Origin of the sequence: Marinicrinis lubricantis (assembly GCF_042658665.1) — a bacterium.
In the GTDB taxonomy this organism is placed as follows: Bacteria; Bacillota; Bacilli; order Paenibacillales; family KCTC-33676; genus Marinicrinis; species Marinicrinis lubricantis.
Window position 1 is genome coordinate 57,672 of the sequence record NZ_JBHSQV010000027.1, and the last position, 55,421, is coordinate 113,092.

The 55,421-nt window shown below is 43.6% G+C and carries 43 protein-coding genes (1 of these 43 only partly in view); 42 read left to right on the top strand and 1 reads right to left on the bottom strand.

Annotated elements, in window-relative coordinates; translation table 11 throughout:
- The 5 genes from ACFPXP_RS03610 to ACFPXP_RS03630 all read left to right on the top strand — a co-directional run.
- A protein-coding gene (locus ACFPXP_RS03610; protein ID WP_379892442.1) for a S8 family serine peptidase crosses the window boundary here: on the top strand, positions 1-1,998 show its 3' portion. 813 nt of this gene lie to the left of the window's left edge; only the last 1,998 of its 2,811 coding nucleotides appear in the window; the start codon falls outside the window, past its left edge; it ends in the stop codon at positions 1,996-1,998.
- Between the two features lie 38 nt (positions 1,999-2,036).
- Positions 2,037-2,300 (top strand): DUF1146 family protein, encoded by a 264-nt coding sequence (locus ACFPXP_RS03615; RefSeq protein ID WP_379892444.1) that lies wholly within the window; start codon positions 2,037-2,039, stop codon positions 2,298-2,300.
- 475 nt (positions 2,301-2,775) lie between these two features.
- Entirely contained in the window at positions 2,776-4,107 is a 1,332-nt protein-coding gene (gene murA / locus ACFPXP_RS03620; protein ID WP_379892446.1) for a UDP-N-acetylglucosamine 1-carboxyvinyltransferase, read from the top strand.
- Positions 4,108-4,706: 599 nt separating this feature from the next.
- A complete protein-coding gene (gene spoIID / locus ACFPXP_RS03625; protein ID WP_379892448.1) occupies positions 4,707-5,804 on the top strand; it encodes a stage II sporulation protein D in 1,098 nt (365 codons plus the stop codon).
- Between the two features lie 55 nt (positions 5,805-5,859).
- Entirely contained in the window at positions 5,860-6,816 is a 957-nt protein-coding gene (locus ACFPXP_RS03630) for a peptidoglycan DD-metalloendopeptidase family protein (RefSeq protein WP_379892449.1), read from the top strand.
- A gap of 567 nt (positions 6,817-7,383) precedes the next feature.
- Here the strand turns inward: ACFPXP_RS03630 and ACFPXP_RS03635 are convergent.
- Entirely contained in the window at positions 7,384-8,061 is a 678-nt protein-coding gene (locus ACFPXP_RS03635; RefSeq protein WP_379892451.1) for a DNA-binding response regulator, read from the bottom strand.
- Positions 8,062-8,583: 522 nt separating this feature from the next.
- Here ACFPXP_RS03635 and spoIIID point away from each other — a divergent pair.
- The 37 genes from spoIIID to ACFPXP_RS03820 all read left to right on the top strand — a co-directional run bounded on the left by spoIIID (position 8,584) and on the right by ACFPXP_RS03820 (position 55,332).
- Positions 8,584-8,865, top strand: coding sequence for a sporulation transcriptional regulator SpoIIID (gene spoIIID / locus ACFPXP_RS03640; protein ID WP_379892453.1), 282 nt, complete (start codon positions 8,584-8,586; stop codon positions 8,863-8,865).
- A 702-nt stretch (positions 8,866-9,567) separates the two neighbouring features.
- A complete protein-coding gene (mreB, locus tag ACFPXP_RS03645) occupies positions 9,568-10,563 on the top strand; it encodes a rod shape-determining protein (protein ID WP_379892455.1) in 996 nt (331 codons plus the stop codon).
- Between the two features lie 13 nt (positions 10,564-10,576).
- Positions 10,577-11,512 carry a flagellar hook-basal body protein gene (locus ACFPXP_RS03650; RefSeq protein WP_379892457.1) on the top strand — a complete coding sequence of 312 codons (936 nt, stop codon included), beginning with the start codon at positions 10,577-10,579 and terminating at the stop codon, positions 11,510-11,512.
- Between the two features lie 69 nt (positions 11,513-11,581).
- On the top strand, positions 11,582-12,466 hold the full coding sequence (locus ACFPXP_RS03655) for a flagellar hook-basal body protein (protein WP_379892459.1): 885 nt from the start codon (positions 11,582-11,584) through the stop codon (positions 12,464-12,466).
- A 23-nt stretch (positions 12,467-12,489) separates the two neighbouring features.
- Positions 12,490-12,864: a DNA-directed RNA polymerase subunit beta gene (locus ACFPXP_RS03660; protein ID WP_379892461.1), complete on the top strand. Its 375-nt coding sequence runs from the start codon at positions 12,490-12,492 to the stop codon at positions 12,862-12,864.
- A 103-nt stretch (positions 12,865-12,967) separates the two neighbouring features.
- Complete coding sequence (locus ACFPXP_RS03665) at positions 12,968-13,477, top strand: CDP-alcohol phosphatidyltransferase family protein (protein ID WP_379892463.1); 510 nt, start codon at positions 12,968-12,970, stop codon at positions 13,475-13,477.
- 324 nt (positions 13,478-13,801) lie between these two features.
- Positions 13,802-14,233 carry a 3-hydroxyacyl-ACP dehydratase FabZ gene (gene fabZ, locus ACFPXP_RS03670; RefSeq protein WP_379892465.1) on the top strand — a complete coding sequence of 144 codons (432 nt, stop codon included), beginning with the start codon at positions 13,802-13,804 and terminating at the stop codon, positions 14,231-14,233.
- A 47-nt stretch (positions 14,234-14,280) separates the two neighbouring features.
- The gene (locus ACFPXP_RS03675) at positions 14,281-16,005 is read left to right on the top strand and encodes a phospho-sugar mutase (protein ID WP_379892467.1); all 1,725 of its coding nucleotides are present in this window, start codon (positions 14,281-14,283) and stop codon (positions 16,003-16,005) included.
- A gap of 248 nt (positions 16,006-16,253) precedes the next feature.
- A complete protein-coding gene (locus ACFPXP_RS03680; RefSeq protein ID WP_379892470.1) occupies positions 16,254-18,290 on the top strand; it encodes a DUF5693 family protein in 2,037 nt (678 codons plus the stop codon).
- On the top strand, positions 18,266-19,405 hold the full coding sequence (gene csaB, locus ACFPXP_RS03685) for a polysaccharide pyruvyl transferase CsaB (protein WP_379892472.1): 1,140 nt from the start codon (positions 18,266-18,268) through the stop codon (positions 19,403-19,405). The genes ACFPXP_RS03680 and csaB overlap by 25 nt, the downstream gene beginning before the upstream one ends.
- Before the next feature lie 14 nt (positions 19,406-19,419).
- Positions 19,420-20,199, top strand: coding sequence for a WecB/TagA/CpsF family glycosyltransferase (locus ACFPXP_RS03690; RefSeq protein WP_379892474.1), 780 nt, complete (start codon positions 19,420-19,422; stop codon positions 20,197-20,199).
- A 417-nt stretch (positions 20,200-20,616) separates the two neighbouring features.
- A complete protein-coding gene (locus ACFPXP_RS03695; protein WP_379892476.1) occupies positions 20,617-21,708 on the top strand; it encodes a glycosyltransferase family 4 protein in 1,092 nt (363 codons plus the stop codon).
- Between the two features lie 129 nt (positions 21,709-21,837).
- Positions 21,838-23,247: an MBOAT family O-acyltransferase gene (locus tag ACFPXP_RS03700; RefSeq protein WP_379892478.1), complete on the top strand. Its 1,410-nt coding sequence runs from the start codon at positions 21,838-21,840 to the stop codon at positions 23,245-23,247.
- On the top strand, positions 23,222-24,277 hold the full coding sequence (locus tag ACFPXP_RS03705; RefSeq protein ID WP_379892480.1) for a hypothetical protein: 1,056 nt from the start codon (positions 23,222-23,224) through the stop codon (positions 24,275-24,277). Before ACFPXP_RS03700 ends, ACFPXP_RS03705 begins: the two co-directional genes overlap by 26 nt.
- A gap of 508 nt (positions 24,278-24,785) precedes the next feature.
- Positions 24,786-27,575 carry an S-layer homology domain-containing protein gene (locus tag ACFPXP_RS03710; protein WP_379892482.1) on the top strand — a complete coding sequence of 930 codons (2,790 nt, stop codon included), beginning with the start codon at positions 24,786-24,788 and terminating at the stop codon, positions 27,573-27,575.
- A 204-nt stretch (positions 27,576-27,779) separates the two neighbouring features.
- Positions 27,780-30,239: a hypothetical protein gene (locus ACFPXP_RS03715; protein WP_379892485.1), complete on the top strand. Its 2,460-nt coding sequence runs from the start codon at positions 27,780-27,782 to the stop codon at positions 30,237-30,239.
- Positions 30,240-30,470: 231 nt separating this feature from the next.
- Positions 30,471-31,505, top strand: coding sequence for a GumC family protein (locus ACFPXP_RS03720; RefSeq protein WP_379892487.1), 1,035 nt, complete (start codon positions 30,471-30,473; stop codon positions 31,503-31,505).
- Between the two features lie 228 nt (positions 31,506-31,733).
- Positions 31,734-33,044 carry a sugar transferase gene (locus tag ACFPXP_RS03725; RefSeq protein ID WP_379892529.1) on the top strand — a complete coding sequence of 437 codons (1,311 nt, stop codon included), beginning with the start codon at positions 31,734-31,736 and terminating at the stop codon, positions 33,042-33,044.
- Between the two features lie 3 nt (positions 33,045-33,047).
- Positions 33,048-33,995 carry a GDP-mannose 4,6-dehydratase gene (locus ACFPXP_RS03730; protein WP_379892489.1) on the top strand — a complete coding sequence of 316 codons (948 nt, stop codon included), beginning with the start codon at positions 33,048-33,050 and terminating at the stop codon, positions 33,993-33,995.
- Positions 33,996-33,999: 4 nt separating this feature from the next.
- A complete protein-coding gene (locus ACFPXP_RS03735) occupies positions 34,000-35,286 on the top strand; it encodes a flippase (protein ID WP_379892491.1) in 1,287 nt (428 codons plus the stop codon).
- The gene (gene glf, locus ACFPXP_RS03740; protein ID WP_379892493.1) at positions 35,279-36,436 is read left to right on the top strand and encodes a UDP-galactopyranose mutase; all 1,158 of its coding nucleotides are present in this window, start codon (positions 35,279-35,281) and stop codon (positions 36,434-36,436) included. The genes ACFPXP_RS03735 and glf overlap by 8 nt, the downstream gene beginning before the upstream one ends.
- Entirely contained in the window at positions 36,433-37,431 is a 999-nt protein-coding gene (locus tag ACFPXP_RS03745) for a glycosyltransferase family 2 protein (protein WP_379892496.1), read from the top strand. The genes glf and ACFPXP_RS03745 overlap by 4 nt, the downstream gene beginning before the upstream one ends.
- Positions 37,432-37,451: 20 nt before the next feature.
- Positions 37,452-38,636 carry a glycosyltransferase family 4 protein gene (locus ACFPXP_RS03750; RefSeq protein WP_379892498.1) on the top strand — a complete coding sequence of 395 codons (1,185 nt, stop codon included), beginning with the start codon at positions 37,452-37,454 and terminating at the stop codon, positions 38,634-38,636.
- Positions 38,633-39,823: a glycosyltransferase family 4 protein gene (locus tag ACFPXP_RS03755; RefSeq protein WP_379892500.1), complete on the top strand. Its 1,191-nt coding sequence runs from the start codon at positions 38,633-38,635 to the stop codon at positions 39,821-39,823. Before ACFPXP_RS03750 ends, ACFPXP_RS03755 begins: the two co-directional genes overlap by 4 nt.
- An 18-nt stretch (positions 39,824-39,841) precedes the next feature.
- Complete coding sequence (locus tag ACFPXP_RS03760) at positions 39,842-41,257, top strand: O-antigen polymerase (protein ID WP_379892502.1); 1,416 nt, start codon at positions 39,842-39,844, stop codon at positions 41,255-41,257.
- Positions 41,254-42,348, top strand: a complete 1,095-nt coding sequence (locus tag ACFPXP_RS03765) for a glycosyltransferase family 4 protein (protein ID WP_379892504.1) — start codon at positions 41,254-41,256, stop codon at positions 42,346-42,348. Before ACFPXP_RS03760 ends, ACFPXP_RS03765 begins: the two co-directional genes overlap by 4 nt.
- Positions 42,349-42,354: 6 nt before the next feature.
- On the top strand, positions 42,355-43,587 hold the full coding sequence (locus tag ACFPXP_RS03770; RefSeq protein WP_379892506.1) for a glycosyltransferase family 4 protein: 1,233 nt from the start codon (positions 42,355-42,357) through the stop codon (positions 43,585-43,587).
- A 56-nt stretch (positions 43,588-43,643) separates the two neighbouring features.
- Positions 43,644-46,277 (top strand): O-antigen ligase family protein, encoded by a 2,634-nt coding sequence (locus ACFPXP_RS03775; protein ID WP_379892508.1) that lies wholly within the window; start codon positions 43,644-43,646, stop codon positions 46,275-46,277.
- 90 nt (positions 46,278-46,367) lie between these two features.
- A complete protein-coding gene (locus ACFPXP_RS03780) occupies positions 46,368-47,270 on the top strand; it encodes a stalk domain-containing protein (protein WP_379892510.1) in 903 nt (300 codons plus the stop codon).
- Positions 47,271-47,307: 37 nt separating this feature from the next.
- Positions 47,308-48,393 (top strand): mannose-1-phosphate guanylyltransferase, encoded by a 1,086-nt coding sequence (locus ACFPXP_RS03785; RefSeq protein WP_379892512.1) that lies wholly within the window; start codon positions 47,308-47,310, stop codon positions 48,391-48,393.
- A gap of 111 nt (positions 48,394-48,504) precedes the next feature.
- On the top strand, positions 48,505-49,464 hold the full coding sequence (locus tag ACFPXP_RS03790) for an NAD-dependent epimerase/dehydratase family protein (protein ID WP_379892514.1): 960 nt from the start codon (positions 48,505-48,507) through the stop codon (positions 49,462-49,464).
- Positions 49,465-49,500: 36 nt separating this feature from the next.
- Positions 49,501-50,010, top strand: a complete 510-nt coding sequence (locus ACFPXP_RS03795) for a hypothetical protein (RefSeq protein WP_379892515.1) — start codon at positions 49,501-49,503, stop codon at positions 50,008-50,010.
- Between the two features lie 125 nt (positions 50,011-50,135).
- The gene (locus ACFPXP_RS03800; RefSeq protein ID WP_379892517.1) at positions 50,136-50,417 is read left to right on the top strand and encodes a small, acid-soluble spore protein, alpha/beta type; all 282 of its coding nucleotides are present in this window, start codon (positions 50,136-50,138) and stop codon (positions 50,415-50,417) included.
- A gap of 179 nt (positions 50,418-50,596) precedes the next feature.
- Positions 50,597-51,805 (top strand): methionine adenosyltransferase, encoded by a 1,209-nt coding sequence (metK, locus tag ACFPXP_RS03805; protein ID WP_379892519.1) that lies wholly within the window; start codon positions 50,597-50,599, stop codon positions 51,803-51,805.
- 94 nt (positions 51,806-51,899) lie between these two features.
- Positions 51,900-52,781: a UTP--glucose-1-phosphate uridylyltransferase GalU gene (gene galU / locus ACFPXP_RS03810; protein ID WP_379892521.1), complete on the top strand. Its 882-nt coding sequence runs from the start codon at positions 51,900-51,902 to the stop codon at positions 52,779-52,781.
- A gap of 268 nt (positions 52,782-53,049) precedes the next feature.
- Entirely contained in the window at positions 53,050-54,600 is a 1,551-nt protein-coding gene (locus ACFPXP_RS03815) for an S-layer homology domain-containing protein (RefSeq protein ID WP_379892523.1), read from the top strand.
- A gap of 282 nt (positions 54,601-54,882) precedes the next feature.
- On the top strand, positions 54,883-55,332 hold the full coding sequence (locus ACFPXP_RS03820; RefSeq protein ID WP_379892525.1) for a hypothetical protein: 450 nt from the start codon (positions 54,883-54,885) through the stop codon (positions 55,330-55,332).
- Positions 55,333-55,421: the final 89 nt, after the last annotated feature.

A 55,421-nucleotide genomic window follows, 5' to 3' on the forward strand; every position in this document is an offset into this window, starting at 1 on the left:
GACGCCGGAGTATTGCTTGTGGCTGCTGCGGGCAATGACGGCGCTGAGATTCGGTTCCCTGCGGCCTATCCAACTGTGCTGGCTGTCGGTGGTGTAAGCGCCAAGAATGAGACGGAACCGGAATCGAATCGCGGACCAGAGTTAGATATCGTGGCGCCATATCGAGTGTATACGACAGCGCTCGGCGGCGGCTATGAAAACAATGCAGGCACGTCGATGGCGGCGCCTCAAGTTGCCGCAGCTGCCGCTTTAGTATGGGCTCAGGATCCGAAGCTAAAGCCGTATCAAGTTCGTAATTTGCTGATTCAGACCGCACAGGATTTAGGTCCAGCGGGCTGGGATAAAACGACAGGTTATGGTTTACTGCGTATAGATCGGGCGCTTTCCTCCGAATTAGAGGATGATATGTATGAGCCGAATCAAACGTTAAGCACTGCTGCATTACTGCAGTTAGATACGATGACGACAGCGGCTCTGTCGAATGGCGAGGATCGAGATTTTTACTCCATTTATTCTGAATATAAAGGAACTATACATTTAGCGGTTGAATCCATCAATCCGAATGAGAAGACGAATCTTCGTGCTCGCGTTTGGAAAAAGGACGGCACGGTTCTGCATACATTTAATGATTTGACAAAGCCCGTTTCATTTTCGATTCAATCTGAGGTTTTTGTCGAGGTATACGCTCGCAGCACGGACATTGATCGGCAAATCGATTATCGAATCCTTCCGGAATTTCAGATCTACAAGGATTCCTTCGAGGATAACGATGATCAATATAAAGCTTACAGCTTGCCGGCCAAAAGCACCGTTATGAAGGGGACTTTTCATCAAGTCGACGACGAGGATTGGTTCGTTATTCAAGTGGATCATGCAGGTTCTCTGCAGATCAAAGTCATTCCAGATACGAATCGGATGGATATCGCTTTGCAAATTCATAGAGTAGGGGAAAAGGCACGAAAAGTAGATGCATTTGGTGATGGAGAAACAGAATATGCACTTCTCAGTGAAGTATTGCCGGGGAAATATTATGTGCGAATTACCGACACCAGTTTTGCCAAAAACACCTACCCTGTAGCAGGAGAATACTTATTTTCTGTCGAATACAAAAAGAAATATGTCGATCCCAATGAACCGAACGACAAAGTATATCAATCTACGACAATAACGCCGCAGTACCCTTATGAAGGTGTCATTGATCCCAGCACAGATGTAGACTATTTTGAATTCACACTTACAGAGCAAAGTTATGTAACCATACAGTTATATAACATACCAAGCCAGCGCGTAATGTCGCTAAAGGTGTATGACGCGAAGCAAAATCAAATTTATGTTAAAATGTCTTCTAGTCAAAATCAAGCGATTCGTTTCGAACGTTTGCTGGAAAAGGGCAAGTACTGGATTAGTCTCTCCGCCAATCAGAGCTTCACGGATCAGCCTTATAAATTGGTTGTCAAACAGGAGAAGCTGGTATCAGGCTTCCGTGATATTGACGGACATTGGGCGGAAACGTATATTTCAGGCTTAGCTGAAGATCACATTGTCAGCGGTCTCGAAAATTATTTGTTTAAGCCGGATGCTCAGATTACACGTGCCGAAGCAGTGATGATGTTCGCAAATGCACTGAAGCTGAAAAAGTCGAAGGCTGTTTCCTTTCATGATTTGAAATCAAATCATTGGGCCTATGATGCTGTGGCGAAGGCAGTCCAAGCTGGACTCATTAGCGGATATCCGGACGGATCCTTCCGTCCTTCCGCACCGATTTCTCGCGCAGAGATGGCGATGATTCTTGCCAAGTCTTTAAAAATGAAAGGCATCTCGAAAGGAGAAAAGCCATTCGAGGATGTATCAAACAGCTATTGGGCGGCAGATGTCATTAGGCAGCTGAAGAAAGAAGGCTGGATCAGCGGTTATGATGATGGTACGTTCAAGCCAACGCAAACCGCGACTCGGGCTGAGCTCAGCGGCATTATTTACAAGCTGGTGAATGAAAAATAGGGAGTTAGTCGATGTATATTGGGATGAAGCTTAATCTTATGACAATGGCACAAGATCTGGGTGAAAGCTTAAGAAACGAAGCGGCTCAGACAGGGATGATCTATATCACCGTGAATTTGATATCGATCGCACTTTGCTGGTGGTGTCTGCAGACGTTTCGGTTCGATCTGTTTGTGAAGCAGCCGAAGAGCGGACAGGCTAAAATGCTGCAGGTCATTTTGGCAGTGATTTTAGGGTACCAATTGGCTCAATTTATATTAAGCTATGCCGAGTGGTCCTCTTCGCTTCAATTTCTTTTTTAGTCGTCTAGATGGGTTCGATGTATGGATTGCTGATGGAATAAACAACACGGGACTCCAGAAAAGCTTTTTGCCAGAAAAACACATGGATAAATGGCATCGGCAGACCACCAATGACTGCGTCCATCCGATGCTGCAGTGGAATAGTTTTCAGGCAATTGGTGAACAATGGATATTAACACCCAAAAATATGGCCAGGAAATCGAATGTTATATGACGGCTGATATTTTATAGGACTCTAAGTGCTTCAGGCTTCGATCGGATGCCGAATGCGATCGCTTCCAAAGTCCCTTCCCAGGTAATGAATGGGCACGGCTAGGAAGCCTGCGGCTGTACGGGGCAAGCGTGGATCACAAGTGCCGGATATCCATTTATTTGCAGTTGTTCGGGATGTCTGCTGGTGCTAAACTAGATACGTTATAGGTTGAATTGGCCTTCGTAGTAACAGTCGTAAATTACTTGCGCGGAGGGAACATAGATGAGCAAAATTATCGTCCGCGGCGGAAACCGGTTAACGGGAAAAGTGAAAATTAGCGGAGCGAAAAACGCGGTGCTGCCCATTATTGCAGCTTCGATATTAGGAGAGGAAGGGAGCAGCGTCATTCACGAGGCTCCTGCACTAGATGATGTAGTAACGATTACCCGAGTACTGCAAGCACTAGGCATCGATCTTACATATCATAACGAAACCATTACAGTCAATGCATCAAACATAAAATCGGTCGAAGCGCCGTACGAGCTTGTTCGAAAAATGCGTGCTTCATTCCTAGTCCTCGGACCTTTGCTGGCAAGAGTCGGAAGAGCCAAAATACCGCTGCCCGGAGGGTGTGCAATCGGCACACGTCCAATTGATCAGCATCTCAAGGGCTTTGAAGCCATGGGTGCAGAGATCAGCTTGGGTCAGGGCTATATTGATGCCAAAGTGGACGGTCGTCTCATCGGTGCTAAAATCTATTTAGATGTAGCGAGTGTGGGCGCAACGGAAAATATTATGATGGCAGCTTCCTTGGCAAAAGGCACGACCGTTATTGAAAATGCAGCTAAAGAACCGGAAATCGTCGATTTGGCCAATTACTTGAATGCAATGGGGGCGAAGGTTCGCGGAGCGGGCACGGGCGTCATTCGCATTGAAGGTGTAGAACGGCTGAAAGGCGTCGTTCATAGCGTGATTCCGGACCGAATCGAAGCAGGCACTTACATGATGGCAGCGGCGATTACAGGCGGGGATGTATATATTGACGGAGCAATCAGTGACCATCTTAAGCCGGTCATATCGAAAATGCAGGAGATGGGTGTGAATGTCGTAGAGGATGAGAACGGCATTCGTGTTTTTGTGCCTAAAGACCGGACACTCAAGGCTGTAGATGTGAAGACCTTGCCTTATCCTGGATTCCCAACCGATATGCAGGCTCAGATGATGGCGCTGCTCACGGTATCGGATGGTACGAGTGTCCTGACCGAGACCGTGTTCGAGAATCGTTTTATGCATGTCGCGGAATTGAAAAACATGAATGCGCAAATTAAGGTAGAAGGACATACGGCGATTATATCCGGCAACAGCCGTTTGACGGGCGCTAAGGTCTGCGCAACCGATTTGCGTGCAGGTGCAGCGCTTATTATTGCGGCTTTAGCCGCAGAAGGCGAGACGGAAATTTCCGATATCCACCACATTGATCGCGGATATATTCAAATATGTGAAAAACTGCGCGCTTTGGGAGCATCGGTTCGCCGGGCAGAATCGGAAGTGGAAAAGGCTGCTGAAGTCATAGAGGCACCTATTCTCAAGCCGATTCAACCTTCATGGGCTTAAACCGGACTAATTCCGATGGCAGGCATAAAGGCTAGTTATATGAAAACCTTCATCCAATTTTGATTTACAGCAGGGGCCGTCCTTAGACGGTCCCTGTTTTTCTTTCCAATAAACTACATATGCCTTCAGTTCATTGTGATCATGAGTCCCTTCTAAGGCGAATAGACCATCCTAGGTAGAAGAAGATACATCAAAGCATCGCTTCATTGGGATGCGTTGTATTTGTTCGCGGGGTGACCTTTGGGCGCTGTAAGGATCGTTTAGGCATATGAATGGGAGTGCATGCTGCGATTGACCTTTTGTGCGAGGCGGCAGCATTTCTTCTGTATGACGAAGCTTTCAACCGTTCTCCCATACCCGGCGACGTCTGCAGAAACGATTCTTCTATTATCATTAACGATGAAAGAATGAAAAAAGTTGTACTTTCTGTGAAAATATTTTTGACGTGAGGCGTTCAAAACCCGTAGTTGCCTTCTTTGGATCTAATGATGTTGCATGCACACATGAGGATATATGAGGGCGGGCGAATAAGAATGAGAAACGTGACGTTTCTATGAAAATAGTATATTCAGTTCTATCAAAGGGAACTTGTTCATAAGATGGATTATCCAGATGCGCTAACGGGAGTGGAAGCTCAAGGCATCGGAGCGAACATCATCTTAATGGACGGAGGACCGGATGTGCTTAGAAGACGTAAAAAGACGAAGCTATGGATATGGATTGGCATTTGGATCGCAGCCTTATTAATGATATCCGTCGTGCTGCCCGGTATCATCGTGAACAAAGGGGGTGGCTGGCAGGAAGCGATTCAGCTGACTCCTAAAGAGGAATTGCATATGAACGACAACAGCATCACCGTACCTGTATACATGACGGCGCAGAAGGAAATTGTAGAGCTCCCGCTGGAACAATATGTGAGAGGGGTTGTGGCGGCGGAGATGCCCGCGGAGTTCGAACTGGAGGCTTTGAAGGCGCAGGCGATTGCGGCTCGCACTTATATTATACGTAGAATGGAGCGAAGCGACTTTAGCAACGTTCCCGTAGAAGGTGCCTGGGTGACGGATTCTGTGCAGCATCAAGCTTTTATGACCGAAGAACAAATGAAAGATCGTTGGGGTTGGTTCGGATTTGCATCGAGATTGGATAAACTGACACAGGCCGTCAATGAAACCGAAGGATTGATTGTCACTTACGAAGGGGAACCGATTCAGGCCACCTTTTTCTCTACAAGCAACGGTTATACCGAAAATTCCGAAGATTATTGGGGGAATGTCATTCCATACTTAAGAAGTGTCCCCAGCCCATGGGATACACAAATTTCCCCCAAATATAAACAGACCTTTGAACTGCCCTCGGAGGATGTGCGGGATAAGCTGGGACTTCCTTCGACCGTACCGGTTAGTTTTTCTGAGGAATCATTCAAGTCAGCATCATATACAAAAGGAAAAAGAATCAAAGAGATCACCATCGAAGGAAAAACCTTTTCAGGCAGAGAAGTACGAGAAAAGCTAGGTCTCCCTTCCTCCCAATTTACGTGGGAACTGCGAGAGGGGATGGTGCATATTACGACATTCGGATATGGACATGGCGTCGGCATGAGCCAATACGGAGCACAGGGAATGGCGCTTTCAGGCAAAAAGGCGGACGACATTCTCACCTATTACTATCAAGGCGTACAAATTGAAAAATTCTATTAACTTCAGGTATAAATGGTCACCTTCTGGCAAGAATGATTGCTGAGGTGATATAAACATGAAGGAACAAAATCAAAAACAATCTGTTGACGTGCAAGAAGAAAGCTCTTCTCCAGCAGAAGAGCAGAAGCAGCCGAATTCTTCTTCCTCTATGAAAAAGATATTCGGCAAGAAGTGGGTCTTTCCAGCAGCTTACATGGCAGCCGCAGCAATTATTCTAAGCATCATGTGGGCCTATCAGAGCAGCGACAATAATTCGCTCGATGCCGACGATCTAGGGTTAAATACGCTAACCAATAACCCTGTATCCGAGCAAACGAATACCGATGCGCTGCCTGTGACGACTCCTGCGGAAGAGATGGAATGGCCTGCGGACCCTGCAGCAGTAGAAGTCGTAACGCCGTATTATGACAGTGAAGCGTCTCCTGAAGAGCAAACTGCAGCGATGATTCAGATGGATGACACCTTTATGCCGAGCTCTGGTATTTCCTTAGCAAAGCCGGATAATTCCGTCTTCGAAGTGAAGGCTGCCATGAGTGGAACTGTTACTAGAGTAGACAATGTCCCTTATATCGGCAACCTGGTAGAGATTGAGCACGAGGATGGCTTAGTCACTGTCTATTCCAGCTTAGCAGAAGTGAGTGTGGAGAAGGGTCAGACCGTGACACAGGGCGATGTGATCGCGCAAGCGGGACGCAATGAGCTGCAAAAGGATCTGGGATATCACGTTCACTTTGAAGTTATGAAAGACGGCGAGTCTGTAAACCCGAATGAGTATGTGAAAAGTGCAAGCCTGAACGTGCCTGCGGAAGATCAAAACGCGAATACGGAAGCCGTGACGGATGAGGATGCTGCGATCGAAGATGATACGCAAGCGGAAGAGACGGATGCATCGATTGAATCTGAAACGGGCGTAGAAGCGGATGCAGGAACAGATCAAGAGGCGACGGATGTGGATACGGATGCTTCTTCTGAAACAGAGCAAGGCGATACGTTAGAGATGGATGGCGAATAATTGCTGCAAGCCAAACAGCCTGTCGGAATTCCGGCGGGCTGTTTTTTTATGGGTGGCGGTTCGATCGAAACACACTCAAATGGAGCAAAGTCACACGAAGGGACATGAGCCGCCTCAAGCGATCGCGAATCGGAGTTGCCGGAATGAGTTGGAGTCACGCCAATAGGGTCGGAGACGCTGGATTGAATCAGAGCCGTCGGAATGAATCGGGAGTCGCCCGAATTGTGCGAAGCCGCACGCATGAACGGGATAGGCTCATCTGGGCCGAGGTGACTTCTTCCTCCAGGGAGGCATGCGACTTTTAGGGACTTATTGACGACGTATTCTTCGAAAAATCACCGTTTTGTCCGTTTCTGGTACTTAATTTAATGGATAGGCAGTGGAGAAGTAAGAAACAAACGAAATAAGTACGTAAAAATCCCAAAATTGCGAAAAACGCAGCACTTTAATAACGATAAGTACCTAAAAGTCGCAAATGCGACAGAGTGACTCAACTTATGGTGCGAAAGTTGCTTTATCTGTAATGTTGTGAAGTGTGAGTTGGGCTGTTGTTAAGTCATCTCGAACTCACCATACTCTAAACCTCGTTCGCACGAGACGGTAAGTGTGAATTCGCTTGGTTCCTGAAGAAGCGGCGAGCCATCCTTTTTCCAGTAAGGAACGGAGAATATGAGAGGCTTTTTTGCGCTCCACATGGAGATAAGTGACAAGATCAGATGAACGTATATCTCGGCTGAGTCTAACGGCGAGTCGAAGCGTTTCCTTTTCATAAACATCTAAAGATTCATCGAAAGTCATATCCGTTTCTCCTAAACACCTTCCGATTAATTGCTGCAAATCTTTCATACACGCGTGTGGCCTCTCGCGGATCTCATCATATGAAAAGGACATCTGCAGCCATCCATCCAACGTAAGATGCCGCATCCGTCTTTTTTCGTTGGAGAAATCCCACCGGCTGAGCTGTTTTACATGGGGGCCGTAGCCATCGATTTCAATAGCAATTCGGAAATAGGGGTGTACATAAGCGAAATCGATAAATCGGGAATACCCGCTGTAGTCGGCTACTTCGTACTCAGGGTGAAGCATATCAAATTGGCCAAATGCCGGCCACCATACGCTTTGAAGAAACGCGAGCTCGGCATGAGCATGACCTTCCACTAAGCGCCGATATCTTTCACCGTTACGAAGATGTTTATGCATCTCCAGCCACCCGCTATACTTCAACTCAAATTCACGATTCATCATGGACACCCACTCTCCTTTAGAAAATAAAAAAGCCGCTCTCATTCATCAGTCCCCAAGTGACCTTTGAATCAAAACGGCGCATGCTTTGCGTCCATACTTCTTGTAACAACTAATTCATTTTATGAGAAAATTGTATCATATGTTCATGCGGAGAATAAAGACTCCTGTCCTCCAAAAAGGGAGGCAAAAGACTCGCTTCAGCTAGCGGTCCACTACTCACGTTTTATCGCTCCGAATGCCAAAAAGTCGGGGTCATCGAATCAGGCTTTGCCGAGAAACGGTCCGAGAACAACCCGGCAAACGGAGTGAACGTGGATCATCTTTGGGGGCGTTTACCTTGCACAATATGCTGCTCCCCCCTGATGTATCTGCTGTCCATCATAGGGTATATAAAGACGTCATACGAAGGAGAAATCAGCCAAAAATGAAAGAAAAAAAGCTTGTCAGGCTTGGTTACAAAGAATATATGGCCTTCCTACTCATATAATGTAGCAAATATCTTCGAGTAGGGAGGCGAGGGGAGTGCACGATTACATCAAAGAACGGACCATCAAAATCGGAAGATGTCTGGTGGAAACGAAGCACACGGTCCGAACGATTGCGAGAGAGTTTGGTGTCTCCAAAAGCACGGTGCACAAGGATTTAACAGAAAGGTTGCCTGAAATTAACCCGGAACTGGCCAACCAAGTAAAAACGATATTGGAATATCACAAATCCATTCGGCATCTCAGGGGAGGCGAAGCGACAAAAGTAAAATATAAAAAGAAGACAACAAAAAAGGATGAATCGCTGGCCGTTCACTAAAAATGGAAGCCCTCTATATCGTACAAAATGGAATGCCGCTTGATCTAGCTCCCCAATCTACTCCGTACTAATATACATATCCAAAAGACGTACATCTCGTCCATCCACAAATCTATTCTATTTTCGACAAAAAATAGTTGTGCCGCCACCGGCTTCGTAAGATGGAAACGAAATATTCACATTCGAATATATGGATCCTATTTAAAATTGTAATCTGTTCCAGCTGGCGTCTCTCATCCATCCGAAGGCGCAGCACATGGGAAGCAAGACACATGAGCAAGGGGATTAAGGTGTGTTCGCAGGTTTATTACCTGCAGACAGTCGTCTAAATTTTGAAGTCATTAACGCAATTATTTAAAGATTTTTCTCATTATTTAGAGGAATTTTGACAAACATATCGAATTTTAGGTAATGGTATGGGAAAGTATAAGAGAATATTCCTTATACTTTCCTTTTCACAGAGAAATCGTACAAGCATGTATACGCTTCATGATCGTCTTACTTGGCACCCAGCTGTAGATGGGGTCTTTCATTCGAACAAGAATAGATCCTCCAAGATTTGATCTCTATACAGCGTAAGGCCGTAACCATATAATATGGAATGATAGGATTTTCGGACGAAAGACGGGTACATAGGCAGGTTGCTATTTGCTGCAGCATTCGGAATTTGGTCGTTGTTACGAACGGGGAGGAACCTTGGATATGTTTGCGAATGATATCGGAATTGATTTGGGTACGGCGAACGTGCTCATACATATGAAAAATAAAGGCGTCGTATTGGACGAACCGTCCGTTGTAGCGATTGAGAGCGACACGAAACGGGTACTGGCGGTGGGCGAGGAAGCTCGGCGCATGGTAGGACGGACACCGGGCAACATTATTGCGACGCGTCCGCTGCGTGACGGTGTCATTGCCGATTTTGAGATTACGGAAATTATGCTGAAGCATTTCATTCAAAAGGTGGGCGGCAAGCGCTGGTACAGTCGTCCTCGTATTTTGATTTGTGCGCCTACGAACATTACTTCCGTTGAACAGAAGGCAATTCGTGAAGCGGCGGAACGCAGCGGTGCGAAGGATGTGTTCATGGAAGAAGAGCCGAAGGCTGCGGCCATCGGTGCGGGTATGGACATTTATCAGCCGAGCGGCAACATGGTTGTCGATATCGGCGGCGGAACGACGGACGTAGCCGTGTTGTCTATGGGAGATGTCGTTACCTCGTCCTCGCTCAAGATCGCGGGGGATAAATTCGATGTTGCCATTACGAAATATATTAAAGATAAATATAAGCTGTTAATTGGTGAACGGACATCTGAAGATATTAAAATCCGAATTGGAACCGTTCTGCCGGAAGAACGCAAGGAAGAGATGGATATCCGCGGCAGAGATATGGTCAGCGGATTACCGCAGACCGTAACGATTTATTCGAATGAAATCAAGGAAGCTCTATGGGATCCCATCTCGTCGATCATTACTTCCGCCAAAACCGTACTGGAACGAACACCGCCGGAATTGTCGGCAGACATTATTGACCGGGGTGTGATTTTGACCGGCGGCGGAGCGATGCTTCACGGCTTAGATCAATTAATGGCCGATGAGCTGAAGGTACCGGTGCTGATTGCAGAAGATCCGATGCACTGTGTCGTTAAAGGAACGGGCATTATGCTGGATAACCTCGACAAAGTTTCGAAAAAGTTTTAGGAGAGATGCAGCCATGATCAGAGGATTATATACCGCAGCATCCGGAATGATGACTCAGCAGCGCAAGCATGACACGATCACGAATAATATCGCCAACGTACAGACACCGGGCTATAAAGAGCAAAATGCAGTGAGCCGATCTTTTCCAGAAGTATTGATCCACCTGCTTCGCGACAATGCGCAGCCGGGGCAAAGCTCCATTGGCCGTATGCATAACGGCGTTTACGTTGAAGAAATCATCAATCAATTTATGCAGGGCGATCTCGAAGAGACGGGCAATGCTACAGATTTCGCAATCGTATCCAATATTACGACCGTGGACGGGGAGCAGTATGCTTTTGATGAGAACGGCCAGGCCGTGACGGCAGACGGAGAGCTGGTCATTCAGCCGCAGGCCTTCTTTACGGTCCTCAATGAAGCGGGAGAAGAACGATATACGCGCAACGGTAAATTCGTGCTCGGATCCGGCGGTGAGCTGATGACGGCAGACGGTTACCAAGTGGCCGGTGCGAACGGAGAGCCGATTGTCCTGCAGAACGCAGCTGGGATCGGATTATCGATGGATCAGATTAAGCTGGGTGCTGGCGGCGTACTGATGGCAGACCAAGATCCGCTTGACGGAAGCACCGAGCAGCTTCAGCCTATTATTGACGCTAACGGTGAGCCGGCAAGGCTGTTCATATCGCAAATTAACAACCCGCATATGCTCGTGCGCGAAGGCAACGGAGTATATGCACTGTCGGGTGCGGACGAGAATCCGCCGCAGGAGGTTCAGGATTTCACACAAGTGCAGGTGCTTCAAGGCTATATGGAGCGTTCGAATGTCGATTCGGCACAAGCCATGGTTGACATGATGGCTGCGGTCAGAGCTTATGAGGCTAACCAAAAAGTCATTCAATATATGGATAGCAGCCTGGGGAAGGCCGTAAATGACGTCGGAAGAATATAATCCGGTTGATGATATCGCAGGTGACGAAATCATATGAATCATACATAAAAATACGGGGGTGAATACAGCATGAACAACTCGATGATTAGCGCGATGTCGTCGATGAACGGCTTGCAGCAAAGATTGGACATATTGGCCAATAACATTGCGAATGTGAATACCGCCGGGTACAAGCGGAAAGAGGCGAGTTTCCAGGATGTGCTGACGACTGTACAAAACCAGACGGATGAGTTCAATGAAGCGAATCGTTTGACACCGCTTGGATTGCCGCAAGGATGGGGTTCTCGTCTCGTCCTTCAGCAGACCGATTTCAGTCAAGGAACACTGCAGCAGACCGACCATCCCTATGATGTAGCACTGAACGGCAAAGGCTTGTTCGAGGTAGCGGTACCGGTAACCGATGCGAACGGGAATACGGCCATGCAGAGAGCCTTCACACGCAGCAGTGCGATGCAGCTGGTACCTTATGGCCAGCAGACTGCATTAGCTGATGCGAGCGGCAACGTATTCGTTCGGGCAGATGGACAGCCGGCGATTGTGCCAGATAACCGGCGCATTGAGATTGATGCATTCGGAAACATCCAAGCGTATAATGATCATAGCGGTGAAGCACCGGAGAATCTAGGTCAGTTAAAGGTCGTGGCTGTAGATAAGCCCGAACTGCTTCAACCGGTTGGAGAAAATTTATATATCGTTCCCGTTGATGCGAATACGGGCATGCAGATGCTAGGTGTCATTACAGATCCGGCCGATAATCTGAACGTCACGCAGGCACAAGTCATGCAGGCCTATGGCATATCAGTCCATCAAGGCTATGTAGAGCAATCCAATGTGGATATGGCCAAAGAAATGACCGACTTGATCTCGATCCAAAGAGCTTATCAGCTTAACGCGAGGGCGCTGTCCTCTGCGGATACGCTCATGAATTTGGCGAATAATTTGCGGGGCAGCTAGTTCCGCGGATAAAGGAAGTTATAATGATGACAGAACGTGAGCAATCCCGCAATCATCTATCAGAGCAGCCGCAGACATTGTCGCGCGTAGCTAGATCTCAGACAGCCAAGACTGCTTCGCCGGCCAAAAAGGCAGTGAAGCCGGAAACAGCGAAAGATAAATCAGCGGACAAAGCAGCGGATAACGCCGCGCTGGATCAGGAAGCTGCAAAACCTAAGCTTAAAGGGAAGCATAAAGGCTGGGTTTGGTTCCGCAGACTCATTGTTCCTGTCTTATGCATTGCTGCGCTTGGAGCGGGCATGTATGCGGGCTATGTGGTCATTGGCGGAGGAGACGCTTCAGATGTATGGAAGCTGGATACATGGCGGCATGTATTCGATCTTGTATTTAAGGATTAAGCTTGTATCAATAAGACTCCCTGTACGAACCGATGCAGGGAGTTTTCTTTTATGAAGGGTACATGTATAATGTTAAAGGATAAGATGCAGGGGGAGGAAAATCATGAACCTGCCAAATTTACTGACTTCGATACGCTTGGTGTTCATTCCGGTTTATGTTGTATTCTTTGGGCAGGGCCATTACGGAGCTGCATTCACGATAGTTGCGTTGTCAATATTGACGGATGTCGCGGACGGTTATATTGCGAGAAAGCGGAATCAGGTAACATATGTAGGAAGTATGCTGGATCCGCTTGCTGATAAATGTATGATGATCACGGTTATATTAACGCTGTTTTTGGAAAAATTAATTCCGTGGGAAGCAGTGGCAGCGATTCTGATTCGAGATGTTGGGATGATCTTAGGGTCACTTGTATTTCATTTTCGCGGTAAGAAAATGCCGTCAGCAAATATGCTGGGCAAGCTGACAACAGTGTTTTACTATGCAGCGATTTTGCTCCTTATTCTACAGTTGGATATCGCCGTATGGATCCTTTGGTTTGCGATCGCTTTTTCATTTTTCACTTCATTTGTATACATAGGTCAACTCAGACATGTGAATCAGAAGGCGTGAGTACACTGAAGATTTCGAGTACTCCATTGCCCTCAGTTCATACAGACGAGCGTATGATTTTTTTACATACTCTGTTTCATTGTAAAAACTAAGGAGCATATTTATAGAGATGTGCCGTTCCCTTGACGCTTATTCCTTGCTTTAGCGTTTAACGAAGATTAAACCGTCATGAAGAAGGAAGAAGCTTTGAACCGAGGAATCAGCAGTCCCTATAAATACGCTCTCTTATATCAACCCTCACTACTGCAGCTTGTGAAGGGACAATCTTATTGTGACAGAAATCGAGCTTTTTTATACGAATATGTCAAGGAAGGGGTTATCATCATGTTGAACAGTGAACAAATACAGAGCATCATTCCGCATCGGTATCCATTTCTGCTCGTCGACCGGATCATTGAGGTGGAGGAAGGAATACGAGCGGTAGGCATCAAAAATGTAACGATAAATGAACCGTTTTTTCAGGGACACTTCCCAGGTTATCCTGTCATGCCAGGGGTTCTGATTGTAGAGGCTTTAGCTCAGGTTGGCGCCGTCGCGATTATCGCAAAAGAGGAGAACCGCGGGAAGATTGGACTTCTGGCCGGTGTGGACGGTTTCCGTTTCCGCCAACAGGTGTTTCCTGGGGATACGCTTCAGTTAGAGGTTGAAATCATCCGTTTGAAAGGGATGATTGGCAAAGGAAAAGCAACTGCGAAGGTAGAAGACAAAGTTGTCGCAGAAGGCGAAATCATGTTCGCGCTTTCCGATCGGGAATAAGCTTCGTTCACATCGGACGAGGCTCTAAATATATAGAGGGAGTTGAGATGATGACGAATACGGTGATGAATACATACCAAGTGTGGCTTAATGATCCGAACATAGACGATCAGACAAAGGCAGAACTTCGTTCGATCGAGGACCAGCCAAAGGAAATTGAGGATCGTTTTTATAAGGAACTGGCGTTTGGTACTGGGGGCCTTCGCGGTGTCATTGGTGCCGGAACCAATCGGATGAACAAATATACCGTTGGTAAGGCGACACAAGGCTTGGCCAACTATATGAATCAAGTGTTTTCTCATCTAAGCCCGCCTAAGGCTGTTATTGCTCACGATTCCAGACATATGTCGCCTGAATTTGCACTGGAGTCCGCTCTAGTACTAGCGGCGAACGGGATTGAAACGTATGTGTTTCATTCGTTAAGACCGACGCCGGAGCTCTCCTTTGCAGTAAGAGAACTGGGAGCTCAAGCGGGAATAGTCATTACAGCGAGTCATAACCCTCCCGAATATAACGGATATAAAGTATATAACGAGCATGGCGGACAGCTTGTCATTCATGAGGCGGCTGCCGTCATAGAAGCGGTGAATCAGGTATCGTCATTCGATGAAATTCGCAGGTTGAGCAAGGAAGAAGCCGAGCGTCAAGGATTGCTGCATTGGATTGGCGAAGATATCGACAGCAAGTACATGGACGCTGTCGCTTCGGTCAGCTTAATGACGGAAGAGGAACGCGAGCTGATGGAGGATATTCAGATTGTGTATACGGCGCTTCACGGAACCGGTGGTACACTCGTCCCTCCGATCCTGAAGCGGCTTGGCTGTAAGAAGGTGTACACGGTGAAGGAGCAGGATCAACCGGATCCGAATTTCTCCACAGTGAAATCGCCGAATCCGGAAGAGCAGGCGGCATTCGAGATCGCGATGAAGCTGGCTGCAGAGGTCGATGCAGATATCGTCATCGGCACCGACCCGGATGCGGATCGGATGGGCGCGGTCGTGAAGGATGCTCAAGGAACGTATCAGATCTTAAGCGGCAATCAATCGGGTGCGATTATGGCGCACTATTTGTTCAGCCGAATGAAGCAGAGAGGCACGCTGCCGAACAACGGCGTTCTCATTAAAACGATTGTAACGAGTGAAATGGGTGCGAAAATTGCCGAAAGCTACGGCATTGAAGTGCAGAACACGCTAACAGGCTTTAAATTTATCGGCGAGAAGATGACACAATTTGAGCAGTCACAGGACAAGCAATTTGTGTTCGGATATGAGGAGAGCTACGGCTACTTAGCCGGCACATATGCCCGGGATAAAGATGCCATTGTGGCTTCGATGCTGATCAGTGAAGCCGCTGCTTATTACAAGGGTCAAGGGCTGACATTGGTCGATGTGCTTGAGCAGCTGTACATTCAGCACGGTTATTTCCAAGAGAAGCTCGAATCCATTACCCTCAAAGGTAAAAGCGGTATGGAGAAAATCGCTGAAATTATGTCCGACTGGCGCAGCAACAAGCCTGTCCAAATCGGGGAGACCCGAGTGGAGGCAGTCGAAGATTACATAGACGGCTTCGGCGGATTGCCTGCAGAGAACGTGCTGAAATTCAAATGCAGCGACGGCTCTTGGTTCTGCCTCAGACCTTCCGGTACGGAACCGAAGATCAAGGTGTATTTCTCGGTTTGCCGTTCCAGCATGGAAGAAAGCAGCAAAGCGATGCAGGCCCTCAGATCGTACGTCATGGATCGGGTTGAACAATTAGCTCAGGGCGTAAAGTAAGACCCCCAAGACGGAGGGGGATGTGGAACCTCTTAAGGGGGATGGCATTTTATGACTCCTTAAGAGGTTTTTTAACGGGCATGATGACTTAAAGCCCCCGATGGTCCATTCGCAGTGCACCATCAATTGCACGAAAAGTCATATTTTTTGAACAAAAATGGGAATCTATTCGTTAATTTAATGTAACAGATAGCAGGCATATTTTTTGAATACGATGAGGTAATCTAAGGTGGCAGGGAGTGGAAGGATTGGCTTTACTACAAAAATGGAACAAGCTGTTTACCCGATTGTTATGGATTTTGGTCATATTAGGCATGGTTAGTTCACTGCCGTTAATTATGCAGCGGATCGAGACCGAGAAGTCAGCGAATCGCGTGGAGATGGTGTTCGACTACACCGATTTAGTGTTGATTGCGGAAAGTCAAGTCGAGCCGGCTGTATTCATTGACGAGCAATTGGATCGCTTGAAGGAATCTGGTGTAACGACTTTGGCGTTGTATGAGAATACGCTCGCGGATTGGCAGCGGCAGCGCCTGCTGACGGTGTACAGCAACAAGACCGCGGCGGAATTGACAGGAACGCCGCAAATTTCGAATGTGAATATGACGGTTTTGATGTTTAAGGATGAAGCGGCAGCGGAGAGATTGCTTCCGCTGATCCAAGATGGTTTTGCCGCAAGAGGCATCGAAGTGGAGCCCTACAGCTGGCCGGAGGGACAGCCCGGAGCATGGATCACGCTGCCGGAAGATCAGGCCAGGATCGTGCCGCTGGCACCGGATGTGCAGCTTATGGATGAACTGCGAGCCAAAGGATTTCAAATCGCCGTGCGGTTGTCCGACAATCGTCCATTTCAGACGGAACCGATGAAACAGCTCATGCAGCAGCTTGCGGAACGCGAAGTGAGATGGTTCATTTTTGGCGGCGATGCGGTCACCGGTTACAACAATGAGGCGGACAAACGCTCCCTTACGATGATGTCGGAATGGATGAAGGAATACAATATCGGTTTTGCTCTCATCGAAACGGATCCGTCTAGAGGTTCTGGACAGAAGGGTCTGGAGAAGCTTGCTTATTTAACGGACTACAATGTCGTTCGCCTCCATTCGATTATGGAAGGTGAATCTGGACAGGCCACGAAGAAGCTGTCCGATCGAATTTTGCTTGCGGTCGAAGATCGCAACATCCGCATGATCTATCTGAATAGTGATATTGTCCGCGATTATACGAAGGCGGAATATCGTAACACACTGCAAAACGTAATGGATACGCTGTCTGGCGAGGACGGTGCGGTAAAGCGATTAGAAGATGCGGGCTTCGAGGTTGGGCAAGCAGAGCCATTCCAATATGAAGAAAACGCTTGGGATGATATCCTGAAGCTGGTTCTAGTCATCGGCGGAGCAGCACTGCTTACGCTGCTTATCGGTACCTTTGTCCCTGCACTGCAAATTCCCGTTTTCCTGATTGGCTGCATAGGGGCTGCTGGCTTATATGTGTTATCGTCCAAGCTGCTGCTGCAGGCGATGGCGTTAGGTGTTGCAATTGCAGCACCGAGTCTCAGTGTCATCCTGGCGATCCGCTGGCTGCGCAGAACATCCGCATCTCAGCGATTTGCCTCCATGAATGCTTATTGGCGTGCACTCGTTTTGTTCTTGTTTACTTGCATGGTAACGGGAGCAGCATTCTTCTACGTAGGCGGATTGCTGCAGGGAATAACATATGTCGTACGCATCGATTTATTCCGCGGCATCAGCTTGTTGAAGCTGGGACCGATTGCGATCGTCGGACTTTATTATGTATTTTTCAGCCATCAAGGCCGCTTGGATAAAGGAGTGGAGCTGGCGAAGCGTATTTTGCTGGCTAATATTAAAGTGATCTATGTCGTGGCGGCAGGCGTGCTCGGGGTTGTTGGTCTGTACTATTTATCGAGAGCAGGCAATGCGGGTCAGACGCTGCCCTTTGAAATGCAGTTCAGATCGTTCCTGGAAAACACGCTGCATGTTCGACCGAGAACACAGGAGTTCCTGATTGGTCATCCATTGTTTATTTTCGCTGCTTACTTGGTGTTGAAATACCGCAACGGGTTATACTTTATGATCTTTGCGGTCATCGGTCAGCTGACCATGGTCAATACATTCACGCATTTGCATACACCGTTCTGGATTTCCGGAATTCGCGTGACATACGGGTTAGTGCTCGGCATACTGCTTAGTGTAGTATACATTGTTTTATGGGAAGTCATTGTAGTGAAAGGTTGGCGCAAATGGGGACTGAAACGAAAAGAATAGTTATTTCAGGTTATTATGGTTTTCATAACAGCGGGGACGAAGCCGTTCTCTTCTCCATCTTGAATGCATTGAAATCGGAGGGTGAGGCATCCGGCGTCAAGATCAAGCCGATTGTACTGTCGGCTGATCCCGCTCTCACTTCTAAGATGTACGGGGTAGAGTCGGTTCACCGAATGAAGCCTGGTGAGCTCTTAAAAGCAATTCGGAGCAGTGACGGATTGATCAGTGGCGGTGGAAGCTTGCTGCAGGATGTCACCGGCTGGAAGACGATCCCGTATTATCTCGGTGTGATCAAGCTGGCTCAGTGGCTGCGCAAACCGGTTTTTATATATTCCCAAGGAATAGGCCCAGTCGGGCGCCCTTTATTTCACCGCTGGATACGAAAAGTATTTCATAAGGCGGCTTATATTTCAGTACGTGATGAAGAATCGGCGGATCTGCTAAAGCGCATCGGGGTAACGAAAGCGATCGATGTCGTGCCAGATCCGGTGATGGGAATGCCGAGGATGATGCAAGATATAGAAGGCGTTGATGCATCTGAAACATCCGAACTGGAGCTTTCCACTGCAAAAACCGTCGGCGTGTCGGTTCGTTTTTGGAACGAAGACCGATCAGATCTGAAGCTGCTTGCTGAAGCACTGGTGAAGATGAGCCGTAAGCAGCGAATTGTCTTCCGCTTTTTACCGTTTCATCTGCCTTCCGACCGCGAGGCATCGGAATATGTTGCACGGCTTTGTGAGCAGGAAGCGCCGGATTCGTTTCGCTGGGAGCTTGCCCCAGACATGGAGCATCCGGAAGAAATGGTACGTGAGGCGGCAAAATGTGATTTGGTGATCGGGATGCGTCTCCACTCGTTAATTTATGCGGCATCCCAGTGGGTGCCGATGGCCGGATTGTCCTATGATCCGAAGATCGATCAGTTTCTGAATTGGCTCGGAATGCAGGCAGATGGCCGAGTGGAAGGATTTGATCCGGAAGTGTTCGCCGCGAATGCATTAGGACGATTGAACGAAAGAGAATCGTGGATAACCGAAAAAAAGAAGAAGTTAGTTGAACTGAGTCAGAAATCCAGGCAACCTTCGCAACACATCTGCCATTTTTTTCGTCTAAAATAAGTGAGGGCTTGAACATGAGAAAACATATACCTGCGGTTCGGATTTTCGGAGTTCCATTTAGCAAGCTGGGAATGGAGGAGACGGTCCGCTATTTGGTCGAAGCCGTAGATAACCAGGATCCTCATCAGGTGATCACCGCCAATCCGATTATGATTATGGCCGCGTTAGACATACCGGGAAATATGCAAATGATGAAAGAGGCGGACTTGATCGTACCTGATGGAGCTGGTGCCGTCTGGGCAGCTGGTTATATCGGCCATCCGGTCAAGGAAAGAGTGCCGGGTATTGAATTGATGCATCATTTGCTGGAACACGGAAGCACAAAAGGCTGGAAAGTATATCTATGTGGCGCAGCGCCGGACGTAGTAACGGTAACGGCAGAGCGAATGAAGCAGTTGTATCCCGGCATCCAGATGGTCGGTGTGCGGGATGGCTTTTTTACAGCGGAGCAGGATGAAGAAGTCATTGCCTCGATCACGGAGGCCAAACCGGATCTTCTGTTTGTCGCTCGGTCCGGAGCGACGCAGGATCCTTGGATTTACAAATATAAAAGCAGGCTCCAAGTACCCGTCATGATGGGAGTCGGCGGCAGCTTCGATGTCGTCGCCGGCAAGACGAAGCGGGCTCCGAAGCTTTTCCGCAAGCTTGGCTTGGAATGGCTGCATCGCCTTCTGATGGAACCATCGCGTTTTGGACGTATGCTTGTTCTTCCGAAATTTGCTTGGAAGGTGATTCGGGAGAAGAAAACGTTGATGGAGCAAGCAGTTGATGAACCCGTTCAACAGAAGGGATAGACAGTATTCATCACCAAGGTATGGCATGATTTGCAAGGTATGAAGTGAAGCTGTACCGTTAGATAATAGTAGAAACATCCTTTCAACTTCTTTCCATGACGAACAACAGCTTGAAAAGGCATCATCTTAACCGCATGTACGTTGATAGGTAACACTTTGTGGAAAGTGGCGAGAAATCAAGTTTTCAGCAATGAAAGTGAATAAATGCGATTGTAGATGAAAAAAATGTGAGAAGTTGACCCGAAATCCGTCAGAAACCGCTAAAAAACCTCAAAAACAGAATTGGTGTTTCGGCTGATGGCGGCGTATAATCTGATCTTGAGTGAAAATCATGAAAATGACAAAAATCATAGGTTAAGAAAAAAGTGCCGCATCGATCCCACTTCTGTGAGGAGAACTTAGAGGTGAATTGTAACGATGAATGAGTTATTATATGGATTTGCATTTGTCGCAGCGTTAATCGTAGCGCTTGTGATGACACCGTTAGTGAAACGATTTGCCATATGGGTAGGAGCTGTAGATGCCCCGAACCATCGGAAGGTACATACCCGCATTATGCCAAGGCTCGGCGGGTTGGCGATTTACTTGGCGTTCATTGCCGCTTTTATGATGATTATTCCGGCGCTCGATTCCTATCATGCGAATGCAGCGTGGGGTCTTCTCATCGGAGGATCGATTATCGTACTCGTCGGAGCGCTGGACGATCGATTCGAGCTTTCCCCGAAGCTGAAGCTGCTTGGACAGATTGCCGCCGCTGTCGTGGTCGTTGTCGTGTTCGATCTCAAGGTGGAATTTGTGAAAATTCCGTTCGGTGAGTCGACGACGCTTGGGGAATGGATCAGTATTCCGCTGACGATCATCTGGATTGTCGGTGTGACAAATGCGATTAATCTGATTGATGGATTGGATGGTTTAGCTGCAGGCGTATCTGCCATTGCAACAACAACGACATTGATTATGGCTATCATGATGGGAAATGTGACGGTTATTGTGCTGTGTGCCATTTTGCTCGGCAGTATTCTGGGCTTCTTGGTGTATAATTTCCATCCGGCGAAAATATTTATGGGGGATTCGGGAGCGCTGTTCCTTGGATTCGCCTTAGCGACTTTGTCCATTTTAGGGTTTAAGCAGACGACGCTGGTATCCTTTGTTGTACCGCTGTTAATTTTGGGCGTGCCATTATCTGATACATTCTTTGCGATCATTCGTCGGATTTTGAACCGTACACCGATCTCCGTCGCTGACAAGAGCCATCTGCATCATTGCCTGCTCCAAGCCGGATTCAGCCATCGTTCAACCGTGCTCATCATTTACGGCATTGCTTCGCTCTTTGGTGTATGTGCGATTGTACTTTCCCAAGTCGCATTGTGGGTTGCGCTTGTTGCGATCCCGCTGCTTCTGCTGGCACTGCACATCGGGGCGGAAGCGATCGGTATTTTCAGCCAAACGCGAAAGCCAATGATCAATTGGTTTAAGAAGCTGAGAACGCACTCGCGGATGATGAAATAAGCTGTTGTCGATTTCAGACCCTCATGCCTCTAACGGGGTATGGGGGTTTTGTTGTATTTAATGGATGCACGAGTTCATGATGCTTGAACGGGCAGCCTAGTATAGGCTCGAAAATGGGGGAAGTGTACTATGGTTTTTCATTCGCCGAATTTTTGGATCTTTTTTGCCCTGCTTTTTATCGGGTATGCATTATTTCGAAAAGCACGGATCGCGATTTTAGCGATCGGCAACGTCATTTTTTATGCGGCTTCCGGATGGGGGATGCTCGCGGTATTTTTGTTTGTCACGATCGCGACATTCCTCTGTGTTCATGGGATGAAGAAATCCCGATGGTTGTTCTGGGTTGGTATCCTGCTTAACATCGCCAACCTGGTTTTCTTTAAATACACGTTATTTTTACTGGATACGCTTAAGGAGATCACGGGTCTATCTGTTGGCATTTATGACAGCTTGGCATCGAGCATTATTTTGCCGGTCGGGATCTCCTTTTATACGTTTCAGCTGTTGTCTTATTTGATTGATGTGCGGAGAGGGGACATCGTTCCGACGACATCGCTCGTTCGGTTTTGGGTATATATTTCCTTGTTCCCGCAGCTGGTGGCCGGACCGATTATGCGAGGGGATGAGCTGATTCCGCAGCTGGATGAGATTCAACAGAAGAAGCTCCGTTGGTCCGAGATCAAATATGGGTTGTTCCTCTTTGTGGTTGGACTTTTGAAGAAGATTGCGCTCGCCGATCCGATTGCAGAAATTGTGAATCCATTGTTTGCGAAAGGAGATGCCATTTCTTCGGTCGAATCGTGGATTGCCGCTTACGGCTTCGGCTTTCAAATTTATTATGACTTCTCGGCATACAGCGATATGGCGATGGGCTTAGGATGTATTCTCGGTATTCGGCTCATTCTCAACTTTGACACGCCGTATTTAAGCGCCAGTCCGACGGAGTTCTGGAAAAGATGGCACATCTCATTGTCCCGGTGGATCAGGGATTACATATACATTGGACTCGGCGGAAACAGGAAGGGCCCGATTCGAGTGCAGTTTAACTTGCTGGCAGCGATGCTCATTTCCGGTCTATGGCATGGGGCGATGTGGACGTTCGTCGTATGGGGCGGGGTGCACGGACTGCTGCAGATTGTGCATAAATGGTCGCTGAAGCTGAACCGACTGGGATGGGTGGAACAGCTGCGGAAGAGTAAAGTCTACCGTGTATTCGCCGTACTCGTATTCTTCCATGTGATTACGTGGACTTGGGTATTCTTCCGTGCGCAGAGTATCGGACAGGCCTGGGATATGACGGTGAAAATGATACAAATGCCAATGCTGGAGCTGCTGAAACATCCGGAATTGGTCTGGATGGCCGCATTGTTTCTACTGCATATCGTTGAATACTTCATCCGCCACTACGAGCACAAGGCATCGAAGCTGTGGCACTATGTTCCGTTCCCTGTACGCAGCGCGGCATATGTGCTCATCGTACTGGTGATCTTTTATTTGCAGAAGGGAGAAGCGTATGACTTCATTTACTTCCAATTCTAATGGTCATGATGGACTTTCCCGTAAAACCAAATCAAAAGGCAAAAAAACGCTCCTTCGCAGCAGCATTGGACTGTCTGGATTTATTGTGCTGTTGATTTTGGCGGAAGTGTTTATTTTTCGCAATCTCGCATTCTATGGCAAGTCACCGGGCTTTATCGGGCAAATCGCAGAGATGGATGCTTCTTTTCAAGCGGAAAATGCAGAACAGATTCAGGTGGGGATCTTCGGCGATTCTTTAGGAATGGATGCGCTGCGTCCAGATGTGATGGCTAGCGCGAGCGGTATGCAGGAGGGAAGCATTTATAATTTCAGCCTGAGCGGAGGCTCGGCGTATGACATTGCCCAAATATACAAGCAGTATGAAGATGAACTGCCGAATATGAAGCAGGCCATCGTTGTAATCAATGAACATCAATTTAATAATGCAGAAGCGGCAGAGGATATTAAATTTAAATATTTTGCCGGGATATCTGATCGGTTGAAGGTCATGAATTCAGACAACTACGGCGATCTGCTGCTTGGTTGGATGCTGAAGTCTTATGATATGCGGACGATCTGGACGATGATGTGGGACAAATATCGCAAGGGGGAGCTCAGGGATGAGGTCCCTATCCACAATGGGGGATTGGCTCCGGTCGAATGGTCGCCTCCAAAGGACCGTGAACCGGCATATGCTAAAGAGGTGGCGGATCGTTGGTTTGAGAATTATGACTTGGAGGGAGTTCGTACGGAGGCGTTCGAACGAATGCTTGCTGATATGCAGCAGAGGGGAATCGAAATCGTATTGGTTCAGCTGCCAAGGTCGGAGCACTTCGAGAAGGAATCTTCTTCTATATATATGAAGGAACAAAACATGTACCTGGATCTAATGCAAGAGCTAGCCGATCAATATGGTGCGGTGCTTGATGTGCTGCCGAAGGATCTGCTTACGTTTCCGGATCATTTTCGGGATGTGAATCATGTGAACCCGGCGGGTGCGGAAATCGTCAGTAACTATGTGTCAGCGAAGTGGCTGATTCCTCAGGATTAGCATAGAAATGAACGTTTCATGGTGAATGGCAAAAAGCAATGTTGCAGCGATTGTTTTGGTAAAACTTTGACAATGACGAAACAGCAGGGTGCGTGTATACTAAAAAACGTAGCCGAGACCAAGCTGGTTCAAGGCTTCAGACATATCCCGGAGCAGCCATTCATACTTATCATAGGGTGGTCCGAATCGTTCGCAAAAAAAGTTTTTTGAAACACCCGCAACTTTTTTTGAAACGATGCGTTTAATAAGATGAGTAAAGCAAGAAAACAAGGTTCGACGAAGAAGCGATGATCTTTGCCAGTTTAGTAGATTGGTGTCGAAGAATCTCGTTTCAATAGGAAAAACTTTTCAGTTTTCTCTTTACGATGCATAATCACCATTGTATAATAGTTAAAGTGGTGTTTGTGTCTCTATTAAACCGTTTACTAGTTTCTGTGACACTCAACCTGTTACAGACTTAATTTATTTATAAATGGCGCTCTACTCTGGGAAGGGGGTGACTCGGGCAATGAGGAAATCGAGCTATCCAGTACATTATGTAAATGAGAGCAAATCTCATAATCAGAAAGCAATTCGAGGAGGAGAAAGAAAGGTTATGAAGAAAAGTTTATCCGCGGTTCTTGCAGCTGCACTAACGTTTTCCGCATTCGGATCTGCGTTTGCTGCTGATGCAACAACTCCAATCGAGAAATTCAACTATCTGAAAGAAAAAGGCGTATTTGAAGGTAAAGGCGCTAGCGGCGAAGCAGCTCTTGAAGACAACATTCGTCGTGACGAAATGGCACGCATCTCTGCATTACTGAAAGGTTTGGATCTGAACAACCCTCCAGCTGAAGCTACTTTCGCTGACGTTCCTGTTGGTAACTGGGCGTTCGAAGAAGTAGAAGCTGCGAATGCAGACAAAATCATGGAAGGTACTGGCAACGGATTCCAACCAGCTGGCGAAGTAACTTTCGAGCAAATCGCAAGAATCATGGTTAGCATTCTTGGTCTTGAAGTAAAAGAAGATGCTGAAGTATCCGGTAATGTATCTTCATGGGCTACTGGTTATGTAGCAGCTGCAATCGAAGCAGGTCTGATCGAAGAGCAAGCTGATTACACTGTACCAGCTACTCGTGCTGACCTGATCAATTCTTCTTACAGCACTTATCAAGTACAAAATCCAGAAGCTCCAGAATACGCTGTTCAAGCAGTTGGTGCTAAGAAGTTACAAGTAACTTTCAGCAAAGCTGTTGATAAGGATTCTGTAGAATTCACAGTTAAAAAAGGTGTAGGTAACGCTTCTGTTAAAGAAATTACTTTCTCCGAAGACAACAAAACAGCTACTATCGAATTAGTTGCTAAATTGGTGAAAGGTACTTACACAGTAACAGCGAAAGGTGCAGCAGCTGAAGAGTTGAGCGCATCTGTAACTGTTGAAGATGAGACTGTATCCAGCGTTGAAATCGTTGGTGACGTTGCTCCTCTTGATCGCAACAATGACAAAGTGATTACTGCACAATTGTTGGTTGAAAACCAATACGGTGAAGATATCACGAAAGCACAAAGAGGAAATCTTCAAATTTATGCTACTAAAGCAGCATCCTATGGCGGCACTGGCAACACTGTTACAGTGAATGCATATGATGACTACTATGTTGGTGAAACTGTATACTTCAGCGTAACCCACATCGGAACTGGTAAAAACGCAACGAAGCAATTGAAAGTTGATCTTCCTGCAAGAGCAGCTAAGATCGAAGTAGAAAAAGTTTACCACGCAAACAATAAAGAGCTGACTTCTGCTTCTAATCTTTCCGAATACTACTTAGTATTCAATGCGAAGGATCAATATGGTAACGACTTTGATAACATCAGCTACATTGCAGATGATCTTCAAGTATATTCCGACAATCCTTCCATCTTGAATGTTGGTAACTTCACAACATTGACTGTTGATGAAGAGCAAAGAAACGTACTTCAATTGGCGAACCCAACATCTTCTGTACGTTTCGACGGTACAGCTAACGTAACTTTCGTTCATAAGCATGTTGGCGGTGCTTCTCAATATGCGGTAGAAGTAGCTCCTGCTGCTAAATTGGAAGCTTTGACAATCGAAGGCGCTGATGTGATCGTCGCTGGTGAAGAGAATGAACTTGCATTCTCCGCTGTTGACCAATTCGGTAACGAAATCACTGACGAAGATGATATCGAAGCAGGATTGAGCAATCTTGTAGCATCCGGTGTTTCCGGTTTGAACATCGAGTTCAAAACTGACTACGAGACTGGTAAAGCGAAATTGGTATTAGATGCATCTAGTGCACCAGCTCTTGAAAGAGCAGTTCAAATTACAGTAACTGCTACAACTGCAACTTATAAGCCAGTATTTGCAACATTAACGCTTCAACCACAAGCTGAAGTTGAAGGTATCTATGGTACTAAAGACTTCAACAGAGCAATCGCTATTGGTGCAACTGCTGAATTTGATGCAGATAACATCCAAGTTTCTGACCAATACGGAAGAATCAAGACTGCTGCTGACTTCGGTCTGACTCCAGTTGTAACTTCCAACAACGGTAACGTAACTGTAGGAACTGGTAATGTAACTGCAGCAGTAAAAGGTAGCTCCACAATCAACGTGCAATTGAAAGATGGCGCTACTCTGCTTGAAAACATCTCCTACGACTTCACTGTAAGAGCGGTTGCTGTAGATGAAATCGTTGACTATGCAGTAGGTTCTGTAGATCCGCTTTACACTGGCGGCGTAACTTACAAGAAGAAACTGAAAGTTGAAGGTTTGTTGAACGACGACACGAAGGTTACTCTTCCAGTCGACGACACAAACTACTACACTGTAACAGATCAAACTTATATCGATACCGGTTTAGTATACAATGCTGGTCACTTCCATGCTGAGTCAACTATGGCCGCTGATATCGATAAAGAGAAGAAATACACTGTAGTTGTAACTGGTAAAGTTAAAGATGGCGGTCTTGTAACTCACAATGTAGAGTTGACTGTTACTGAAGCTGCTCCAGTTGCTACGAAGTACGAATTGAGAGACGGAAGCGGTGCAACGAAAGACACTGATGGCGTAGTTGTAATTTCCGAAGCTACGATCAATGGTCTGACTGAGCGTACTCTTGCAAATGCAGTAGTGAAAGTCGTTGACCAATACGGCGTTGAAATTACTAGCGCAAGCAAGTTCAGAACAGTAACGACTTCTAAGTCCTTCGCATCCGCTGTTGCTGGTGATGAAATCACTGTAGCAGTTCAAGCTCAAAACGGTTCTACATTCAGCTTCAAAGTAGCTGTTGAGTAATTTGTTTTAAGCTTCTAAAAAGACCGGGTAAATACCCGGTCTTTTTTTTGTGTGTTAAAAACGATATATGAATAGGTAAACGTCTCTATCATGATCATTTTTGTGAAAAATATTGATAATAGAGCTTTTTTATTTTCTGCGAAACTTTTCCATTCCAGCGTTCGTCTATTACTATAGATGATCCAAATTACGGGAGGAATAGGAATGCTTCATTCAAGTAGACGAAAGGTTATAAGTGGGATATTAAGCTTCATACTGATTTGTGCTTTAATCCTGCCAGTTACGTCGATAACCGCAGATACGGGAAGTACTGCAACAGCTGCCAAAACAACGTCATTAGGCAAAGTTATGATCAACAGCAAAAGCTATTTTGAACTCGATCAAATTTTAGAGATCCCTAGCAATCAAAATAAAGTTGTAGCGTTTACCTTCACGGTACATAATAAGGAACAGAAAGAGCTATCCTTTATCGATTACTGGGTGAAATTGACGACGAAGAGCGGCACGGCGTTCATGGTTAAGCTGGTAGAGTCTGATAAGAATAAGAACAGTATTAGTTCATTGTCCACGCAAACGTATACGTATTATGCGGTTGTAAACAATAATGTTAAGATCACTGATTTAATGGTGAAATTTATTGAGTGGGATTTCAGTCAACCTTCTTACGAGAAGGTATTAGGTACCATATCAGTACCTGCAAACTACACTTATATTACTAAAGCCGGTGAAGCTGCATCCATCGTGAACAGCGGTGCAAATTTAAATATAGGAGTGGTTAGATCGACATTCGGTCAGGGAGATCAGTACACGAGTACTAATCTGCAGATTGCTCTTACCAATACGGGGACCAAGACAACAACCATTCCGGAACTAACTTATTACATCAAGACGAAGAATAACACGTTATATCAATTAAATGCTGTTGGTATTCCTGAAGATAAGATGCTGCAGCCATTAGATGAATTGAAGTTTAACTTAACTGGGAATATTCCTGCTGAAGTGAGTTTGGATGGATGGAGTCTGGTTGTTGCCAAAAAGGATGGAGAGGTAGAATTACCTGCTGCATACTTAGGCTTAAATACGAAAAACGTTGGTGAAGTAACCGTTCCAGAGAATGAGGCGAAGACGATTCAGGTTGGGAATGTGGATGTTGAAGTCGTCGTAGAAGATGTATTCACATTCGAAAGAAATAACGAACATCAAATCAAATGGGAATTGACCTTCACGAATAAGGGGAATGTGGCTGTTACTTTACCCAACTACGAATTTGAGGTATCCACTGCAGATGGGCTGAAATATCCTTCATCTTCAACGCTAAAGGATTTATCTATCAATCCGAAAGCATCGAAAACGATTGAAGGAGCCGCTGCCATTCCTGATGATGTCAATGTAGATTCGAATCAGCTTGTTATCAAGGAAGCAGCAGATAAAGGTGGATATACCATAGCAGTATTTAAATTGGCGAAGCCGGTGACAGGCGGTTCGGATAGTTATACGAAGGGGCAGACTTATGAGTTCTCTAATGAGGACGGTAAATATGGTGTTACGTTAACAAGTATTCAAAAGCTCCCTTGGGATGATATGGATATTATTGCAGCTGAAATTAAAGTCGAGAATAAAGATACAGTCTCACTGCCAATGCCCGATTTGACAGGGCAGTTCAATCTAGACGGAGTGGCACTTGATGCGAACGGTACAGAATGGATGCTGCTTGATCAGATGTTAGGCATACCGGTTGGAAAGGCGGCCAATTATATCGTCTATACGAAAGTTCCTTATACGTATCAATATAGTACGATCGAATTGGATGTGAAAGAGAAGCTGACGGAAGAAGATGCGCTGGATTTGGCGACTTTTGCTCATGCTTCAACGAATTTTGATTTACCAACTGTAAGTGCAGATGAGTCCTTCACCATCGACGCAGTTGGCAAGCAGGCTAACATTAAGGTTCGTAAGTTAAAAACTTATACCGCTTCATCCACAAAAATATTGGAGCTTGAAGTGGAAGTGGAAAACGCCGAGAAGCGCCAAACCGAACTTGCCGAGCTTGTAGGATACTTGAAAACGGAAGACGATCAATACTTTAAATTGTCTCAATCCAAAGTGGAACAAAGTATTAGTGCAGGCGGTAAAGCATTAATCTCCTTCTGGACGGTCGTGCCATACAGTTATACGACAGAAGGTCTTGAATTGGTGGTTGGCCAGCTTATTGGCGGAGAAGAGGCACAAGGCTATATGCAAGCTGGTGTGTTGGAGCTCCCTTATGAGACGGGCATTAATCCGAAGAAGGATTTCACGAACATCGAGGTATACCCATACACCTTTAATGTAAACAGTGCTAAAATTGTAGTACACAGTTCTGGCGTACGTATTGACTTCAACTATGAATTAACGAAAGATCGACTGTATGAGGTCGCTCCTGACGGTCACCAATTAATCATCGAATTGGTTGATGGAGATAACAAATATACGCAAACTTACGAGTTTGAGAAGGATCTGCTCGTGGGAACGAACAATGGCACATTCAATGCCAGCATGAATATTGGAGATTTGCTCAGTAAGTTAATGGAGCTTGAGGGCTTCGAAGTGAATATATATGACCAATATCAGGGCCATAAGAAACTGGTTGCCAGCAAATACTTTACACAATTTTATTCGGAATAATTCAGTCATATTAACGTGATTAAGAATGCGCAAAGCAGCTGGCTGCAGCTCTTTGCGTATTCTTTTTTACACGAACATATTTCTAGGTATCCGTTCATCCAGGTGGCAATTAATGATGGGTTGCCTCATGCTCTAAATGAAGTTATACTTGAGTTGCGCAACTTGATAGATTTTGTAAGGAAATGTTGTGTTTTGTAGTGAGTAAAAGATGACTATGGATAAGGGGTTTAAATGATGCAGGAAGAAATCAGTTTACGGGAATTACTAGAGACCATCTGGAAAGGCAAGTGGCTGATTGCATCTATCACCGCAGTCGCTATCGTTGCTTCGTTGATCATTAGTTTTTTCATACTGCCAGTCACTTATGAAGCCAAGGCTGTTGTCCGTTTTAATGTAGTTGAAGAAGGGCAGCAACAGCTATCATACATGAATTCGTTGACTCAGACGATTAAGAGTGATGTGTCTATTAATCGGATTGTGCAAAAACTGAATTTAGATCCAGAGAAATACAGCTTCGCCTCCGTGCGTGATAGCTTAAATGTTGAATTAGTTCAAAATTCGAATGTTGTCAATGTGACAATGAAAGGGACTGACCCGGAACATATCAGTAAAATAGCCAATCAAGTGGCTTATGAATTAGGAATGCGGGCCGAAATTACAGATCGTTCTCAGAAGATCGTAGGATACAAGGCACAGCAAGAGCAGCTGCAAAGCGACATTGCCATTGCATATGGTGAAGTGAAGAAGACAGAAGAAGAGCTAGCTAATGTACCTGAAATATTAGTGACTAGAAAATCACTCACGGAAGAGCCATTTCTGCAGTCGATTGCAGAGGAGAGCAATGATATGAGCGCTGTTGATGCAGGTGGCATGCAATATATTGATGAAGAAGTCAATCCAGTATTTACTGAGTTGAAGTCAAAATTAGCGAATGCCAATATTACCTTGGCCAAGCTGCAGCAGCAGTTCGATGCTCTTACCAATCGGATCAATGAACATAATACAGTGATTGCTGAATTAGAACAGCAGATCAACGATGAGAAGCTAAGTACTTTGGAAACAGAAAGAATGTTGAATGGTTCTAGTGCGGTGTTTGTGTCGCCAGGAATTGCACCGGAGATACCTGTTGGACCGAATAAGACACTTAATTTAGTGATTTCCGTAGTTCTAGGATTTATGATAGGTATTGTTGTTGTCTTTATTAGACATTATTGGGTAAACACGGCACCCGTAAAAGGCAGTAAGAGTGTAAATACAGCTTTATAAAAAAATCATACGACTCATTACATGAAAAATAGTGCCGTCTGTAATGAGTCTTTTTTACTGTAACAATAGCCAGTTATAGGGGGAAGTGTTGTGCAAGCAAAGATGATGGATGTCCAGGCGAGTTTAACCAGTATTCAGACCGGTTCACGTAGAAAACAAAATAAATTTAAATGGCTGAATCTTTTTAATGCAGGATTAATCATCGCAGAGATTGTGATGTTCATATCCATGTATACTGGGATATTCAGCTGGTACATGGACGTAGATATTTCAAGACATTATGTCACCCTACTGGGATTTATTTTAGCACTGTTTGTGTTCCAACTGGTAAGCCGAGGACTGTTCAAGCTAGTGTCGCCTTATAACTGGATCGGTGAGCTTTTCCAATTAACTCGAGTTTCGTTCTATACCTTTATGGTAACTGCAGGAATACTGTTTATGCTTAAAACGTCGGTTAACTATTCACGCGTAGTCATCGGATTGTTTTTCGTCGGATTGCTTCTATCATCATGGGTATTGAGGTTAGTGAAAAGAGGTATAATTGCCTATTTAGCATCTCAAAAAGTCATTACTAAAAATGTTCTTATCGTCGGCGCAGGAAAAATAGGTCATAGTTTACAAGAAAAGCTTGAGAGCTCTAGAAGTTTAGGTTATCAAGTCGTTGGTTATGTAGATGATCATAAAGTTGGTGATGATGTACGTGGAAGGCTTGCCGATATTGAGAGTGTAATCGATCAATTTGAGGTCGATGAGATTATTGTCACCATTCCTTCTGAAAGAGCGACAATATATGAGCTGTTGAAGTCGGTAAAGAGATTTAAGATTAATGTTAAAATCATTCCTGAGTTATTTGATTTAGTGACGACGAAAGTCGGATATGATCAAGTCGATCCGTTTCCATATGTTCAAATTGGTACGAAATTATCTGCTTGGGATTCTTTTATGAAGAGAACGATAGATGTCGTGTTATCTTTTGTTCTCATTATCATAACCTTACCAGTTTTCGCAGGAATATGGTGCGCTCAGAAGTTCATTTCCCCTGGGCCGGCTATTTTCAAGCAATGGCGGATCGGTAAGGATGGTAAAAAGTTTTATATTTATAAATTTCGTTCTATGGTCATGGATGCTGAAAATAAATTGAAACAAAACCCGGAATTATATCGCAAATATATAGAAAATAATTATAAACTTGATCCGTCGGAGGATCCAAGAATTACGAAGTTCGGGGCATTCTTAAGAAGAACGAGCTTGGATGAGCTACCTCAACTGTTCAATGTGTTGAAAGGTGACATGAGCTTGGTGGGTCCTAGACCGGTAGTTGAGGAGGAACTTCAGGAATATGAACATCTCATGTTCGACTTCTTATCTGTGAAGCCTGGCGTAACTGGGTATTGGCAAGTTAGCGGGAGAAGTGAAACTGGTTACCCAGAGAGAGTGGATATCGAATTATATTATGTGTATAACCAATCCATCGCTTTGGATTTGAAGATTTTATTTAAGACGATCTTTGCCGTTCTTAAGAGAAAGGGAGCTTATTAATATATGTATAAAAATGTTTTGGTTACAGGCGGTGCAGGATTTATTGGTAGCCATTTAGTTGATTCCTTATTAGCGGATGGCTGCCGAGTTACGGTCATTGACAATTTTGATCCGTTTTACAGCAGGGAATTGAAGGAACAAAATATTCAAGCGCATCAGGAGCATCCCCTATATAAACTGTATGAAGCTAATATTTGCGATACGGCACGGGTTCTGGAGATATTTGCTGAGGTACAGCCAGAGGCAGTGGTGCATTTAGCCGCCAAGGCTGGTGTTAGACCGTCTGTAGAAGATCCTATTGCGTATGTGAAGACAAATATTGAGGGGACTAGCGTGCTTCTGGATGCATCGAGAAAGCACGGTGTGAAGAAGTTCGTCTTTGGTTCCTCCAGTTCTGTATACGGTCTGAACAGCAAAGTTCCTTTCTCTGAATCAGATCCAACTCTGCTTACAGCATCTCCTTATGGTGCAACTAAGGCAGCGGGTGAATCATTATGCATGAGCTTCAACAACTGCTATAAGTTGCCAATCGTTGCGCTGCGATTTTTCACGGTATATGGTCCAAGACAGCGACCGGATCTGGCGATTCGTAAATTTACAGAGCGTATCATGAACGGGCAACCCATTCCATTGTTCGGTGACGGAACGACCAGCCGAGACTATACATTCGTATCGGACATTGTTGTTGGAATACGTGCGGCAATTGAATATGAGACAAAAGGGTATGAAGTGTTTAATTTAGGCAATGACCGTCCAACGCAGCTGATTGACCTCGTTCGAACAATTGAGAATGCGGTACGTATGGAGGCCAATATTGAGTGGAAGGAGCCGCAAGTAGGGGATGTTCCTCGTACGTGGGCTGATCTTCATAAATCAGCGGAAAAGCTTGGATACAAGCCTCAAGTACCGATTCAAGAGGGTATCGCAAAGTTCGTAGAATGGATGAAGTAATGAAATGTCAGACAAGAAGCGATTAGTGCAAAATTTTATATCCCTTATCTTTCTTCAAGGAACCAATTATATATTGCCGCTCCTAACATTGCCTTACTTGGTAAGGGTGCTCGGCCCGGGAAACTACGGATTGGTCGCTTTCGGCCAAGCCTTTATTACGTATTTTGTGATGCTGACCGACTATGGTTTTAATTTGTCAGCGACCCGGATGATTTCAATCCATCGGGAGGACAAGAACAAGGTATCCGAGATTTTTTCATCCGTTATGGTCATAAAAGTCTCGCTGATGCTGCTCAACTTTCTTGTAATGATATCCATTGTATTTTCAATAGATAAATTTTCTTCTGATGCGATGCTGTATATCTTAACCTATGGGTTGGTACTGGGCAATGTTCTTTTCCCGATCTGGTACTTCCAGGGGATAGAGAATATGAAATACATTACGATGTTGAACATTGTAAGTAAGTTCATATCCACCGTTTTGGTCTTTGTAGTGATTCGCGGCGAAGGAGACTATATATTTGTGCCCCTGCTTAATTCTATTGGAGTTGTCTTTATTGGCATCGTGGCAATTTGGATTGTTCTTGTTCGGCACAAGGTCAAGTTCCAGCTGCCCACAAGACATCAGCTCGTGTATCAGCTCAAGGAAGGCTGGCATGTCTTCATTTCACAAATCGCCATCAATTTATATACAGTCAGCAATACGTTCATACTAGGTTTGTTCGCAAGCAGCACGGTTGTTGGTTATTACGCTTCGGGGGAAAAAGTGATTAAAGCGATTCAGGGCTTAATCACTCCGATTACACAAACGGTGTACCCATACATTAGTAAACTAGCTGCGCAATCATACAGCAGGGCGTTTGCATTTATAAAGAAAGTATTGTTCATCGTCGGAAGCGCTACTTTTGTAGGGGCATTTATCGTCTTCGTACTTGCGGAACCGGCAGTAAATATCATCTTAGGCACTGAGTACAAATCGTCCGTGGTCATTATACAGATCCTTTCCTTCCTTCCATTTATTATTGGCTTAAGCAATATATTTGGTGTGCAAACGATGCTTACTTTCGGTCATAAGAAGGCATTCTCAAGAATTCTCATGGGATCGGGTTTGTTTAATATCATCTTAGCGTTTACGATCGTTCCTTATTTCGAACACATCGGTACAGCGATTAGTGTGCTAAGTACGGAAATTGCGGTCACGGTGACGATGTTTATTTATCTAACGATCAAAGGGTATAGATTCTTTGGCAACAACAAAAAACAGGTTACATGGGAGGGTCAAGATGTTTGATTACATCATTGTCGGTGCGGGTTTCGTAGGGTCAACCTTAGCGGAGAGGCTTGCAAGCCAATTAAATAAGAAAGTATTAATCATTGAACAAAGAAACCACATTGGTGGCAACGCTTATGATTGCTATGATGAGCACGGAGTATTGATCCATCAGTATGGTCCGCATATATTTCATACCCGCTCGAAGGAAGTATGGGATTATCTATCACAATTTACGGACTGGCGGACATATCAGCATGAGGTACTTGGTCTGATTGACGGTCATAAGGTGCCGGTTCCATTCAACCTGAATAGTCTGCATCAGTTGTTTCCAAGCAGTCTGGCCAATAGGCTGGAGGAAAAATTGATTGGGCATTTTGGTTACAATGTGAAAGTGCCTATTCTGAAGCTTAGAGAAGTATCTGATTCAGATTTGCAGTACTTGGCTCAATATGTGTACGAGAAAGTATTCTTGAATTACACGGTGAAGCAGTGGGGAGTGAAGCCGGAGGAATTGGATCCAACCGTTACAGGCAGAGTTCCCGTATATATCAGCAGGGATAACCGCTACTTTCAAGATGTCTACCAGGGCATGCCTTCTCACGGGTATACGAAGATGTTCGAACGTATGCTGGCTCATCCGAACATTAAAGTCATGCTGAACACAGATTACAAAGAGCTGATGGCGGTCGATACAGAAGCACAACTGATCACATTCATGAATCAGCCGTTCGAAGGTAAGCTCATTTATACAGGTCCAATCGATTATTTCTTTGACTATAAGTTTGGCAAGCTTCCATATCGCTCTTTGAGGTTCCAATTCGAGCATTGGAAGGATGATCTTGTACAAGATGTAGGAACAGTTAATTACAATAACAACTATAACTTTACACGAATGACGGAGTTTAAACATCTAACCGGACAGAAAGTGGACGGTTCCACAACTGTCAAAGAATTTTCTCAAGACTATGTGCCTGGGCAGAACGATGCGTATTATCCGATTAAGAATGACGGAAACCTTGAATTATATAAGAAGTATAAGCGTCTAGGAGATTCCATTGAACCGGTGATCTTTGCAGGGCGACTTGCGGAGTATCAATATTTCGATATGGATGCCGTCGTGGCGAGGGCACTGGGTTTGTTTAATCAATTATATGGAGATGTAATATGAAACAAGCGCCAAGTGTATGTGCAGTGATTGTAACATTTAATCGGGCCGAACTGTTGATTGAATGTATTGAATCGTTGGTGAATCAAAGCTATCCGCTTGATACGATTATGATTATAGACAATGCTTCCTCAATAGACACGCCCCATCTAATGATAAAGTATCGGTATATAACTGCGTATCCCGATATTGAAAGCAACATTATATGGTCAACTGAAACCGAATATCAAGGGATAAGAATCAGCTATACAAGGCTCCCTGAAAATACCGGTGGTGCTGGAGGATTCCATGAAGGTATGAGAAGAGCAGGTGATGATTCCTTTGACTGGGTGTGGTTAATGGACGATGACGTCATTCCTGATTCGGACTGCTTAGAAAAGCTTTTGAAATCGAACTTGTGCTTGCAGCAAGATGTTGGAGTACTCATGCCAGCGAGAACGACAATGAACGGGGAACTTGCTGCATATGAGAAGGTATCATTAAATTACTCCAATCCGGTGAAGCCCTACAGCTCCGAATCTGTAATGGGGCTCTACAGGACGGTAGATGAGCTTCCGGAATCCGGACTGGAAATAAAGACAGTTGCTTTCGAAGGGCCGCTGATTCGGAAGAAGATAATTGATGAGATCGGGTTGCCAGAGAAAGACTTCTTCATTATTGGAGACGATACAGACTATTCCATTCGTATTTCAAAAGCAGGGTATAAACTGTTTATTATTCCTTCAGCTCGAATGGTTAGGAAATTGGTACAGCCTGAAGTTTCCGAGTGGGGATGGAAGGATTATTATTATGTTCGGAATATGGTTATATTAGATAGGCTTCACGGTAACTTTTGGGTAAGGTACTTTAGATCATTCTTATATTTTTCATGGGTGATGATGAAAGAAATATTAAAATATAAAAAAGTTACAACAAAGATCAGGATTCTATACAAAGGACTGCGGGATGGGTTGTTTAATAGGTTAGGCAAAACAGTACAGCCCGGATCTAAAGTATAGAGACCTTGGAGTGAATTGAAATGAGAATTATCATGTTAACCGCTGATTTTCTTCCCAATATAGGTGGTATTGCTTCCCATGTCTATCATTTGTCGACTGAATTGACAAACAGGGGCCATGAGGTAATTGTAATAAATGCATTAAGTGGGAGAAAGAATCGCCTTGAGAGCTATCAACTCGAAGGTGTACATGTCATTAAGGCTGAATTCATTGGGCATTCTATCGGAAAAATTGAATGGTTGAAGCGAACCGCATATGTTAATAGTATTGTGAAAATGGTCAATAAACAATTCGGTCCAGTAGACCTCATCCATCAGCATGACCACTTGGACTCCACTTTATCTGCAAAGCGATTTCATAAAATATGCAAATGGGTTTGGACGAATCATACTTCAGGGTATATTGAACAATATGAGTCGCCTATGAAGAGAAGATTACTCAAATGGCTATATCATGGTGTACATGCGGTTATAGGCGTGAGCGAAGAAAGAACACAAAAGGCGAGAATGCTTATAAATGATGAACAGTTTCTCAGATATATCCCAAATGGAGTAAATACTCGTCGCTTTCGGCCGGACATTCCCAAGGACTGCAACCGTTTTGGCTTAGAAGAAGGGAAATTTACTATATTGTGCCCAAGCAGAATGACTGAAGTTAAAGGGAATATATATTTCGCTGAAGCGATCAAAAAGATACTACAAGATCGTACGACTGAGGATTTACAGTTTGTGTTTTTAGGCAGTGAAGAAGCACCAAATACAAATATTGAGTATATTAATGCCGTGAAAAGAGTCATTACAGATTCAGGAATCACTTCATACGTAAAGTATTTAGGTAATATTCCGATGGAGGAAATGGAAAAAGTATATGCTGTGGCTGACATTGTTGTGTTGCCTTCCTTACAAGAGGCGGTAAGCTTAGCCGCGCTAGAAGCCATGGCAATGAAAAAGGCAGTTGTAGCCAGCAATGTAGGTGGGTTTCCGGAAATTATTACTTCAGGTCAAACTGGGTTATTAGTACCACCTAAAAGTTCGGATGAACTAGCTAAAGCAATCGTAAAACTATACCAGAACCAAGAGATGCTTGAACAAATAACTAATACCGCTTTTGAAAAAGTGAAGGATTATTCTTGGAGTATTATTGCCGAAAAGACCGAATCTTTGTACAAAGGTCTGATAAATTATTCAATACGAGGCGAGATATGAAAGTATTAATATTCAATACATTATATTACCCGAATATAGTCGGCGGGGCAGAGAAATCAGTACAATTGCTAGCGGAGGGTCTTGTTCAGCTTGGTATACAACCCGTCATTGTAAGCACGGCCAAAGAGGATAAGGTACAAGAAGTTAATGGGGTTAAAGTTTATTATTTATCACACCGCAATCTATATTGGGGTGTAGACTCCAAATCTAAACCATCGTATCAGAAAATGCTTTGGCATGGAATCGATTCCCATAATCCGTTCATGGCCAGAAAAGTTAAAGATATTATAGCAGTTGAAAGGCCAGATGTAATTCATACGAATAATATTACAGGCCTTTCGACTGCACCATGGATCGTTGCTCGCAACATGGGGATACCTGTTGCACATACACTTAGAGATTTTAGCCTAATGTGCGTTAAGAGTACGATGTTTAAAGCGAATCAAAACTGCGAAAAACGATGCTCAAGCTGCAGCTTATATACAGAGAGTAAAAAAAGGCTGTCTAATCAAGGTTATGTACATCATTTAATAGGAAATTCACAATTTATGATCGATAGGCATCAACATTTTGGATATTTCCAGAATACCCCTTCGTCTCGTATCTTTAATGGTGCTGTAATCCAATCCCCAACACTTGATTTCAAGAAGATAGGGGAAAAACGAAGACTCAAGTTTTTATATATGGGTAGGATTGAGGAAACAAAGGGTGTGAAATTGCTGCTGGATACGTTTCAAGATCTTGATAATGCGGAACTCCTTCTAGCGGGCAAAGTATATGATGAACAGATTCAAGCCAATCTTGATAATAGCAAGTATCCTGATCACATAACGTTCTTGGGATATACGAATCCGAGTGATATTTTGCCTGAGGTTGATATGTTAATTGCGCCATCTATTTGGCATGAGCCTTTGCCAAGGGTGATATTAGAAGCATATTCTTATGGGAAGCCGGTCATTGGATCTAACCGAGGTGGTATACCAGAATGTATAGAAGAAGGGAAGACTGGTTTTATCTTTGATCCAAATCAGCCGGAATCGTTAAGAAGTAACATAGAGAGAATAATAAACTATCCAAATTTATTACGTGAAATGAGTTTGGATTTGGAAAATTATCTAAAACAATTTAATATACAGAGAACTATAAATGAGTATTGTAATGTATATAAACAAATTTCAAATTCTTAAGTGTTGCGGAGAATTTATATGAACAATGCTATGTTGATAGATACAATATTATTTATTATTTCATCGGTAATTTTTATATTCTGGATTTGGAAAAAGCACTTAAATATGAGAGGGAAATTAGTTTCCATCTTATTATTTATGTCGTTTAATTCAGCATATAACATCATGATCAAAAAGATACATGATTATAATATGGCTATTCCTAGGACATTTATTTGGAATTATAATTTGGTCGGGCCCTTTAGTATATATGATATTTTATTTATTTTTCTTTTTATCGTCCTTTTACCTAAAATGATGAAGATGTATCTAAATAAAAATGACTCACTTTTTAAACTGATTTATTTAAAAGAATTACTCATATTATTTATTTCTGTGTTTGCCTTCGTTATTTTCAAAGGCTACTGGCTTGATGGTGGAAATACATTTCTAATAAATATAAAAGGTTTAATTTATTTTAATGTTGCGTTAGTACTAACGTATTACTATTTAAATTATCATATGAAGTTGTCTTCATATTTGTTTCCCATTGCATTGATTTTGATAAATGGTTATTTATCACTTCAGTTTTTTCCAATAAACGAACTATGGGTGAGATATGGGCAAACTGTAAAGATAATTAGCCAAGAAGGGGCATATACAATTTCTTTGTTTATTATTACTTACTTAGGAATCTACTTGTTCAATTATACAAAAAATAAGACAGTTCGTTATTTCTGCGTTGGGTTGCTATTTTTATTTTTTTTAATGCAGAATGTACTATCAATTTATAAAGCTAATTTTATTTACTTTGCGTTTATTATCTTAGTATTATTTCTTATTAGACAAAAGTTATCTAGGGTTTCCCTAATTAGTTTTCTAGTAACAATTATGATGATATTTGTAGCAATTAACTCGAACTTCTTTTATGAATTAGCTACATCAAAATCAATTCAAACTCGATCAGGCCAATTGACAGATTATTTATCCTATATTGGGAATTCAGAACAACAGAGGTATTTAATTGGTTCAGGGTTAGGATCTCCCTATAAATCTGAATTTTCAAATGATGATATGGGCGAAATTAAACTGATCGATCTTGAGAGTACAGTCGGAGTAGGATATCGATTTGCAATTCAAACACCAATAATTAGTGTATTTAAGGATGCTGGTTTTATAGGGTTAGCAATATATATAATTTTTAATATTGTGATGGCAGTATATCTATGGAGAAATGTGATATCGACAAATTTAAATCGACTATTATATTCAGAGAGAGTTGAAATATTGACGATTAGCATATTAATTATTTTCTTATCGTGGAAAGGTTATGTAATGATTGGCGGGACCACACCTCTCTTTATTTTCTCGGGATTTCTTGTTGGGCGTTTTATTATTTTATTTAAGAAGCTGTATAGGAGTAATGAGGAATCGAGGGGTATAATGATAAAATGAAAATTTATATCAACGGGCGTTTTCTTACACAGAAAATCACAGGTGTACAAAGATACGCATTCCAATTAGTTAGATCAATTGATAATTGGCTTGAGCAAAATGGTAGCGGTTTGACAGTTACAATACTTGTACCGGGAAAAAGTGATTTAATGATAGATATAAAACTAAAAAATATTCTTCTTAAAAGGATTGGAAGATTAAAAGGACATTCATGGGAGCAATTAGAGCTTCCTTTTTTTTCAAGAGGGGGATTCCTAGTCAATTTATGTAACACTGGTCCAATGTACAAAAGGATGCAGCAGGTTACTATCCATGATGCAGCAGTTTTCGCAAACCCAAAGGCATTTTCCAGGACATTTAGAAGTTGGTATAGATATCTATTGAAAAGACTTACTAAGAGCACTTCATTTATTACTACAGTCTCAAATTTTTCTAGAGATGAAATATCAAAATATTGTGATGTCACACCTTGCAAAATAAGTGTTGTTTATCCAGGCAAAGAACAATTAGAAGGTGAACTGCAACCCGACAACTTGTTTCTTAAAGAACAAGGTCTGGATCAAAAGAAATATATTCTCGCCGTAAGTAGTTTAAATCCAAATAAGAACTTTAATTCCATTCTTAAGGCAGTAGATCTAATGACTAAAGAGTATGATGTATCGATAGTAGTTGCCGGAGCTATTAATAGAAGAGTATCAGGGAACTACCAGTTGGATAACCAAAGCAACGTCCAATATGTTGGTTATGTTACGGATGAACAATTAATAGCCCTTTATAAGAACGCAAGTTGCTTCGTATTTCCGTCCTTCTATGAAGGATTTGGGTTGCCACCTATTGAAGCTATGGCTTCCGGATGTCCAGTAATCGTGTCTAATACTTCATCAATTCCAGAGGTTTGTGGAGATGCAGCTGTGTATTGTGATCCAAACAGTCCACAAGATATAGCAGAAAAAATTGAACTTGTAATACGAGATGAAGAGTTACAGAAATCGTTAAGAGCTAAAGGATTAATACAAGTAAAGAAATATAATTGGAATACCAGTGCGAATGTATTTATGAGTTTGTTACTTCAGCATATTATTAAGGAGTAGTAGTTAATGAAAATTTGTATGATCACTAGCATGTTTTTTCCTACAATTGGAGGAATTGAAACCCATGTTTATCATTTATCTAAACAATTAATTAAACTAGGTCATAAGGTCGTAATTATTCATACTATCATGGAAAAATCCAAAAATGGGAATGCTGTTAAAGTTGAAAATTACGATGGTTTGGAAGTTCATAGGTTTTACATGTTAAATGATAAAACTAAAACGAAATCTTATAATAAATATACAAACGACTCGAAGTTAAGTTTTTTTATGGGTTTTCTTAAGAAAGCAAGACCTAATTTATATAGTAAAAAAATTGCAGAATATATACTCAGTCTAAATAAGATGGAACCTATTGATATCATACATCAGCACGATTTTATAGGTAACATATCTACGACAAAAAGGTTGAGTAAGCAATTACCAGTTATAATCACAAATCATACTGGTGAATTTTTAATGTTGAATAATAATAAATTTTTACGTCTCTCATTAAGAATCTTGTTAAGTCACTACAGGCACTTAATAGGCCCTAGCAAAGAATTGATTAATATTAATTTTCTTAAGAAATCCGAAAGGGTTACTTACATTCCAAACGGGGTATCCCTTGATGACTTTACTGTATTAGATCGTGTAGAAAAGAATAGGTTAAGACAAGAATTAGGTTATGATGAAGAGGAGATTTTAATTCTTTGTGCTAGAAGATGGGCTCCTACAAAGGGTGTTAAGTATTTTGTTGAGGCCATACCAGCTATATTGAAGAAAATCGGGGACAGAAAGATAAGTTTCTTAATTTCCGGAAACGATTATGTTCACTATCCTGCATATAAACAAGAAATTATGGAATTTATTAATGAAAATAAAATTAGTGACAGTATTAGATTATTGGGGGATATTCCCCATAATGAGATCAAGAAATATTACCAAATTAGTGATATCGTAGTGCTGCCGTCATTAATGGAAGCTACGAGTTTATCCGGATTAGAAGCAATGGCTTGTGGGAAACCTCTACTCGGTACTAATATAGGGGGAATCCCAGAAATTATTGATCAGAACTCAAATGGTATACTGGTTGAACCTAAGGATGCAGGAGCTATTGCTGAAGGTATAATAAAACTCGTACAAGATGATCACTTGGAGTCAATGGGGAAAAGTTCAAGGACCAAAGTGGAATTGGAATTTTCCTGGGGTATAATCACTCAGCGTACTTTAGATATATACAAGAGATGTATTGAATAATTACAATATAACAAGTTCAATTTTAGTGATAAAATAATTTAAAGTGGAGGTTAATTATGTTCTGGTTCGTTTTCGCCATACTTGGTGCTGTTTTCTTCTTTACCCCTTATAGTGAGGGGTTATTTTTTGACGATTATGTAATGTATTTTGTCGAAAGCGCACTATTCGTTACTTTCATGATCTGGGTTATTTATATGTTAGTAAAAAAGAAGACAGAACTGCCTTCGGTTTATTTACTCATATTCATTATCCCTATCACGTATCTAATTGCATTCTTTACCGCAGAATCCCCTATTGGAAACTTCAATAATTTGTTGCGTTGGTTGGCGTATGCTTCGTTCTTTGTTATGTTGATTTGGCTCAGGCAGGATAAGCAGAAGAGTCATTATTTGCCTGTGTTTTTTCAAATCACTGCAATCGCTATTGCTTTATTTTCTTTATTTGGCTACCTGGGTTGGATTGACTACCGTGATATCGTGATGGGGCAAAGATTAACTGGACCTTTCCAGTACGCGAACACATTCGGAGCTGTCATGGGAGCTTTTTGGATTTTCTCCCTAATCATGTCGACTCGTAAACTAACCCATTTCAAAATGGTATGCTTATATGCTCTACCTGTGGTCTTATTCGGTACAGTATTCATGTTGTCTTACTCGAGAGGTGTCTTTATCTTCTTCCCTATTGCTTGGTTTATCGGCTTAATCCTGCTGCCGTTTAAGAATCAGCTGATCTATCTTATTCATTCATTTATTTCGATTGTATTTTCACTCATATTATATGCGTTGTACACTTCAGATACACCAATCGTTGTTTCTCTAATCGTTCTAGTGGCGGCAATTGCAATATATACAGTTGTATCAATGTTTCTGTCTCACAAACAAAAACTGGATCCAGCCATCGACAAACTTATTGAGCGAAATGGCTTGTTGAAGCGTTCTGGCCGTTACATTACAGCTGTGGTGATTGTCGCCATCGGTGCACTCCTGGCGGCAGATTTATTAAATTCAGGTGTCGTTCACAGTGTGCTGCCATCTAGCCTGCAAGAACGCTTGAATGACATTAATTTAGAGACAAGTAGTGCTTCGGGTCGTCTTAATATGTATGAAGACGCACTTCGCATTAGTAAAGATTACATTGTAACTGGCGCAGGAGGGGACGCTTGGAGATATCTCTACGCTGTTTACCAAGACGAGCCTTATTTAAGTAATGAAATCCACAGCGGTTACTTGGAGATCCTGCTAGGTGTGGGTTGGATTGGTTTTGTATTGTTTATGGGCATGTTGATTGCTTTCATCTATGTTGCCTTGAGAAAATTGACTGTAGTAAATGAGAATGATCGAACGGTTTCCATTGCGGCACTTTCCGCATCAGCCATGCTCTTGCTACACTCCGCCATTGATTTTGACTTTTCCTTCGGTCTGGTATGGTTCATTATCCTATGGTTGTTGGCCATGTGTATGCCGAGAGTTGCGAAAGTAGAACCCATTCGTGAAAGGAACGGACTGCGCAGAATTAAACCATATGTGGCAAGTGGTGCTGCTGTACTGGCTATTGTTGGCTTGTTCTTTTCCTTCCGATTCTTCATGGCAGAGCAAAGTGCATCGAAGTTGTCCGGGCAAATTAGTATGGATCAGGCTATTAATGCGGCTGATTCGATGACCTCTTTGAATCCTTACAGCACGGATTATTTATATAGAGCATCGACGGTGTATTTTCAAATCCTACAATCCTCTTCACAGCCCGAATATACTGAGAAGATTGTAGATGCAGCTCAAAAGGCAAGAGACTTGGAACCGAGAAACGGAATCATTCTATATAATTTCGGGAATTTATTTGCCCAATTAGGCGATCCTGACAGAGCTATAGAATATATGACTTTTGCACATGAAGCGAACCGTTTCCAAACCGATTATATTAACAGTTTGATTAATATTAAGAGCCAAATTGCTTTCAGGGCTCAATTAGAAGGAAATGATGAGCGAGCAAAAAGTTATGCGGAAGCAGTAAGGAAAGATTATGAAGAATATAAAGAATGGTTTGAGGAATTTAAGGACAAATCTATCCCTGATAAAAGAAATATAAGAATAAATACTGACGCCTATATTTCTACAGCCGGATCATTGCAGATCTTGCAAGAAGATGCAGCAGCCTTAGAGATTCTGTATTCTATGGGGGCTCATTTGGAACCAGGAATATATGACCCAGAACAGAAGAAGGTATTGACTCAGGATTATACGATTTCTACCCTTGAAAATCTGCTAAGAAGTTATTCCAATCAGATTGTAGTTCTATCAGTTCGTGATGAAGCCACGAACAAGTTGCCAGTCGAAGTAAGAAATTTATTATTGGAAATGGGTGCTTCCATTGACCAACTGGAATATAGAGGGTCGTATGCAGCAGTTATCACGGATGGTTATGTTTTGAAAGATGAAGTACAAAATAGTACTGCTGTTGAATGGAATGCAGAGAATGCTCCGGAACTAACACAAATTTTTGGAGGAAAAGCATTTAGAATACTATCAGCAGGTAATCCACATGGAAATGACTCTTCGATTCAACTGGATGGAGTAGAGTATTCCAAGAATGGCAGGGGTGTGAACATGGTTATTTTTGATAAGCAAATGAATTTAATTGGTTCATTCCACTTTGATACATTCCAGTCTCCAGGGATTTCTGTATTCAAATACTAAAACGCTAAATAACCTTTGCTGCGAAATAAAGGAATTTGTCCCTTTTTGTCAAAATGGTTATGAAGTAACTGGCAAGAAGGGATGGATTCTATGGTGAAAATGAATAAGATTAAAACGTCGTTGCTAGTCCTGGCGGCAGCCACTCTATCCATTAGCGCGGTTGCAAGTGCGGCAGGGCAGATTTCTAAGATTGAGGCATATATTCGGGGTGACCTAAAGGTGAAACTCAATAATGAGATAGTCAAGCTTCAGAATACACCGATTGTATATGAGAATAGAACCTATGTCCCTCTCTCGGAAATTGCTGATTTGGTCGGAGTGGATGTTGTTTGGGACGGAGAAAATAAAACGATTCATATTAACGAAGTGAAGCCTGTTCCTGAATTTGTCGAGCCGACAGACTATGAAGAAATACAGGGCATGTCGTTCCAAGTGATGTTGGCCGAATACGGCGGTAGGACATATCCTGTTTTAACTGCTTATGGTCAAATGGGACAGTTGTATTATCGGGTTCAGGATTTTCAGCAAATGGGGTATGACATTCAGGGGGCTAAACTGGCCAAGGAAAAGTGGTCTGATTTTTGGTTTGTGAGCAAAGAAGAGGCCCAGACTTTTATCAGCAACTTGAAATTATCATACCGAATGGATAACGAGACACCCGTTACAGGAGAAACGAATGAGAAACGAATGGCGGTTCTTCGTGACTATAAGCCAACCATTTATTATGAATATTTGGGTTCCGATGGTTATCCCAGGTATGATGTATATCCTGGTAGCCCTGAGGTATACATGATCGACAAGGTTGGGGTTAAGGAAGAAGAGCATGAATATTCGATCTTTTATAAAGCGGCAGGCAAGTTCTACAAAACGACATTGACCTTGAAAAACAGAAATCATGCCAATCCGGAGAAGGAAGAAGATTGGTATATTAACAGCAGCCAGACCAATTACGTGAAGAAAGAAGAAGTGTATAATTATAATACGAACTACTGAGCCTGCAAGCATAGATAAAACAGGAGGTCATGCTTTCATGACACTGACCGCAGTGATAATGGCAGGAGGTAAGGGAGAGCGGTTTTGGCCAAAAAGCCGAACTAGACTTCCGAAACAATTTTTAAATATTGCTGGGCAAAAATCGATGATCCAGCTCACGGTGGAAAGGCTTGAAAAGCTGCTCGATATTTCGAAGGTATTCATCGTAACGAACGATATGTATGCGGAATTGCTCCGCATCCAGATTCCTCATTTGCCTGTAGAAAATATCATCATAGAACCGGTGGGAAGGGACACAGCCCCTTGTATCGGACTAGCTTCTTTAATTATTGAAGAACGTTATCCCGACAGCACGATGGTCGTGCTGCCATCCGACCATATTATTGACCATAAAGAACAGTTTGCGAATGTGATCGAGACCGCTGCTTCTTGGGCCAAGAAAGGTCCATACCTGGTAACGCTGGGCATCACGCCGACATATCCGGAAACAGGTTACGGATATATTCAAAGCAGTGGACAGAAAGAAGAGCATATTGGATTAGAAATTCACCGTGTAGAGAAATTTGTGGAGAAGCCTGATAAGGCTACAGCGGAGAAATACTTAGCAAACGGTAACTTTTACTGGAACAGTGGTATCTTTGTGTGGAGAACCTCTGTGATTCGCCAGTACTTGAAGGAACTTCTGCCGCCCGTGCATGATGTGCTGGAAACGATCAAGTCGGAGGCTAAGCGCGCAGGTCAAATTACAGAGGAGATCATTCGATCCGAATTCAAGAAAATGCCTTCCCAGTCGATTGACTACGGCGTCATGGAGAAAGCCAAACATATCTTCGTCATACCTTATGATTACGGTTGGGATGACGTAGGAAACTGGACCGCCTTAGAGCGCTTGAATGATACAGATGAGCAAGGAAATGTCATTAAAGGCGATAATATTATTAATGTAGATACTAAGAACTGCATCATCGAGGGCAACGGCAAGCTTATTGCTACACTCGGCATCGAGGATTTGATAGTTATTGATACCGAGGATGTGACTCTTGTTTGCACAAAGGACAAGGCACAGGACATTAAGAAATTGCTGAAGGAACTGCGAGAACATAAGATGGACGAGTATTTATAAACAGATTAGGAGCTAATATTCATGCTTGGGAATATTAGCTCTTTTTAAATATCTATGGAGATGCATAGTCAACAGGGTTATAATGACATTAAAACTGTATGAGGGGTTTCTATGAAAATCGTTGTAACAGGGGCAGCTGGCTTTATCGGTATGCATACCGTAAAACGACTGTTAGATGTGGACTATGAAGTCATAGGATTAGACAACCTTAATGATTACTATGACATAGGGTTGAAACGTGATCGTCTGAAAGTATTGGAACATCCCAATTTTTATTTTTACGAGACAGGTATTGAGAATGGTGAAGCGTTATTTGAGATTATGAATAGTGAAGAACCGCAAGTCATTATTCATCTTGCCGCTCAAGCTGGTGTTAGACATAGCATTGAACATCCGGATGATTATGCTGTCTCTAATTTAACGGGATTTTTAAACATATTAGAAGCCGCTAGAAATTGTCACGTAGACCACCTCATTTATGCTTCATCCAGTTCAGTTTACGGAGCAAATAATAAAATTCCTTTTTCTGAAAACGATATCGTTGAACACCCCATCAGTTTATACGCAGCTACGAAAAGATCCAACGAACTAATGGCCTATACATACAGTCATCTATACGGCATTCCGATCTCGGGATTAAGGTTTTTTACGGTATATGGGCCTTGGGGCAGACCTGATATGGCGTATTATAAATTTACGGAGAAGATATTATCCGGCGAACCGATATCGGTATTTAATTATGGTGATATGAAAAGAGACTTTACGTATATTGACGATGTGGTGGATGGAATTGTTAATTTGATCCATTGTCTACCATCAAAGTCAGTGCCTCACGAAGTTTATAATGTTGGGAATAACGATCCCGTCTCATTAATGAGAATGATAAACATATTGGAAGAGGATCTAGGGAAGAAAGCCACTATAGAGTTTCTGCCTATGCAGCCAGGGGATGTGAAGGAGACTTACGCATCCATTGATAAATTACATGAGAAGATTGGTTATAAGCCTAAAACCTCTTTGGAGGATGGGTTATCCAAATTCGTTGATTGGTATAAGAGTTATTATAGATAATTGCATTTTATATCATTCTAGATGGAGGAGAAATCATTGAAACATATGAAGAAAATCGTGCTGACTGTTGCACTCTTCGGTTCTGGGTTATGGCTAGGTTCACAGTGGACAAGTATTGCGGAGACGAGCGGCTCGCCAGGAACGGTGAATGATCCTTTGGTGACGAAAGGATACGTTGATCAGAAGATTAATGAATTGGCCCAGCAAATCGGTAGCGGTGGTGCAGGTACAGGCAGCAATCAAGGCACTGCGTCCAGTCTGGAAATTATTACGTTAGCTCCTGGGGAAACCCTGTATGCAGGTGAAGGGACAGAATTCACCCTGCGTGTTGGAACGGCGTATGCGGTAAGCAACGATGCCAATGGTATTCCGGACGTCACGGAAGGCACGAATATTGAGAAGGGCTCCGTGATTCCTCGCGATCATCTGTTACTCTTCCCGAGAGAGGGCAGAGGTATACAAGCAGACGCCGATCAAAAAGGAAATGTCATTGTAATGGTCGTCGGCAGCTATATGCATATGGATGCGCAGGGAAACCCAAAATAACCAATAATCACGTACTTTAATAAAGGATGCATATTCCTGATTTAACATCTATTCAGCAGTTTGGAGAGCAGTCCATTCGAACATAATAATTTTACTTCCCATCATATGAAGGAGGTAAAGTGATTATGGCGAGAAGCAATGCGAAGGTCGTTCCTGAATCAGCACAAGCGTTGTATGAATTGAAGTATGAAATTGCAGCAGAGCTCGGTCTTCCGGTGAATAAACCGCCAGCGCAAAGCTTCAATACGGAATTCGGTTCTGAGCTTGGTGAAGCGGGTAGCTACACGGGCTACATTCAAAAGGACTATTGGGGTCATTTAGCATCTAGAGAAGCGGGGGCGGTTGGTGGACATATTACCTCCCGATTGATTCAGAGAGCTCAAGAAACCTTGCTCACTCTGGAATGAGAAGCTGCGTTTTCACGTATTGCACTCATTGACAGTACTCGACAATTCCAGTATGATATTGATTTGAAGGTACTAACCTTTTCCATCATGGAAAAGGTTCGTTTTTTGTTTGAAGCATTTGTTTAGGCATGCAATCTCATGGATTTATACATAATAACCCTATAGGAGGTTGAAAACTTATGGCATTAGCACGCAGCCGCCGTTTATTCACGTCCGAATCGGTTACCGAAGGACATCCGGATAAAATATGTGATCAAATTTCAGATTCGGTGTTGGACGCATTTCTAAGAAACGATCCCAATGCCCGCGTCGCTTGTGAGGTTTCTGTAACGACAGGTCTTGTACTTGTCGCGGGAGAAATTACAAGTGAGTCTTCTTACGTAGATATTCCTGCACTCGTACGTAATACGATCAAAGAAATCGGTTATACTCGCGCAAAATACGGTTTTGATTACCAAACCTGTGCTGTACTCACTTCGATTGATGAGCAATCGCCAGAGATTGGGAGTGCGGTGACCACCGCTTTAGAAGCACGTGAAGGTAAAATGAGCGATGCGGAAATCGAAGCGATCGGAGCAGGAGACCAAGGCTTAATGTTCGGCTTTGCGGTGAATGAAACGCCAGAGCTTATGCCGCTGCCGATTTCGTTAGCCCATCAATTGGCGAGACGCCTGACTGAAGTTCGCAAGAACGGTACCGTTGAATATCTTCGTCCGGACGGCAAAACACAGGTTACGATTGAATATGATGAGAATGACAAGCCTGTTCGTGTCGATACGATCGTGATCTCGACTCAACACCATGATGGGATCAGCCAAGATCAGATTAAAGAAGATTTATTGAAACACGTCATTCATCCAGTTGTTCCAGAACAGCTTCTAGATGAGAAAACGAAATATTTCATCAACCCATCCGGCAGCTTCATCGTCGGCGGCCCGCAAGGGGATGCAGGATTAACGGGACGCAAAATTATCGTTGACACTTACGGTGGATATGCACGTCATGGTGGAGGAGCTTTCTCCGGTAAGGATCCAACGAAGGTCGACCGTTCCGGAGCTTACGCTGCGCGTTATGTGGCAAAAAACATCGTAGCCGCAGGCTTAGCCGAAAAGTGCGAAGTGCAAGTCGCCTATGCGATTGGTGTCGCACAACCCGTAAGCATCAGCATTGATACATTTGGAACCGGTAAAGTAACGGAAGAGAAATTGGTTGAATTGGTTCAAAAGCACTTCGACCTTCGTCCTGCGGGCATTATTAAAATGCTCGATCTGCGCAGACCGATTTACAGACAGACCGCAGCTTACGGACACTTCGGCCGAAGCGATGTGGATCTCCCTTGGGAGCGCACAGATAAAGCGGAGCTATTGAAAGCCGACGCTGGTATATAGTACCTAGAAGCAATAGGAGCTGCGAGTCTCTCCCTATTGCTTTTTTTATGTTAAAATAATTCGAGTATTTCTTATAAGAGGGGAGTCTGTACAGTTGAATATCAAAAAAGCAATCATACCCGCTGCCGGATTAGGGACACGGTTTTTGCCGGCGACGAAAGCTCAGCCGAAAGAGATGCTTCCGATTGTAGATAAACCAACGATTCAATACATCATCGAGGAAGCGGTCACTTCTGGAATTGAGGATATATTAATCGTCAGCGGCAGAGGGAAGAGAGCGATTGAGGATCATTTTGATAAATCGTTCGAACTGGAAAAGGTTCTTGAAGATAAAGGGAAATTTCAAGTTCTAGAAGAGCTGCAGGAAATCGCAGATCTCGCCAACATTCACTATATTCGTCAAAAAGAGCCGAAAGGCCTTGGTCATGCCATTTGGTCTGCTAGAAAATTTATCGGAAATGAGCCTTTCGCCGTACTGCTAGGAGATGACATTGTGCAGTCGGAAACGCCGTGCCTTAAGCAGTTGATTGATGTGTATGATGGGGTCCAGACTTCGGTCGTAGGCGTTCAGCCGGTAGACGAGCAGGATGTTCATAAATACGGCATTATTGCGCCTGCGGAGAAAAGTGCTGCAGATTTAATGCTAGTCGATTCTTTTATAGAAAAGCCTCCTATCGAACTAGCACCTTCGAATTATGCGATTATGGGGCGGTATATTTTGACGCCTGAAATTTTTGATATTCTTGAGAATCAATCGCCGGGAGCGGGTGGTGAAATTCAGTTGACAGATGCGATCAACGCACTAAGACAGCAGCGCCAAATATATGCCTACTCTTTTCAAGGTCAAAGGTATGACGTAGGAGATAAATTTGGATTCATTAAAGCGACGATAGATTTTGCTTTGCAAAGAGAAGATTTAAGAGATGACGTTCTCAGCTATATACATTCATTGATGATTGAGGAAGTACAGGTCTAATAACCTATTTTTTGGGCAAATCCCCCAAAAATATTCTCCTCCTCCGAAAACTATAGCCAGGCCAATAAAGAGATTTCCTACTGAAAAAGTGAGGTTTGTGGCAAAAAGTTCCCGAAATGGCGAAACTATTCTGAATTGGCTGCGTTTATGGTTATAGACAAATTAATCCTTTTTTAATATTCTATTGTTTGCAAAGTGAAGGGCACTATTTGGGAAATACTGGGATGCCGTCACTTTGACATAAATAAAAAAGAGGAGGAGAAAATCGTTGTTTAAGAAAGTCAGTCTCAAGAAGTTCAGCTTATCCATGGCACTGGTCATGATGATAAGCCTGGCATTGCCAGTCCTGGCATTTGCAGCGGACAAAGTGCTTTTGTATTTGGACAAAAGTACAGGAACGGTAACGGGTTCGGTATACTATGACGTGTACAATGGGGATAACATGTCGGTAACCGAAAATGTTTATCTCGTAGACAGTGAAGGAAACCGATATTCTGTAGATAACTTGGTGATTGAAGGCAAAGGAGAGTACTATACGGTATCCGGTAATGTCTACAGCGATATTACGGTAACAAAGGATGTATACTTCACCTTCAATGATGCGGATGGAGTAAACAACGTATACCATAACGGTAACGTAAGTGGTTCCGTTTATGAATTCGTATACGGTGAAGATAACGGCGGAAGCACACCTCCACCTTCTTCGGGTGGCGGCGGCTGGTACGGCGGTGGTGGTTCCACTTCCCAAGATGGAGTGAAGGAACTATCCAACTCCCAGCTGAAGGCGGCAGATGGTGTTGTGACGATTACGCTGAGTGCTGACGACAAGCAAGTCCTGTTCCCAGCGAATGCAAATGCAATCTCCGCAGACAATGTATTCGTATTTGAAAGAGAAGGCTTCAAAGTAGAAATTCCAGGCGCATTGCTAGTACAACTGCAAAAGCAGATCGACAGCAGCGATCTGAACAAAGCGAAAATTTCTTTCAGCTTCGACAAGCTGACGGAAGAGAAAATCGCAGAAATACTTAAAGGGCTGAACAACAGCTCCACGGCTGTAACCGCTGCAGGTGAAGTCTATGACTTCGATCTTGCCATTGTAAATGGCAGCGAAGAGAAGCGTTTAAGCTCCTTCGACCCATCGATCAAAGTAGATTTAGCTGTGACGGAAGAGGTAGACGCGGATCTGACGAACCTGTACTATGTCGATGATGCTAGTGTTATCGAATATGTATATGGCGGTGATGTTGACCACTTCAGCTACTATGGCAACTTCGAATATGACAAAACGTTCAGCGATGTCCCTGCCGGTAACTGGGCAGAAGATGTGATCAAACAACTAGCTGCGAAGCAAGTTGCTTACGGCATCAGCGAAACGGAATTTGCCCCAACTCGCCAAGTCACTCGTGCCGAGTTTACGGCCTTCCTAGTACGCGCTATGGGTCTAGAAAGCGATCAAGCGGCTCCATTCTCTGATGTGGTGAAAGGTTCCTGGTATGAAGAAGCGGTGAACGCAGCTTATGCAAGCGGCATTGTATCCGGTGTGGGCAACAATAAGTTTGCTCCGAACGCGAAAATCACACGTCAAGAAATGGCAGTTATGCTGATCAAAGCTTACGAGTTGAAAACTGGTGAGTCCGTAGCTGCTGAGGGAAGTCTCAATTTCGTGGACGCAACCCAAGTAGCGGATTGGGCGAAAGATTACGTGAGCGCAGCAAGCTCCCTTGGACTTCTTGTAGGCCAAGGCAACAACGTATTCAACCCGACTGCATATACGACGAGAGCGGAAAGCACACAAGTGGCATCTCTGCTCGTAAGATAATTCAATATCTACAAAAAGCCGTTAATCCTTCGGGGTTAGCGGCTTTTTGGCGTGAGCTTACATTCCTCTCGCATTCGCATTCTTCATTACAATCATTTATGCCCCTTCCTCTCAACTTTTTTTCACATGAGCTGTTTCCTGTTATCCGACCATTTTCCTATATCAATCCCCGTCGCAATTCCTATCTTTCCTGCGAAACCTTTTAGTAGGTTAAACAGTCTATTATTATACGAGATATTGTTCCATAGATAATAGACTGATAGAGGAGAGAGGATCTGCTTCATGAATTCGAGAGCAAGCTGGAGAAAAGTCGCTATTCACGCCGCGGTAGGAGGGATGCTGCTGTCCCAGACCATCGCGCCTTTTAATGTACTTAGTGATCCGCCGAAGCTTTACGCAGCGCAGACGCAGGTACAGGAGACATTTACGAAAGTAAGTGAGCAGCCGATTACGTCAGGCGCGATGCTGCAGCAGTATGTTTGGAACTTGAAGAGAAGTGATGAAATGGTTCAGGTGAAGGCGAACGTCGTGCAGATCGATTTGCTGAATCCGTATGTGAAGCTCGATGTGATGAATGGGAAGAATGGACAGATTGCTCAAAAAGATACCGTGTTGAATATGACCAAGTACAGCGGGGCTGTAGCGGGAGTGAACGGGGATTACTTTAATGTGTCCGCGGAAGGATCACCGCTGGGATGTAACCGTCAAGTACTTTTGAGCAGATTCCGCTAAATAAGTTTCAACACCTATGAATTACCAAATATGGTTTCTCGGTGCTTGAGGCGGAAGCTATCTCCGCTTAGCTTTATCACTTCGCTCTT

What these genes read in the sequence shown, in the direction of transcription:
- murA (WP_379892446.1), top strand. Translation starts at nt 2,776, where the DNA reads ATGAGCAAAATTATCGTCCGCGGCGGAAACCGGTTAACGGGAAAAGTG.
- ACFPXP_RS03675 (WP_379892467.1), top strand. Translation starts at nt 14,281, where the DNA reads ATGATGACGAATACGGTGATGAATACATACCAAGTGTGGCTTAATGAT.
- ACFPXP_RS03655 (WP_379892459.1), top strand. Translation starts at nt 11,582, where the DNA reads ATGAACAACTCGATGATTAGCGCGATGTCGTCGATGAACGGCTTGCAG.
- ACFPXP_RS03755 (WP_379892500.1), top strand. Translation starts at nt 38,633, where the DNA reads ATGAAAGTATTAATATTCAATACATTATATTACCCGAATATAGTCGGC.
- ACFPXP_RS03635 (WP_379892451.1), bottom strand. Translation starts at nt 8,061, where the DNA reads ATGATGAATCGTGAATTTGAGTTGAAGTATAGCGGGTGGCTGGAGATG.
- ACFPXP_RS03765 (WP_379892504.1), top strand. Translation starts at nt 41,254, where the DNA reads ATGAAAATTTATATCAACGGGCGTTTTCTTACACAGAAAATCACAGGT.
- ACFPXP_RS03630 (WP_379892449.1), top strand. Translation starts at nt 5,860, where the DNA reads ATGAAGGAACAAAATCAAAAACAATCTGTTGACGTGCAAGAAGAAAGC.
- ACFPXP_RS03790 (WP_379892514.1), top strand. Translation starts at nt 48,505, where the DNA reads ATGAAAATCGTTGTAACAGGGGCAGCTGGCTTTATCGGTATGCATACC.
- ACFPXP_RS03820 (WP_379892525.1), top strand. Translation starts at nt 54,883, where the DNA reads ATGAATTCGAGAGCAAGCTGGAGAAAAGTCGCTATTCACGCCGCGGTA.
- ACFPXP_RS03785 (WP_379892512.1), top strand. Translation starts at nt 47,308, where the DNA reads ATGACACTGACCGCAGTGATAATGGCAGGAGGTAAGGGAGAGCGGTTT.
- ACFPXP_RS03725 (WP_379892529.1), top strand. Translation starts at nt 31,734, where the DNA reads ATGTATACTGGGATATTCAGCTGGTACATGGACGTAGATATTTCAAGA.
- ACFPXP_RS03745 (WP_379892496.1), top strand. Translation starts at nt 36,433, where the DNA reads ATGAAACAAGCGCCAAGTGTATGTGCAGTGATTGTAACATTTAATCGG.
- ACFPXP_RS03750 (WP_379892498.1), top strand. Translation starts at nt 37,452, where the DNA reads ATGAGAATTATCATGTTAACCGCTGATTTTCTTCCCAATATAGGTGGT.
- ACFPXP_RS03660 (WP_379892461.1), top strand. Translation starts at nt 12,490, where the DNA reads ATGATGACAGAACGTGAGCAATCCCGCAATCATCTATCAGAGCAGCCG.
- metK (WP_379892519.1), top strand. Translation starts at nt 50,597, where the DNA reads ATGGCATTAGCACGCAGCCGCCGTTTATTCACGTCCGAATCGGTTACC.
- ACFPXP_RS03715 (WP_379892485.1), top strand. Translation starts at nt 27,780, where the DNA reads ATGCTTCATTCAAGTAGACGAAAGGTTATAAGTGGGATATTAAGCTTC.
- ACFPXP_RS03700 (WP_379892478.1), top strand. Translation starts at nt 21,838, where the DNA reads ATGGTTTTTCATTCGCCGAATTTTTGGATCTTTTTTGCCCTGCTTTTT.
- ACFPXP_RS03770 (WP_379892506.1), top strand. Translation starts at nt 42,355, where the DNA reads ATGAAAATTTGTATGATCACTAGCATGTTTTTTCCTACAATTGGAGGA.
- ACFPXP_RS03710 (WP_379892482.1), top strand. Translation starts at nt 24,786, where the DNA reads ATGAGGAAATCGAGCTATCCAGTACATTATGTAAATGAGAGCAAATCT.
- ACFPXP_RS03695 (WP_379892476.1), top strand. Translation starts at nt 20,617, where the DNA reads ATGAATGAGTTATTATATGGATTTGCATTTGTCGCAGCGTTAATCGTA.
- ACFPXP_RS03800 (WP_379892517.1), top strand. Translation starts at nt 50,136, where the DNA reads ATGGCGAGAAGCAATGCGAAGGTCGTTCCTGAATCAGCACAAGCGTTG.
- glf (WP_379892493.1), top strand. Translation starts at nt 35,279, where the DNA reads ATGTTTGATTACATCATTGTCGGTGCGGGTTTCGTAGGGTCAACCTTA.
- ACFPXP_RS03665 (WP_379892463.1), top strand. Translation starts at nt 12,968, where the DNA reads ATGAACCTGCCAAATTTACTGACTTCGATACGCTTGGTGTTCATTCCG.
- ACFPXP_RS03650 (WP_379892457.1), top strand. Translation starts at nt 10,577, where the DNA reads ATGATCAGAGGATTATATACCGCAGCATCCGGAATGATGACTCAGCAG.
- ACFPXP_RS03775 (WP_379892508.1), top strand. Translation starts at nt 43,644, where the DNA reads ATGTTCTGGTTCGTTTTCGCCATACTTGGTGCTGTTTTCTTCTTTACC.
- fabZ (WP_379892465.1), top strand. Translation starts at nt 13,802, where the DNA reads ATGTTGAACAGTGAACAAATACAGAGCATCATTCCGCATCGGTATCCA.
- ACFPXP_RS03690 (WP_379892474.1), top strand. Translation starts at nt 19,420, where the DNA reads ATGAGAAAACATATACCTGCGGTTCGGATTTTCGGAGTTCCATTTAGC.
- ACFPXP_RS03760 (WP_379892502.1), top strand. Translation starts at nt 39,842, where the DNA reads ATGAACAATGCTATGTTGATAGATACAATATTATTTATTATTTCATCG.
- ACFPXP_RS03615 (WP_379892444.1), top strand. Translation starts at nt 2,037, where the DNA reads ATGACAATGGCACAAGATCTGGGTGAAAGCTTAAGAAACGAAGCGGCT.
- mreB (WP_379892455.1), top strand. Translation starts at nt 9,568, where the DNA reads ATGTTTGCGAATGATATCGGAATTGATTTGGGTACGGCGAACGTGCTC.
- ACFPXP_RS03735 (WP_379892491.1), top strand. Translation starts at nt 34,000, where the DNA reads ATGTCAGACAAGAAGCGATTAGTGCAAAATTTTATATCCCTTATCTTT.
- ACFPXP_RS03780 (WP_379892510.1), top strand. Translation starts at nt 46,368, where the DNA reads ATGGTGAAAATGAATAAGATTAAAACGTCGTTGCTAGTCCTGGCGGCA.
- csaB (WP_379892472.1), top strand. Translation starts at nt 18,266, where the DNA reads ATGGGGACTGAAACGAAAAGAATAGTTATTTCAGGTTATTATGGTTTT.
- ACFPXP_RS03730 (WP_379892489.1), top strand. Translation starts at nt 33,048, where the DNA reads ATGTATAAAAATGTTTTGGTTACAGGCGGTGCAGGATTTATTGGTAGC.
- spoIID (WP_379892448.1), top strand. Translation starts at nt 4,707, where the DNA reads ATGGATTATCCAGATGCGCTAACGGGAGTGGAAGCTCAAGGCATCGGA.
- ACFPXP_RS03705 (WP_379892480.1), top strand. Translation starts at nt 23,222, where the DNA reads ATGACTTCATTTACTTCCAATTCTAATGGTCATGATGGACTTTCCCGT.
- ACFPXP_RS03720 (WP_379892487.1), top strand. Translation starts at nt 30,471, where the DNA reads ATGATGCAGGAAGAAATCAGTTTACGGGAATTACTAGAGACCATCTGG.